This window comes from Methylobacterium sp. UNC378MF (assembly GCF_900103195.1).
In the GTDB taxonomy this organism is placed as follows: Bacteria; Pseudomonadota; Alphaproteobacteria; order Rhizobiales; family Beijerinckiaceae; genus Methylobacterium.
The window spans coordinates 1-55,832 of sequence record NZ_FMWU01000030.1; the positions used below are offsets into that span (position 1 = coordinate 1).

Consider the following 55,832-nt stretch of genomic DNA (forward strand, 5'->3'; position numbering starts at 1 on the left):
GTGGACGCTGCACGACTACTCGCCGGTATGCCACCGCAACCACCTGGTCCAGCCGGACGGGCGCTATTGCGGCCTGGCGCCGGTGGCGGAGTGCCGGTCGTGCCTGGCGGTGGACGCGGACGGGTTCGAGGAGCCGGATCCGGGCGAGCGGCGGGCGGTGTTCGGGGCGTTCCTGGCGGGCGCGGCGCGGGTGTTTGCGCCGTCCTCCGACACGGCGGGCCGGATCCGCGCGGTGTACCCGGACCTCGCTGTCACGGTGCGGCCGCACCTGGAGCCGGAGCGGGCGGTGCGCTCGACCGCGCTGCAGCGGCCCGGCCGCGTCCGCCGCGTCGCCGTGCTCGGCGCAATCAGCCCCACCAAAGGCGGCCTACTCCTGCAGGCCCTGGCCACCGACGCACAGGACCGGGACCTGCCGCTGCACTTCTCGATCGTCGGCCACTCGGACCCGGCCCTGACCGGTGGCCTGGAGCGCGCCGGCGTTACCGAGACGGGGCGGTACTCCACCGACGATCCGACCCTCGACCGGGTCGCCAGGTCGGCCCTCCAGATCGCCGAGACCGGCCGCCACTGGGAGGACGACGAGATCCTCGATCTCGTCACACAGGTCTCGGCCGACCTGATCCTGCTGCCGTCGATCTGGCCGGAAACCTACGCGTACACGCTGACGCTGGCGCTACGCACCGACCTGCCGGTGGTGGCCTTCGACCTGGGTGCCCCGGGGGAGCGGCTGCGCTCGGAGTCGAACGGCCATCTGCTGCCCTGCGCACTGGTCGCCAATCCGACGGCCTGCAACGACCGGATGCTCGCCCTCGAAATCCCGGCGCTCGGCCGCAGCGCGGGGCTGACGCGAGTCGCCGCCTATGCGGACCTGCTGCGCGATTATTACGATCTCGCGACCTGCCAACGACCCGACAGGAGAGCCACGGTCAACGCACTTTAGCCCCTTTTCTCATCGAAGCAGGCCCGGCAACCAGAGGTCACGTCGATGCCCGCCCTCCCGCCGGTCCAGGGACAGAAGAGCCCGATCGAGTCCTACCTGCACGTCCTGCATGCCTTAATCCTGCGGGACATGCGCACCCGTTTCGGAGCCTCCCTCTGGGGCTACGGCGTGGTCGTGCTCTGGCCCTGCGTCCACGTCTTCATGCTGATCGCGATCTACACCTTCCAGAAGCTGGCGGCCCCCCTCGGCGACAACAGGGCCCTGTTCTTTGCAACAGGCGCGGTTCCCGTTCTGGTCTTCCAATATATCTCGCGCGAGGTCATGAAGGCGGTGATCATGAACCGGCCGCTGACCTACTACCCGCAGGTCAAGCTGTTCGACGTCATCCTGGCCCGCATCCTCGTCGAGATCGTGACCGGCTTCCTCGCGCTGCTGGTCGTCTGTTCCATCCTGGTCGTCATAGGGACCAATCCGATCCCAGCGGACCCATTCACGGCTATGTGCGGCTACCTTGCCGCGATCGTACTTGGCATCGGGATTGGAACAATCAACGTGGCGATCATCGGCTTTTTCCCAGGCTGGCTGATCGGCTACGCACTTTTCAGCATCATCCTGTATGTATCGAGCGGAGTTATGTTTCTCCCAAGCTACATGCCAGACAAAGTCTACTACTGGATGAAGTACAACCCGGCCATGCAGCTGGCTGAATGGGTAAGATCTGCCTATTATCCCTACGCGGGCATTCAGGTAGATTATCTTTACATCATCATGTTCGGCCTGACCTGCGCCAGCATCGGCCTGCTGCTGGTCAAGCATGTCGTCAGCAAGCTCCAAGCTTGAAGAAAGCAGGGTTGCGCGTGTGCCCTACAATCGCGCAACCCGCGGCCGGCACGATCCTCAGGCTGCCCCACCAGAGCCGACCGCAGGCTTCCGTGTGGCCGCGACGCAAGTCTCAAGCTTCGAATTCTCCAACCGCTTCGGGCCAGGGCTGTCGCACGATGACGAATGCCGCTCATGCCATTGAAACGAAATACATTCGTCAGATCCAACAGCAGCAGGTCGAATTGACCCTCCTCAAAGCCGAACGCGACGACGCCTTGCGCGAGCGCGATCTGGCCCGTGCTCGGTCGGAGGCGACGTCCACGCTGATCGAGGCGCTGGTCGGAAGCGTGCGGCCTTACGGGTTCAGTCGCAAGCGCTTCCTCGCCGCGATCCGCAAGGCTGCGCGGACCGTGCCGGATCACGGACCGGCCGCACTTCAGCACGGCATCCTGTTCGAAGGTTCGAACCGGATCCTGGCGGCCTCCCGCATTCCGGGCCGAGCGGCGACGCGCGGCTGAACCCCGACACGCTTGCGCGCACGCGCGATCCCGTTCCGAGACTGGAGCCCAGGACCATGGATGTCGAACTCCTGACGGTGTTCAATGCCCTGATCAACCTGCGGGATAATCTGAACGCGCACCCGCACATTCTCAGCTCGGATCTCGACTTCCTGTCCTTCGCCACGCGGCTGGCTCCGTACTCCAACGCGCAGTTGATGCAGGATCTGTGGGTGCTGTACGAGCTCCGGGAGAAGCGAAACGGCTATTTCGTGGAATTCGGCGCCTGCGATGGCGTCAGCCTGAGCAACACGCTCCTGCTTGAAAAGACCTACGCTTGGCAGGGAGCCCTCGCGGAGCCAGCTCGGGCTTGGCACGAAGCGCTACATCGCAACCGCGGCTGCTACATCTCCGATAAGTGCGTCTACAAGACCGACGGCATTGAGGTTCTCTTTAACGAGGTCGACATCGGCGAGCTCTCCGGCATGGAGGATTTTGCCGGCGACGACTTTCACGCCCAGTTTCGCCAGGAGCGCCGGCAATACCCGGTGGCGACCATCTCGCTGGAGCGATTCCTCTCGGAGGCCCGGGCGCCGCGGCGCATCGACTACATGAGCATCGATGTGGAAGGCGGCGAGCTCGACGTGCTGCAGAGCTTCGATTTCACCCGTCACGACATCGCGCTGATCAGCGTTGAGCATAATTTCTCGAGCAGCCGGGAGAAGATCGACGCGCTGCTAAGTGGCCACGGTTACCGACGGCGCTTCCGTCAGCTGTCCCTGTTCGACGACTGGTACGCGCGCCCGGATCTCGTGACCGCACGATCCTGACGGAAGGTTCGGCTATGTCGGCGCAGACCGCAATCGCCATTCTGGATTCGATGTTCGACCTGTTCAAGGAAATGGGCAGCGGCATCGCCCTCGATCTCAACTGGTTCGCGATCGCCAGGCGCCTCCAGCAGGTTCGCGCGGAAGCCGTGTGGTCGGCCGATCTCGACTTCGTCGCCGTCAAGCTGAAGGCGCACGCCGCCCATTACGCCGCCACCTACCGCGAGCCCCTCGGTTCAGAGGCGATTAGAAAGAAGAACGCCGAAAGGCTCGACGAAGTCGTCCGACATTACTCGATCCTTCGCGCGCATCTGGAGCAGCAGTTACCGGCCTCCTGACGCCGTAATGATTGGCGCGCGGTGCACATGGGCGCTCCGAGAATGGCCTCCGCCAGTAGGACACGCTGGTCAGCCGCGCCGGTACACAAGTCGCCACCGACGGTAGCCCAAACTCGACCGTCCCGAGCGCGCTGCCCAACGCTAAGCATTGAGCCTGCGTACGGTTTGAGGCATCGATCCTGTGCACGTGCGCCCATGCGGCGACGAGGGAGGTATCGTGAGCAGTCTGAAATTCGGGACGAGCGGCTTGCGCGGTCTCGTAACCGACCTCGTCGGCGGCCCGAGCTACGCCTATGCCAGCGCGTTCTTCCGATCCGTCTCCCAGAGCGAAGGTGGCCGTATGGTCGTCATCGGGCGTGATTTGCGTGACAGCAGCCCCGGCATCGCCGCGACGGTGGCAGACGCCGCGGCAGGTGCCGGCTTCACGGCGATCGATTGCGGCCCGCTGCCGACTCCGGCCCTCGCCCTCGAAGCGATGCGGCGCGGTGCCTGTGCGGTCATGGTCACAGGCAGCCACATCCCCGAGGATCGCAATGGCCTGAAATTCTACCGGCCCGACGGCGAGATCACCAAAGCCGACGAGGCCGCCATCCTGGCCGCCCTGGAGCAGGGCGCGTCCGGCGATGGCCGGGCCTCAGCGCCTGCCTCGCCTGAACCCGACGCGATCGCGCGCTATCAGCAGCGCTACGCTGCCGCCTTCGCGCCGGACATCCTGCAAGGCCTGCGGATCGCGGTCTATCAGCAGAGCTCGGTGGCCCGCGACCTGCTGGCCGACCTGCTCGCCGGGTTCGGCGCGCAGGTGACGCCGATCGGCCGTTCGCAGGTCTTCGTGCCGATCGATACAGAGGCCCACCGCCCGGAGGACATCGCCTTCATCCGCGACGTCATGGAGCCGGGCTCCTTCGACGCGCTCGTGACCACGGACGGTGACGCCGACCGGCCACTGGTGGCCGACGGCACGGGCCGGATCCTGCGGGGCGACGTGCTCGGGCTCATCACCGCCCGCTTCCTTGGTGCCGATACGGTGGTAGTGCCGGTCACGGCCGGCTCGGCGCTCGAGCATTCCGGCGGCTTCCGGAAGGTTCTGCGCACAAAGGTGGGATCGCCTTTCGTCATTGCCGGCATGGAGCAGGCGACGTCGGCCGGGGCGCGGATCGTCGCAGGGTTCGAGGCGAATGGCGGGTTCCTGCTCGGCTCGGATGTCACGCTCCACGGCAGGACATTGTCCGCCCTGCCGACGCGCGATGCGATGCTGCCGATCCTGGCCACCTTGGCAGCGACGCGCGCGGCTGGGATCGCCCTAGCGGACCTCGTGGCCTCCCTGGATGCGGGAGAGATGGCCAGCGACCGGCTGCCCAACACCCCGTCCGAGACGAGCGCCGCCTTCCTCGATCGCCTTCGGGATCCGGACTTCCGCGCTGCCTTCCTCGCCCCGATCGGATCATCGGCCTCGATCGATCAGCAGGACGGGATCCGGATCGAGCTGGACGGCGGGCGCACGATCCATTTCCGGGCATCGGGCAATGCGCCCGAGCTCCGCTGCTATGCGGAGGCCAAGTCGGCAGGGGAGGCGCAGGAGATCGTCCGGTGGGGACTTGCCTCCGCCGCGACCGCGATGGGGGCAAACACCTGACCCCTCACGAAGCCTCGGAGCGACGCCCGAACATCGCAAGAAGCCGGGGCGCTCTTCAAAGCGCGCTGACGACCTTCGCCTCTTGGTGCGACCGCTCGGGCACGGCCAACGGACGGGCTTCGCGCGGGACAAGCGATGGCAGGACGCGGCTTGCTACCGGTTGGCGTACTCCGCCGCGGCGAGCCTGCGCAGGCCCGCCTCGAGATCGATGCGCGGACACCAGCCGGTCCGGTCGAGGAACCGCGTCGAGTCGAGCATCTTGTAGGCCGCGCCCTGGAACGAGCCGGGCGGGCTCACCAGGGGGACGGACCAGTCGAGGGCGGCCAGGGCCGCCCGCGCCACCGCCTCGACGGTGACGGGCGTGTTGGCGGCGCAGTTGAGGATCTCGTTGTCGAACGCCTGGTCGGCCGCCAGGATCGCGTCGATCTGGTCGTCGACGTACAGCACCTCGCGGACGGTCTGCGGGTTGCCCCAGACCTCGAACTGCTGAGCGCCCGCCGCCTTCTCCCGCACGGCGCGGTCGAGCAGGGCGCCGACGAAGTGGCTGCGGTCGGAGGCCTTGTTGTCGTGCGGTCCGTACAGGGTCGCCAGCACGCAGTGCAGGAAGGTCAGTCCGTACTGGTGCGCGTAGGCCGCCGAGCCCGTCGCCAGGACCTGCTTGGCGAGCCCGTAGCCGATCACCGACGGGTGCGTGGGTCCCTGCCCGAAGCGCGCCTCGGAGAGCGGCTCCGCCGATTCCGGATAGGTGCAGGACGAGCCCGTGGAGACGAGCTTGGCCTGCGGCTGGAACAGGCGCCACGCCTCGAGGACGTTCAGGTGGACCCGGGCATTGATTGCCAGGAGCTCGCCCTGGATGTCGTACTGCACCGCGCCGGTCCGCTGGCGGGTCACCACGTGGAAGATGCGGCCGGCCGGGGGCGCGGCGCGCAGCGCCTGCTCGACATTGGCCCAGTCGGAGAGGTCGCCCGCCGCGCGTCCGATCTCGACGACCTCGCGGCCCTCGGCCCGGAGCCGGGGGACGAGGTTGCGCCCGAGGAAGCCGTCCGACCCAATGACGATGTCGCGCTCAGGCCCCGGCATGGTCAGCCCCATCGCGATAGGCCTCGCGATACCACGCGATCGTCGGCCGCAGCCCGTCCGGGAGGCCCGTGAAGGTCGACATCCCAAAGCGCTCGCGCAGCCGCTGATTGGTCGAGCGGCGGGCGAGCACGCCGTGGGTCGCCGTGTCGGGGGCGTGCACCGGCCGGTCCTCCGCGGCCACCTCCAGGATGGTGCGGGCGAGGTCGAGCAGGGTCGTGGTCTCGCCGCGGCAGAGATTGAGCACGTCGCTTGTCTCCCGCATCTCCAGGGAGCGGGCGAACACGTCGACGACGTCGCCGACGTAGATGAAGTCGCGCTCGACCAGCGGGTTGCCCTTGATCTCGAAGCGCTCCCCCGGTGCCAGCGCGCGCATCACGAACGCCGGCAGGACGTGCGCCTTGCGCGGATCCGTCGAGTCGTGAGGACCGTAGGGGTTGCTCAGGCGGAAGCTCAGCGTGTGGATCCCGTAGCGCTCGGCGTGGAGGTCGGCGACCACCTCGGCCCAGCGCTTCGACCAGGCGTAGAAGGCCTCGTTCCGGTTGGGCGGCGCGTTGAGGTCGACCGGACGCGCGTCGTCGAGGGGATCGAGGGCCGCCGGGTAGACCGCGACGCTCGAGGCCGCGCGCACCTCGCGGATGCCCTTCGTCAGGCAGAACCGGTAGAGGCGGTTGGCGATCTCGGCGTTGCCGGTGAGCAGGTCGCTCTGCGCCGTCTCGAACTTGTCGGCGTCGTAGCGCTGCGCGGCGACGTTGACGACGATCGTGTCGGCGGGGACCGACAGCGCCTCAAGGGTGTCGAAGCGCGCGGCCTCATGCGCCCCCGGCACCGCGCGGCCGGAGGGGCTGACCGCGATCAGCCGCGGCACGCGGCCGGCGAGATGCGCGACGAGGTTGCGGCCGACAAACCCGGTCGCACCGACGACGACGACGGTGTCGGGCAAGGAGTGTAGGGGGAGAGCGGCCACGCTCAGACCGACTTCGGCAGGTCGGCGGCGGTGATCACCTTGAGTTCCGGCACCGGGACGATGAAGGCGCCGCCGTTCTCGAGGTAGCGACGCTCGCGCGCCAGGAACTCGTCGATGAAGTTCCAGGCGAGCACCAGATAGGCGTCTGGCGCGGGCACGCTACCCTCCTCGACGATCGGGATTCGGGCGCCGGGAATCAGGCGGCCGAACTTCAGCGGATTCTTCTCGGCCGCATACTGGACCAGCCGCGGGCCGATGCCGAAGGCGTTGAGCAGGGTCGCGCCCTTGGCCGGGGCGCCGTAGGCGTGGACCGTCTTCCCCTCAGCGTGCATGCGCTCCAGCAGGTCGAGCAGCGCCGCCTGCAGGCGCCGGACGTTCTCGGCGAAGCCGACATAGGTCTCGAACTTGCCGTAGCCGCGGGCCTCCTCGTCGGCGCGCATGCGCTTGACCGCGTCGCCGACCGGGTGGGCGCCGGGGAAGCCGACATGCGCCTCGAGGGAACCGCCATGGACCGGGACGACGCTGACGTCGAAGACTTCCAGGCCGTGGCGCGCGAACAGCTGCTCCAGGGAGCGGAGCGTGTAGTAGCACAGGTGCTCGTGATAGATCTGATCGAAGGCGGTGTTCTCGATCATGCCGCCCAGGTAGATCGCCTGCACGACGAAGACGCCGTCCGGCTTGAGCAGCGTGACGATGCCCTTCACGACGCTGTGCAGCTCCTCCAGGTGGAAGAAGACGCCGGCGGCGGTGATCAGGCTCGCCGGCCCGTCCTGCGCGCGGACGATCTCGGCGGTCTCGGCGTTGAAGAAGCGGTTCAGCGTCGGCACGCCGGCGGCGCGGGCCAGTTCCACCACGTTCGAGGCGGGCTCGACGCCGCAGCGGCGCAGGCCGAAGGGCTCGTACTGCCGCAGCCACGTGCCGTCGTTGCTGCCGATGTCGACGACGAGGTCCTGCGGCCCGAGGCCGTACCGCTCCACGAGACGGGCCGCCGTCTGGCGGAAATGCTCCACCAGCGTCTTCGTCGTGCCCGAGACGTAGGGGTAGTCGCTGAACATGCTCTCCTTCGGGATCGTGTGATCGATCTGGACGAGCGTGCAGTCGTGGCAGAAGCCGGCGCGCAGGGGAAAATGCGGCTCGCGGCGGTCCGCGAGTTCCGGCGGGATCAGGCGGTTGCAGTGCGGCTGATCGGTCAGGTCGAGAAACAGCTCGACATCGCGTCCATCGCAGACGCGGCATGCCATGGCGAGTTTCGTTCCCGTCATCCTACGACCTGTGACATCCGCGGCGCGAGGCTCTACGACCCCGCGAGGCTTACCGGCTGAGCAGGGGCAGCGCAACGCGCGTTCGCGCCTCGATCGAAGTCAGATCCGGAAAGCAAAACAGTCTTAAGATTTTGAAATTCTTTATATGAAGAAAACTTACAATGACCCCGGGCGACAATTAAAAATACAAACTCCCGGCCTCCAGGAAAGAATGATGTCGGTTCCGAATTGGACAGTCCGTAAGTCACACCATGTCATGAAGGATCGCTGGCTCGGTCTCCGTGCCGACAACTGCGTGACGCCTTCGGGCCACGTCCTCGACCCCTACTACGTGCTCGAGACCGCGGACATCGCCCTCGTGCTAGGTATCGACGCGGCCGATCACATCATCCTCGTACGCCAATACCGTCACGCCTATGGGGGTCCGAGCCTGGAGCTTCCGGGCGGGGCCATCGACCCCGCCGACCCCGATATCCTCGCGGCCGCCGAGCGCGAGATGCGCGAGGAAACCGGCTACATCTTCGCCGATGCCGAGCGCGTGGTTACCCTGAACGCGGATCCGGCCCGCTACGCCAACCGCATGCACCTCATTCGTGCGCGGGTGACCGCGGCCGGGCCGGCGCGGCCGGATCCCGGCGAGGACATTACGGTGGTGCGCGTACCGCGGGCCGAGGCCTTACAGCTCGCCCAGTCGGGCTCCATCGTCGGAGCCGTGCATGCCGCCATGATCCTGATCGGCCTGTCCGGCCACGGATGAGGGGCGTCATCGGATTGTGGATCGAGCGATCGAACCGCTGACAAGGCCCGCGCGTTCCGCCAATACGATTAATCGTCGGTTAAAGAGCGGATCGAAGCGTGCCCGAGTACGACATCAAGATCGTCGTTCCGCGAGATCGGAAAGCCGCGGACGCGGAAAGCGAGACGCCGCCCAAGCGCAAGCTCGACTGGGATCGCGCCATGCGCGAGGCTGCGGAAGCGGAGCTCTCGATTCAGTCGCACGATTGAGATTGCCGGACGGCGAAGCGCGTCTCGGCGAAGCCCAACACCTCCTGCCGCCCTTCCTAGCCCGTCAGAGCGACCTCTCGCAGGAAGGCGAGCAGATCGTCCGACCTGAAGTGGTGCACGGCGAGCCCCGCCGCGCGGCCGGCGGCGAGATCTGTTTCCTGATCGCCGACCAGGAAGCTGCGCTCGCGGTTGATGTCCCAGTGGGACATCAGGTCGAGGATCATGCCGGGCTCGGGCTTCCGCCATCCGTGGGCCGCCCTGTAGGCCTCGACCGTCCCGTCCGGATGATAGGGGCAGTAGCGTAGATCATCGATATGCGCGCCGGCCTCGCGCAACTCGTCCCGCATCCAGGTGGTCAGACGGGCGACGTCGGCCTCGGTGTAGAAGCCGCGGGCGACCCCAGCCTGGTTCGTGACGACAAAGACGAAGAAGCCGGCATCATTCAGCGCGCGGACGGCGTCGCGCGCGCCTTCCATCCACTGGAACCGGTCCACGGAACCGACATATCCGTGGTCGTGATTGAGAACGCCGTCCCGATCGAGGAAAGCGGCGGGTCTCTTCCGGCGAGCCGGGATCTCACCCTGGGCCCGGGCGTAACTGTCGGGCACGCCGATATCGAGGAAGTAACCGTCGTGGGCCTCGCCCACCACGCGGCCCTCGGCGACCAGCGCGGGCAGGACGTCCCGTTCCAGCGAGCAGGCCGGCGGCAGGCCAGTCAGCGCATCGCGACGCACCAGATAGACGCCCGCGTTGACGAGACCGGGACCCGGCTCAGGCGGCCGCTCGAGGAACGCGGTGATCCGGACGCCATCGAGGAGCGCGACGCCGTAGCGCGCGGCGTCCGGCACCCGACGGAGCGACAGGACCATCGCTGCCTCGGGATGACGCGCCGCCAAAGCGGGCAAGGACAGCAGATTCACGTCGAACCACGAGTCGCCGTTCAGCAGGAGAAAGGTCTCGTCCGCCTCGGGAAGGGCGTGCACGACGGCGCCGCCGGTCCCGGCCTGCTTCGGCTCGATCGAGACCCGCAGCGTCATGCCGAAGCGGCGGGCGACCGGGTTGTCGGTGGCGTAGGCGCGGATTTTCTCGCTGTGGAACGAGGCCAATAGCACGACGTCGGTGAAGCCGTGGCGGCCGAGTTCGAACAGCAGGACGTCCAGGAACGGCTCCCCGGCCACGGGCAACAGCGGCTTGGGCATCGCCGAGGTCAGCGCTCCCAGGCGCGTGCCGAAGCCGCCGCACAGGATCATGGCTTGCCGGACGGGGCGGCCGCTGCTCCTCTCTGTCTCGGTCACAGGCCGCCCTTCACGCTGCCATCCCCTCGGGGGAACAGGTTTTCCTCGACGAGGCCGCAGACGATGTGCGCGGCGGTGATGTGGATCTGCTGGATCAGGGGCGTCGCGTCCGACGGCGCGTGCAGGCAGAGATCCGCCCGCTCGGGCATCGCCCCACCCGCCGCACCCGTGAAGGCGACGACCCGCAGACCCAGGCCGCGGGCTGCGTCCATCGCCTTCAGCACGCTCGGCGAGCGGCCGGAGGTGGAGAGGGCGAGCAGGACATCCCCCGGCCGTCCGAGGGCCAGCACCTGCCGCTCGAACACGTGCTCGTAGCCGTAATCGTTGCCGATCGCGGTGATCACCGAGGTGTCGGTGGTCAGCGCCACGGCCGCGGCCGGCGGCCGATCGTAGTTGAGCCGCGAGACGAACTCGCCCGCGATGTGCTGCGCGTCGCCGGCACTGCCGCCGTTGCCGATCGTCAGGAGCTTGCCGCCGCCGCGCAGGGACGCGGTCACGAGATCGGCGATCTCGGCGAGGGTCGCGTGGAAGCGGGAATCGTCGAGAGCGACCTGGAACGTGTTGCGGGTCTGCGTGAGAAAATCGACGATGGCGCTCATGATCTCCTCGGTCCGTTCCCGCGCCGGCCGACCTGTCGGGCCGCCCGGCGGGGCGCTCGCTGCTGGGCTGGGGCCGTCCGGATCAGACGTTAGCGAACCGCGAGTTGCGGATCATCCGGAAGCCCTTGATCAGCTCCTTGATGCCCCGGTCCAGATCGAAATCGGGGAACCAGCCGGTCGCCTCCAGCTTCTCGTTGGACACGATGTAGTCGCGCTTGTCCGGATCCTCGCCGATCGGCGCCTCGACGTAGACGAAGTTCGGAACGTGCGCCTTGATGCGCGCGCAGAGTTCCAGCTTCGACAGGTTGGCGCTCGACAGGCCGAGATTGTACGCCTCGCCGCGCATCCGGCCGTAATTGTCCATCGCGTGGATGAAGCCTTTGGCGACGTCGCGGATGTGGATGTAGTTGCGCTTGAAGTGGCCCTCGAAGACCAGGAGCGCCCGGTCGGTCACGGCCCGGTGTGTGAAGTCGTTGACGAGGAGGTCGAGCCGCATGCGCGGCGCCATGCCGAACACCGTCGCGAGCCGCAGGCTGACGCCGCGCCCGCTGTCGAGCACGGCCTTCTCGGCCTCCACCTTGGTGGTGCCGTAGAGCGAGATCGGCCGCAGGGGCGATTCCTCGGTGCAGAACTTGCCGGCCTCGCCGACGCCGTAGCCCGAGTTGGTCGTCGGGTAGACGATCCTCTGCTCGCCGCCCGCACGCTGGACCAGGGCGATCACGGCGTCGCGGTTCAGCGTCGTGGCGCCGATCGCGTCCTCCTTGCAGAGGGGGGCGCCGACCAGGGCCGCGAGGGGGATGAGCACGTCGTGCTTCGGGATCAGCTCGTCCAGGATGCGCGTGTCGCGCGCGTCACCCTTGATCGGCTCGAACGTGTCGTACTGGCAGGCCGAGAACAAGTCGGGGGCGCCGGACTTGAACGTGTCGAGCACCGTCACGTGGTGCCCGCGCTCCAGAAGCATCGGCACCAGAATCGTCCCGATATAGCCCGCGCCGCCGGTGATCAGAATTCGCATCGTTGCCTCTCGTCGCGATGGGTCAGCGGCCCGGCTGCGGCCGGGCTGGAGCCTGTGAGGACGCCGCTCAGCGCGTCTGGCGATAGATCAGGGTGGACCCGTCGACGTCGATGCCGATCGGAACGACGGACAGCGGCGCGACCCGCTCGATCAGAGCCGGAAGCCGGTCGGGATCGATGAGAGCGAGGAAGAAGCCGCCGCCGCCCGCGCCGCACAGCTTCGCTCCGTAAGCCCCCGACGCGATGATCGCTTCGAACAGATCGTCGAGAATTGCGTTCGAGACCTCGCGCGACAGGGTTCGCTTGATGCGCCACGAGGCGGAGAGCATCTCGCCGAGTTGCGTGAGCCAGCCGCTCGTTCCCGCCTCCAGCAGCGAGACGCATTCCTCGACGAGGCGGTAGAGTTCGGACAATTCCTTGTCGATCGCGCGCGCGCGGGTCACGGCGATCTGCGCCGCGACCGTGGTCGTTGCGCGCCGTGCGATGCCTGTATGCACAAGCACCATCGATGCGTTGAGTTGCTGTATGGCCGCGGAACTCATCTGGACGGGCGAGATTCGTATCGCGGAACCGCTGAAATCGAATCGATTGATGCCGCCAAACGCAGCATGAAGCTGGTCCTGGACGCCGACGTTCTCGCGCAAAATCTCGCGCTCGACTTCGATCGCCTTCTTCGACAGCTCGATCTTCGTAGGCTTTTGATTCAATATCGCGTAGATCGTACGCAAGAAGCCGACAGTGAAAGCGGAAGACGATCCGAGCCCGCTTCCAGCCGCCGGCAAGTCGGAGATGATGCTCATATCGAGCCTTCGACTCACGTCGAAATGCTTGAGCACCTCTCGAACAACCGGATGTTCTATTTCATCGATATTGTTGCAATGCTCAACGCGCGAATAACTAAGTCTATAATTGTAGTCCTGGCAGCCAATCAAATCCAGCGCCGCGATGATGATGTACTTGTCAATCGCGGCGCCAACGACAGCGCCCGGCGCCCGCTCAAAATACTCCGGGTAATCTGTGCCGCCGCCGAACAAGCTAATTCGAAGCGGGGTCCGCGTGACCGTCAGCATAAAAGTATTCCGGGTCTTTCATTTGCATGACGCAACCAAAGGCAACAAGCTTTCGACCAGAAGCTTCCCGATCGCCGTTCCTAGAAAAGCACGCCTACCATTATCGTCTCACCCGCGCCAGACATGAGACAACTCCATGCCTTAACGACACCATAAAATGCCTCTCCCATCGAATTCCAACTTAAAAATTTTGTTAAACAATTTGGAATTGATTTCAAATCTTGAACAACGGAGCTCCATAACTTCCAAGTGCGCTTTTCCGCCATCGATGATCGACAGCATGGCACTTATGGGCTCCTGTCGGCAGTTGGAGCCGACTCGGACCTTTAGGTGAACGTGCAATGACATCGCCGATCTCGCGACTCGGTTGCGAGGACCTAGCGGCAAGAGGCCTGAGCTGGAATCAGACCGCGGTTCCGATAGCCTCGCCCCCCTCGACAGCCATGGCAGATGCCCACCGCCACATCTCGCCGAGTCGTCTCAACCGAGCACTTGTCGGACTGCTCACATCTGGCGAACTCACAACTCGTTAAAGCCACAGCTTCGGGGGAAACGTCGCAAGCGAAAATTGCTCGATCATAGTTAAGAGACGGTAAAAATTTTCCGTTATCCTCCGTCCGGGTAGGGACGAGGTGCCAAGGAGGCATCGTCGGACCACTTTCGGCGTGCAATGGGATTTCAGACCTCCCATGCGATCCTAAGTAGTCCCGCCTTGATGCTTCTGGCGATCGCCTACGTGCTAATCGGCAGTGCCATGAGACGGGAAGGCTGCGCGACGAGTTCAAACGGCGGGCGCTTCATCGTTCCCGACGGCCATACGGCTCAGATTGACCGCTGTGACCGTCAGCAAGCCAAAGCGTACCTCGACCAGACGTAGATTTCGGCACCGACGCAAACCTATCGCTTGCCCCCCGCGCGAGAGCGCGCCCCTAGATGCCGACACGGGGGCGTGACCTGACCGGTATTTTGGACCGAGCCATTTGCCACAAGGACGAGTCGGAGCAGGCAGATGTGACATGGGCGATGAGAAGTCGAACTCATCGCCCGTGGATGATCGTTTCTCCTTGATAGATTTTCTGGAATATACGGTCTCTTTTCCACCCAGGCGTGACGTTGGTGAGCGCGCCACAGGCAGCAGGTGGTCGCAAGCCGACCGATAGCTCCAGGCGTTCAAGCCGGAGAAACCGGCTCTCCCCACTGCAGCCCAGCTTATGACCGCGTCACATACGAACGATTCATCGTCGCAGCTCCCGGTGCATCTCGAAGGTGCGTATCACTCCTTCACCGACTTGCACGTGCTTTCGGAGAGCGGTTGAAATGCTTGTTCACCAGGAATGGTCTTCAGAATTTTATAAAAATCCCATGGTCCCTTCGATTCCGCCGGCGCCTTCACTTGGGCGAGATACATGTCGTGCACCATGCGTCCGTCCGGCCGCAGCTTGGCGTTTCGCGCGAAGAAGTCCTGGATCGGCAGCTCGCGCATCTTGGCCATGACCCGCAGGCCGTCGTCGGTCCCGGCGGCTTCCGCCGCTTTGAGGAAATGGAGCACTGCCGAATAGTCTCCGGCTTGCACCATGGTCGGCATCCTGCCGCCCATCCGCTCGCCGAATCGCTTGGCGAAGGCGCGCGTCTGCTCGTCCATGTCCCAGTAGAAGCCCGTCGTCAGGATCATGCCTTGAGCGGCCGGCAATCCGACGGAATAGATGTCGGTCAGGAAGATATTGAGGCCGCCCAACCGCTGCCCGCCCTGAAGAATCCCGAACTCGCTCGCCTGCTTGATGGTGTTGATCGTGTCGGCGCCGGCATTGGCCATGCCGATGATCTTCGCGCCCGAGGCCTGTGCCTGCAGCAGGTAGGATGAGAAGTCCGGATTGGGGAAGGGGTGTTTGACCGACCCGAGCACCGTGCCGCCCTTGGCCTTGACGACGCGGGTGACCTGCGCCTCCAGGTCGTGCCCGAAGGTGTAATCGGCCGTGATGAAGAACCACGTGTTCTTCGGATCATCGGCCAGAGCCGAAGCCGTCCCGGCTGCGAGGGCGTAGGTGTCCCAGGTCCAGTGGGCGCCGGTCGGTGAACAGGCGGCGTTGGTCAGCGCCATGGAACCGGCACCGGAGTTGATGTCGATCTTCCCCTTGCTGCGCGCGACCTCACGCACGGCCAGACCCGCCACCGAGGAATTCGTGTCGAAGATCGCGTCGACACCTTCGGTATCGAACCAACGGCGCGCGATCGAGGAAGCAATGTCCGCCTTGTTCTGGTGATCGGCGAAGATCAGCTCGACCTTTCGGCCATTGATCGGACGGCCGAAATCCTCCACCGCGAGTTGGGCGGCTGTCACGGATCCTCGGCCGGCGAGATCCGAATAACCACCGGACATGTCGGTCAGGATGCCGATCTTGATGCCGTCGTCGGCAAATTGGGCTGATGCCGGCACGATGGTCAGGAGGCCGGCGGCGAAGGCGGCGGCCGCCATCAGGTTACGACGGATCATTTCTTCCTCCCCTGTCTCTTGCTTATGATGTGCGCTCTCCGCTGCCGGAGAGATCGAGTGTCGCCCCGCGTGGCGCTGAACGGCGGCGCGGTCAGGTCGCCGCGCCCCTCGGGATGGTGTGCGTCGGCCCCAGGAGCGGCCGGTGCGCTTCGGCAGGCCGCCGTCGGCGCGGTGCTGTCACCAGGCGCCATCGCCCCATACCGAGGAGGGCCTTTCGCCCTCAGAGATAGCTTCGGCCGTCGAGGTAGGCCTTGCGCCAGCGCCTGATCTCGACGCGCTCGAACAGGCCCACCTTGAAGAACGGGTCCGCCTGGATGAGGGCCTCGGCTTCGGCGCGGGTGTCGACATCGACGACGTACAAGCCGCCGCCAGCATCGCTTCCGTCGTCGTTCAGCTTCGCGCCGCAGGCCAGGAGCCGATCCTTGATCTGGTCGAGATAGATCAGATGCTCCGCGCGGTTCGCTCTGCGCATGTCAAGGCTTCCGGCCTTGTCGAAGGTCTCGATCATGTACGGCATGGGAGATCACCCGTCAGTTGGCTGCGATGGCGGAGGGATGCTGCGCCAGCGGCGTGACGCTCAGCGACATGTAGGGGTAGAGCGGCAGCGAAGTCAGGATGTCGTGAAGCTCGTCGTTGCCGGCAACATCGAACACGCTGTAGTTGGCGTACTGTCCGGCAACGCGCCACAGGTGCCGCCACTTGCCCTCACGCTGCAGCGCCTGCGCGTAGGCCTTTTCGTCAGCCTTCAGGCGATCTGCCTCGGCCTTTGGCAGAGTGGCCGGAAGGTTGACCTGCATGTGGACCATGTAGAGCATGTCGGCGATCCTGTGCTGCGGGCGCGTGTGAACGCTTCTGACGTGAGATGGTCTGCCGTGCTCGCTGCCGGCTGAAGACGAGACCGAACTGGAGCCACCGCGGTGCGGACGCGCTGTGCTGCGTCTCCCGGCGGCCCCGCGATGGAGGGCTCTCCTCAGGCATCGGCGCGGATCAGGTCGGCCGCCTTCTCGGCGATCATGAACACGGCCGCCTGGGTGTTCCCGGAGACGATGCGCGGCATGATCGAGGCGTCCGCCACGCGCAGTCCCGTCACACCGCGCACGCGCAGGTTCGGATCCGTGACCGACCCGGGATCGCTGCCCATGCGGCACGTGCCGCAGATGTGGTAGATCGTCTGGCCGTCGCGGCGGGCGAAATCGAGCCAGTCTGCATCCGTCCGGCAGTCCGGGCCCGGGTTGAGCTCGGCCCCGCGGAAGCGATCCATCGGCGCCTGCTCGACGATGGACCGTGCGATCTTCATTCCGTCGACCATCGCACGGCGGTCCTCCTCGGTGGCGAGGAAGTTCGGGCGGATGGCCGGGGGCTTCAGCGGATCGGGCGAGGCGGCGTGGATCGTGCCGCGCGATTCCGGCCGCAGTTGCGTGACACCGATCGTCATGCCGGGCAGGCGATCAAGCTTGCGCTCGGCGGCGTTGGCGTAGCTCGCGTGCATGAAGAAGTACTGCACGTCGGGCCCGTCGAGCCCAGGACGCGTGCGCACGAAGCCGTGGGCGAGGCCGGTCCCGAGCGACAGGATGCCCCGCCGGGTAGCGAGATAGCGCGCCGCCGCGAGGCCGAGGCGGAGGCCGCGGGTCTGCTCGTTCAGCGTCACCGGCAGGCGCACCCGCCAGTTCATGCGCGTGCAGTAATGGTCCATGTAGTCGGCGCCGACGCCCGGGAGCGCGCGTCGCACCGTGACGCCGAGGCCGGAGAGGATCGCCGGATCGCCGAGGCCGGATAGTTCCAAAATCTGGGGGGTCTGGGCCGCTCCCGCGGCGAGGATCACCTCCCTGCGGCAACGGTAGAGCCGCTCGCGCCCGCCGACCAGCGCAGCGACGCCGCTCGCCCGCTCCCGGTCGAAATTCAGCCGCAGGACGTGCGCGTCCGTCACGACGGCGAGGTTGGCGCGTCCCAGCGCCGGTCGCAGATAGGCGTCGGCGGCGCTGACCCGCCGCCCGCGCCGCTGATTGACTTGGTAGTAGCCGAAGCCGTCCTGGCTTGCCGCGTTGTAGTCGGGATTGCGCGGATGTCCGGCCGCTTGTGCGGCGGCGATGAAGGCTTCCGCGATCGCCGGCCGTTCGGCGACTTCGGTGAGCGGCAGCGGGCCGCCGCGGGCGCGCAGCGGATCGGCCGCCCCGTCGTAATCCTCGAGCCTGCGGAAATAGGGCAGCACGTCGGCGAAGCCCCATCCGCGGCACCCGGCCTGAGCCCAGGCGTCGTAATCCTGCGGCTGACCGCGCACGTAGATCATGCCGTTGATCAGCGTCGACCCTCCGAGGCCCTTGCCACGCGGAACCGCGATCACCCGGCCGCCGGTCGCCTCCTCGGGCTCGGTCCGGAAGCGCCAATTGTAGGATGGGTGCTGGAGCAGGCGGCTGAACCCGGCCGGGATCGCGACCCAGGGGCTGCTCGCCCGTCCGCCCGCCTCGAGGAGCAGCACCCGATGTGCCCCGGACTCGGTCAGCCGGCTGGCCAGGACGCAGCCCGCCGTGCCGCCGCCCACGATCACGTAGTCGAAGTCGCCCGCCGCGACGGCATCGGTGTCGGTCGGTTCCAAGGTCTGCGCCACGGTTCGCTCCAAGATCCGGCCTCAGAGTGCGCCCATGTGGCGAGCCATGAGGGCGATCTGGCGCTCCAGCATCGGCAGGCCCTTCTGGATGCGGCAGCCCGCCGCCGACGCCGCGGCGAGCAGCGGCGTCGTCTCCGGATCCATGATCGCCTCGGCGACGAACTGCCCGTCGTGGAGGGCGCTCAGATCGAAGGGTGAGGGGTCCTGCGGGCGCATCCCGAGCGACGTGCCGTTGACGAGGAGGTCGTGCTCCGCCTGGGCGCCCCCGGCGTCGACCGCCAGCGTGGGATAGGCGGTGCGCAGGCGCTCCACCAGCGCCCGGGCGCGGTCTGCGGTGCGGTTCAGGATCGTCAGGCGCGAGACACCCGCCTCGGCGAGCGCGAAGGCGATGGCGCTCGCCGCGCCGCCGGCCCCCGCGAGCGCCGCGCTCCGGTCGCGGGGCTCCAGGCCCGAGGCGCGCAGCGCCTCGACGAAGCCGATCCCATCCAGCATCGTGCCGACCATGCGTCCGTCCGCCTCCCGCCGGACGCAGTTGACCGCCCCGATCTGCTCGGCCTCGCGGGTGAGCGCGTCGCATAGGTCGGTCATCGCCGTCTTGTGCGGGACCGTGGCGATGAAGCCGCCGAAATTGCGCAGGTGCCTGAGCCCGTCCATCACCGCGGCCAAGCCGTCCGCCGTGACGTGCAGCGGGACGAGCACGCCGTCCACGCCGTGGCGGGCGAAGAGCGCCCCCATCACCTCGGGCGCCTTCACGTGGTAGATCGGGTCCGCCAGGATCCCGTAGACCCGGGTCCGGCCGGTAATCCCGGCCGTCGTGAGCGCGCTGTTCATGGCCGTCCTCCCGTCCATCGGCTGTCCTGAGCGGCTCCGGCTCACGTCATGTACAGGCCGCCGGCCACGTCGACGGTCTGTCCGGTGATGAAGCTGGCCTCGGCGGAGGTCAGGTAGAGGGCGAGATCCGCGACCTCCTCGGGAGCGCCGAGGCGGCCCATCGGGGTCAGGCGAACCTGCTCGTCGTTGACGGTGCGGCCCACCGCCCGCACCATCGGGGTTTCGATCCGGCCCGGCGCGATCGCGTTGACGCGGATGCCGAACGGGCCGAGCTCCGCCGCGAGGTGCTTGGTGAGGCCGATCAGCCCGGCCTTCGAGGCCGCGTAGTGGCAGGCGACGATCGGCGAGTGGGTCTTGCCTGCCACCGACGACATGTTGACGATCCAGCCGCGCCCGGCCGCGCGCATCGCGGGCGCCAGCGCCCGGACGGTGTTGAACGCGCCCGTCAGGTTGACCGCGACGACGCGGTTCCACTCGTCCGGATCCATCTCCCAGACCCGGTGGGCCGCGCCGTCGTGCTTGGGCGAGATACCGGCATTGTTGATGACCGTGTCGAAGGCGCCGCCCATCGCGTCGGCCGTCTCCGACAGGGCGGCCTCGACCGCCGGATAATCGGCGACGTCGAGCCGCATCGGCACGGCGCGACCGCCGGCGGCCTCGATGGCCGCGACCGCCTCCGCGACGTCGTCCGGGTTCACGTCGGCGACGCCGACCAGGGCCGCGCGCGCGCCGAAGCCCTCCGCGATCGCCCGGCCGATCCCGCGGCCGGCGCCGGTGACGAGGACGCGCCGGCCGGCGTGGCTCGCGCGCCGCGCGATCGCCTCGGGGTTCGTCTGCCGCTCTGTCATCTCAGATCCCTAGATAGGCGCGGCGGACGTGGTCGTTGTCGAGCAGGGCCGCGGACGCGTCGGCGAGGACGATCTCGCCGTTCTCCAGCACGTAGCCCCGGTCGGCGACCTGCAGCGTGTGGAACACGTTCTGCTCGACGATCAGCACGGTGGCGCCGGTCTTCACGATCCGGTCGACGACCGCGAAGACCTGCGCCACCACGATCGGCGCGAGGCCGAGGGAGGGCTCGTCGAACATCAGGAGCTTGGGCCGCGCCATCATCCCGCGGGCGATGGCCACCATCTGCTGCTCGCCACCGGACAGGGAGCCGGCGTTCTGGTCGAGGCGCTCGCGCACCCGCGGGAACAGGTCGAGCACGTCCGCGAGCGTCTCCGACTGTCGCTCGCGCGCCGCGCGGCGGTAGGCGCCCATCAGCAGGTTCTCCCGCACCGTCATCTCGGGGAAGAGCTGGCGTCCCTCGGGGATCAGGGTGACGCCCCGCGCCACCATCTCGTGGCCGGAGAGCCGGGTGACGTCCTCGTCCTCGAACAGGATCCGGCCGCGCGTCGGCGTCACGAGGCCCGCGATGGTCCGCAGCGTGGTCGTCTTGCCGGCGCCGTTCGCGCCGACGATCGTCACGACCTCACCGGCGCGCACCTCCAGCGAGACGGCGTGCAGGATGCTGGTCGCGCCGTAACCGGCATCCACGCGCTCAAGCGTGAGCATGGACGAACTCCTTGCCGAGATACGCCTCGATCACGGCGGGGTCGCGGACCACGTCCTGCGGGCTGCCCTGGGCGATGATCTGCCCGGAACTGAGGACGATCACCCGGTCGGAGAGCGCCATCACCGCCTGCATCACGTGCTCGATGGCGATGATGCTGACGCCGGAATCGCGGATCGACAGCATGAGGTCGATGGCGCGGCGCACGTCGGTCTGGTTGATGCCGGCCATCACCTCGTCGAGGAGCAGCACGCGCGGGCGCATCGCCATCACGCGGGCGACCTCGAGCCGCTTGAGGCCGCCGATGGTGAGGCCGCGCGCCTCGCTCTCGAGCCACGGCGCGAGCCCCATCCACTCGGCGGTCTCGCGCGCGACCGCCCGCGCTTCGCGGACGTCGCGGTGGCGGTGGAAGGCGCCGACCATGATGTTCTCCTCGACCGTCATGGCCGCGAAGGGCTGCACGATCTGGAAGGTGCGGCCGACGCCGAGCGTCGCGAAATCCGCCGGCCGGCCCGGCTGGTGCCACGTCCCGTCCGGCGCGCGGACGCTCACCGTTCCGGCATCGGGCTTGAGGAAGCCCGAGATCATGTTGAAGACGGTGGTCTTGCCGGCGCCGTTCGGGCCAATCAGGCCGAGGATCTCGCCCTCCCGAAGCGTGAAGCCGACATCGTTGGTCACGTGCAGGCCGCCGAAGCGCTTCTGCAGCCCCTCGACCCGGATGACGTCCGCGCCGATCGGTGGCCGCTCCGCGGACCGCGGCACGGCCGGAACCGTCCCGGCCTGCGCGCCGCGGCCGCCCGCGCCGGCCCGTTTGAAGCGGGACACGAGACCCATCAGCCCGTTGGGCAGGAACAGGACGACGAGCACCAGCACGAGGCCGTAGACGAGGCCGTGGAGCCCCAGGGCCTTCGCGCCGAGCCAGCCGCGGGCCAGTTCGGTGACCGGCACGAGGAGGAGCGCGCCGAGCAGCGGTCCGAACACCGTGCCGAGCCCGCCGATCAGCGCGAACATCGCGATCTGGATCGACAGGGTCAGCGAGAACATCGACGCCGGCTCGATGAAGGTCAGGTACATGGCGTGGAAGGTGCCCACCATCGCGGTGAGCGCCCCCGACACCGCCACGGCGATGAGCCGCACGCGCACCGTGCGCACGCCCGCGGCGCGCGCGGCCGATTCCCGCTCGCGGGTGGCGACGAGGTAGAAGCCGATCCGGTGGCTCCGCATCCACCACGCGACCGCCAGCGTCAGCAGGAGGAGCCCGAAGGCGATGGCCAGTGGCGGCCAGCGGTCCCGGAACACCATCCACGTCCAGCCGAACTTCAGCGGGATCATCAGCCCGGTGGCGCCCCCGGTCAGGTCGCGGAAATGCAGCGCCAGAACGCGGAAGACTTCGAGGAAGGCGATCGTCGCCAGCGAGAAGAACGGTCCGTGCAGCCGGAAGCACGGGTAGCTGATCGCGAGCGCCACCAGCACGGCGAGGGCGGCGCCGGCCACCATGCCGATCCACGGACTGATCCCGGCGCCGACGAGCAGCATGCCGCAATAGGCGCCGAGGCCATAGAAGATGCCGTGGCCGAGGGAGAGCTGGCCGGCGTAGCCGCCGACGATGTTCCAGGCGGTCGAGAGCGCCGCGAAGACGCAGATCGTGATGAAGACGTGGTAGATGAACGGGTTGCCGACCGCGACCGGCACGGCCACCAGGGCCGCAAGAACGAGCGCCAGGGCCGCAGCGCCCCGGCGCGGGAATGCGGACAATCCGGCGGACGGTGCGGCCGTGAGCGGGATATCGGTCATCGCGTTCCCCTCACGGCGAGACGTGGGACAGCCGGAGCTGCCGGCCGAAGAGGCCCGAGGGCTTCAGGATCAGGATCGCCAGGAACACGCCGAAGACCGCCACCTCGCGCATGTCGGCGCCGACGTAGAAGCCCGTGACGCTGTCGATCAGGCCGATCAGGATCGCCCCGACGAAGGCACCGCGGATCGAGCCGAGGCCGCCGAGAACGACGACCACGAAGGCGATCAGCACGAAGTAGGTGCCGCTGTTGGGTGAGGTCGGATAGAGCGGCGCGATCAGCACCGCCGCCACCCCGACGCAGGCCGCGCCGATGCCGAAGGTCAGGGCGTAGATCCGGTTGACGTCGATGCCCATCAGCTCGGCCGCGGCGCGGTTCTGGGCGACCGCCCGGATCGCCCGACCCGTCCGCGTGCGCGCAAGGAACGTCTGGAGCCCCGCCACGAGCACGATCGCCGCGCCGAGGATCACCACCTGCCCGAGCAGCACCCGGACCGGCCCGATCTCCAGCGGCTGGCGCAGGCCAGACGGCGGCGTGTTGGCGATGTCGGCCCCGAAGAGGAGGAGGGCGAGATTGATCAGCACCGTCGACAGGCCGACCGTGGCGAAGATCTGGATGTGATGGTCGCCCGCGGCGAGCAGCGGCTGGATGAGGAACCGCTGGGTCAGGGCGCCCAGCAGGAACAGAACCGGCACGACGAGGATCAGGGCGGCGAAGGGGTGCAGTCCGAGCCCGGTGACGGCGAGGTAGGTCAGGTACATCCCGACCATCAGGAACTCGCCGTGGGCGAAGTTGACGACCTTCACGATGCCGAAGATCAAAGTCAGCCCGACGCTGACGATCGCGAACAGGCCGCCGAGCATCACCCCGTTGGCGAGCACCTGGAGGAAGACGTCCATCCTCGATCTCCGTGACGGCGGCGCGGTTACTTGCGCATCTCCATGGGCGCGACGGCGGCGCTGTCGGGGTAGACAGTGACGAGCTTGCCCCCCTGCCACTGCATGCCCATCATCGCGGCGCGCTCGTTCTGGTTGTTTTTGCCGAACTTGAACCCGTAGCCGACCGCGGTGACGCCGTCCTTCACGTCGATGCCCTGGGCAACCTTGACGATGGTGTCGGGGTCGAAGCCCTTCGCGTTGCCGATGGCCTGGAGGATGAGCTTGGCCCCGACATAGTTGTTCAGGGAATGCCCGGAGCGGGGCGCGCTGCCGTACTTCTTCTGGTAGGCCGCAACGAAGTTCTCGATGCCGGGCGTGTACTGCGTGTTGACGAGATACTGGGTGAAATCGGTGTCGAGCACGCCCTCGATGACCTTGTGGCCGACCGCGTCCGCGGTGGGCTGCATCGAGTAACCGCCGCCGCCGCCGATGATGGCGCCGGGCTTGAAGCCCGCCTCGTTGGCCTGCTGCAGGAACAGCACGGAATCGTTCTGGTAGGATGTCTGAAGTAGGACGTCGATGCCGCGCCCCTTCAGGTCGAGGACGAGAGAAGACATGTCGACCGTCGAGGCCGGGTAGCCCTGCGCGGTCACGACGTTCAGTTTGGCCTGCGCGGCGAACTTCTTCTGGAAGCCCGCCACCGAGGTGCCGTAGCTCGAATCTTCGTAGATGATGCCGATCTTAAGGTCTTCGGGCTTCTTGCCGAGCCCGGCCGCGACCTTCTTGACGATCATCTCCACCGCGAGCTTGGCCATGTCCTCGGCCGTCGGGTTGGTGCGGTAGAGATACTGCAGCCCGCGCCCGGTGACCTCCTCAGCCACCGCGCCGAGCTCGAAATACGGGATGCCCGACAGCTCGGCCACCTGGCTCGCAGCGATCGAGCGGGCGGACGAGTAGGAGCCGAAGATCGCCACCACTTTCTCCAGCGAGATGAGGCGGCGCGCCTCGCCGATCGCCTGATTGTTGTCGACCGCATCGCCGCGGGCGAGCACGACCTTCTGCCCCTGGACGCCGCCCGCGGCGTTGATCTCGTCGACGGCGATCTCGACGCCCCGGGCGCTCTCCTCGCCCAGCAGCGCGAGCTGCCCGCTGAAGGGGAAGAGCGCGCCGAACTTCACGTCGGCGGCCCGGGCCGTCGTCTGGACCGCCGCGCCCAGCGTGAGGGCGGCGGCGAGTGCACGCGCCAGAACTCTCATCGTTTCCTCCCGTGTCAGTCGTCGACCCGGCGCTTCGCGCGCCTTCTCGTCGGGTCGGCCGTCGGCGTCAGTAGGCGAGGGCGTCCTTGCCCTCGAAGCTGGTGATTGGCGGGTAGGCCCGCTGTTCGGTGATCACGTCGATCACCGTGACGGCGCCGCTCGCGAGCGCGTCGCGCAGCGCCTGCGCGAGATCCTCGGGGCGCTCGACGCGCGTCCCGGCGCAGCCGCAGGCGCGCGCGATCGCGGCATGGTCCACCGCCTCGAAATCGCAGACGTCGGTGAAGTCGCCGAACAGGCTCAGCTCCGCGTGCTTCTGGTAGCCGAGGATCTGGTTGTTCAGGACGACGACGATGACCGGAAGCCGCATGCGCCGCGCCGTCTCCAGCTCCGACCAGACGTGGCCGAATCCACCGTCGCCGGTCACGCAGATCACGGGCGCGTCGGGGCGGGCGGCCTTGGCGCCGAGGGCGAAGGGCAGGCCCCAGCCGAGGCCCGCGATGCCGCGCGGCGTCAGGAAGCGCTGGCCGGCCTTCCGCGCCGTGAGGAAGTTGGCGATCCAGATCGAGGCGTAGCTTGCGTCGGCGACGACGACGGTCTCGGGGGTCGTCACCGCGTCGATCTCGGCCATGATCCGCTCGGGCCGGATCGGGGCGGCCTCCATGTCGACGAGGCGGGCCATGTCGCCGACCTGGGCCTCCCGGGCACGGGCGATGGTGCCGGCGAGGGCCGCGCGGCGGCCTTCCAGTTCCGACAGGTCGCGCTGCCGCAGCGCCTCGGCGAGGGCAGCGAGGGTCAGCTTGGCGTCGCCGACGAGGCGCAGGGCCTCGTAGTTCCGGCCGACCTCGCCCCCGTCGACGTCGAGATGGATGAACCGGGCGCCGGCCGGGTAGAGCGACCAGCTGTCGGTGCCGTTCTGGTTGGTGCGGTTGCCTATGAGGAGGACGACGTCGGCCTCTGTGACGAGCGTGCGCAGGTGGGACGAGCGCGCCCGCGGCGCCATGAAGTAGCCGACGACCCCGACGGAGAGCGGGTCGGTCTCGGCGACGGCGCCCTTGCCCATCACCGTTGTGGCGACCGGCAGTCCGAGGGTCTGCAGGGCGGCGAGTTCAGGATAGGCCCCGGAGGAATGGACGCCGCCGCCCGCGATGACCAGCGGGCGCCGCGCCCCGGCGATCAGGTCCGCGGCCTCCGCGATCCGGGCCGGGTCGGCGAGGGTGCGGTCGAGGGGGTAGGTGCCGAGGCTGGCCGACCGGCGCGGTGCGGCGGCCTCGAAGTCCGGCCGCTCGTCGAGCAGGTCCAGGGGCACCAGCAGCACCGCCGGCCCGGGCCGCCCGGAGGCCGCGGCCGCGAAGGCCATGTCGACGTAGTCGTCGATGCGCTCGGCGACCGCGACCCGGCGGACCCACTTGGCGACGCCCGCGAACAGGGCGAGGTGGTCGAGTTCCTGGAAGGCGTTCCGGTCGGTGAAGTTGCGGTGGACGTCCTGGACGATCGCGACGACCGGAATGGACGCCTTCAGGGCTTCCGCGAGGCCTGGCACCAGCAGGGTCGCGGCGGGGCCGTTCTGGGCCGCGACCACCGCGACCCGGCCCGAGATCCGCGCGTAGGCGTCGGCCATCGCGGCGCCGGCATTCTCGGTGCGGTAGCCGATCTGGCGGATGCCGTGATGCGGTGCGGCCAGGAACAGGGCCGAGGGGATGCTCTGGCCGAACACGTCGCGGACCCCGTGCCGGTGGAGCGCGGCCGCGAGGGCGTGGGCGCCGGTCATGTTGGCACGCTCGGACATCTCGGACATCAGCGGCTCCCCTGCGCGGCGTCGCCCATCGACAGGACGATCTTCCCGATATGCCGGCCCGCATCCATGCGGGCATGGGCCTCCGCGACCCGGTCGAACGGGAACACGGAATCGATCGAAGGTCGCGCCCGGCCCGCCGCGAGCAGCGGCAGGACGTGCTCGGCGAGGGCGTCGGCGAGGCGCGCCTTCAGGGCGACCGGACGGGCGCGAAGCGTCGAGCCCGTCAGCGTCACGCGCTTCATCAGGAGCGGCTGGAAGTCGATCTCCGTCACCCGCGAGCCCTGCTGGAAGGCGATCTGGGCAATGCGCCCATCGACCGCCACGGCGTCGAGATTGCGGGCGATGTAGGGGCCGCCGACCATGTCGAGGATCACGTCGGGCCCGCGCCCGTCGGTGGCCGCCCGGGAGGCCGCGACGAAATCCTCCCTCCGGTAATCGATGGCGGCGTCCGCGCCGAGCTTGAGGCAGGCCGCGCACTTCTCCGGGGAACCCACGGTGACGATCACTCGGGCGCCGCGGGCCTTCGCCAGCAGGATCGCCGTAGTGCCGATGCCCGAGGAGCCGCCGTGAATCAGGAGGCTCTCGCCCGCCTGCAGCCGGGCGCGCTCGAACACGTTGCTCCAGACGGTGAAGTAGGTCTCGGGGATCGCGCCCGCCTCGACCGCCGGCAGGCCGTCCGGCACGGGCAGCGCGACGGCCTCGTCGACGACGGCCCACTCGGCGTAGGCGCCGCTATGGACCAGCGCCATGACCCGGTCCCCGGGCCGGAAGCGCCCCGCGCCGGGCCCGAGCGCCTCAACGACGCCGGCGAGTTCGAGCCCGAGCACCTCCGAGGCGCCGGGCGGCGGCGGGTAGCGGCCCTCGCGCTGCATCACGTCCGGGCGGTTGATGCCCGCGGCCTCGACGCGCACGAGCACCTGACCCTGGCCCGGCTCCGGGCGGGGACGCTCGACGATCCGGAGGACCTCCGGACCGCCTTGCCCGGCGGCGATCACGGCTCTCATCCCGATGCTCATCGCTCGCCCCCCCGCGTTTCCGCCGCTTCGGGAAGAAGCAGCACCTTCATGGCTTGCCGGCTGCGCGCCAGATCGAACCCCGCCTGGGCCTCGGCCAGAGGACGTCGATGAGTGATCAGCGCGTCGAGCGTTCCGGCATGGGCGGCGAGAAGACGGATGGCCTCGTCGAAGGCGCGCGCCGTGGTGTCGTGAGCCGCGCGAAGCTGCTTCTTGCTGCGGACGAAACTGGTCAGGTCGAGGTCAAGGGAGCCGGAATGGATCCCGGCCACCACCAGCACGCCGCCGGAACGCAGCGCGGCCAGCCCCTCCACCACCGACCGGGCGGATCCCGTCGCCTCGATCACCCGGTCGGCCTCGCCGCCGAGGGCGTTCCGGATTGCGGCTTCGAGGCTGCCGCTGGTGAGATCAGCCGTCTCACGGATGCCGATCCGGCGGGCAACGTCGAGGCGGGCGGCGTCGTCGAGACCGGCGAGCAGCACGACCGCACCCCGGAGCTGCGCCACGAAGGCGATGCAGAGGCCGATCGGGCCCGGTCCGAGCACCGCCACCCGGTCGCCTGGTCCGACCTCCGCCACGTCCACGGCGTTGACCGCGACCGCGAGCGGCTCAGCCAGGGCAGCGATAGCCAGGGGCATGTCGTCGGGGAGGCGGCGGCAATTCGCGGCGGGAACGACGACCTGTTCGGCGAAGGCTCCGTCAGCGTGCAGGCCGACGATCCGCCGGCTCTGGCAATCCTGCGGCCGGTCGGCGGCGCAGGCCGAGCAGGCGCCGCACGGCACCGTCGGCCAGCAGGTGACCCGGTCGCCGACGGCGAGCGCGGTCACGCCGTCGCCCACGGCCCGGACCGTGCCGGCGAACTCGTGGCCGAGGGTGACCGGCATGAAAGAGCTCATGAACCCGTAGCCCGGCGTCCACTCGAAGGCGTGGATGTCGCTGCCGCAGATGCCGGCCGCGGCAACCGCGATGGTCACGCGGCCCGCGCCCGGCCCGGGCGGCGCATCGACATGGACGAGGTCCGCCCCGAAGGCGGCCGTCGCCTTGCGCAACGCAAGCATTTCCGTCCCCTGTCTACCGCTGGGCCTCTCAGCCCCGCGGCCTGCGACACGGTGTGGACCGTCGACGCAGACTGTAATTTGTTATAACAAGCATCAGGCAAAGGGGAGGAATATGTCAAGCGCCTCGGCGTCAGAGCCAGACACCGGCGAAATCTTGCCGGACTGGGTCCGTCCGATCGTCAAGGAGAGCCTGAGCGAGCGCGCCTATCGCGAGTTGCGAGTCGCGCTGATGCGCGGGCAACTGCGCCCGGATACGCGCCTGCGTCTGCGCCCGATGTCGGTCCGGTTCGGCATCAGCGCGACGCCCATGCGCGAGGCCCTACTCAGGCTCGTTGCAGAGAAGGCGCTCGCGCTCGACGCACGCGGGACCGTCGTCGTGCCCCGGCTGACCCTGGATCAGCTCCTAGAGATTCGGGCGATCCGCACCGATCTCGAGGGGCGTGCCGCCGCCGCGGGAGCTGACAGGCGCGCGACCGAGGTCGACGAGCTGGAGGCAATCCACGCGCAGATCTCGCAATGCCACGCGAGCCGCGACTTCGCGCGCGCGGTGAACCTCAACACCGAATTTCATTTGGCGCTTTGCAGGCTCGGTCAGATGCCGATCCTGTACGAAATCGTCGAACTGCTGTGGGTGCGATGCGGCCCGATCCTCTCGCACCTCTATGACAACGGAGTTCCTGATTGGGAGCCCCATCCGCATCGGCGAATCATCGACGCCCTGCGCCGCGGCAACTCGGATGCGGCCCGCGATGCGGTCCGAGAGGATATCGAGCACGGTGGCAGCGGGTTGTTTGCCCATGTCCGCGCCTAGTCCGCGGGGTGACGGGCGGCTCGTCAATTGGGCAGCCACGTCCTCCTTCACGCCCTGCTGGTCCGAAAGCGGGCCGGCGCAAATCCACTCATCTGAGACGTTCAGGCGGGCGATTCGTGGTGGTAAATGCTGGCCGAAACGCGCCGTTGCGCTCATAGGCGCCCATATTAAAAAACAGACCTTGCATCCACGCGATAGCAAACCCACCACGTTGTGGATTGGCGAGTCATGACTAATAGAGTTGGACCTGAACAGATTCTAGAATCCGGTTACATGGATTTTTTCTCAGTGATTGCATGCAAACGTGGCGTGAAGCGGTCAAGCGCATGTAGGCTAAGGTCGAAGCTTGGTTTCTTGCCCGTGGCGAGATCGGCTAGAACCTCACCCACGACGCTGCAAAACTTGTAACCGTGGCCAGAGCAGGGCGAGGCGACGACCACTTGGGGCAGGTCTGGCAGCGTATCGATCACGAAGTGCTCATCCGGTGTGTTTGTGAAGAAGCACGCCCGCATCGCCATCGTCGGACCGTTCGCTTGGGGAAAGTAGCGGCTGACACAGGGGCGTAGCACCGCCTCGTCCTCGGCGCCGCATTCCCGCGACAAGGTATCAGCACCGCCCGTCTCACCGAGATGGTGCCAGCGGCCGATCTTGAAGCCCGGCACGTGCCAGATCGGAAAGCCGTAGAACTTGCCCTCGTCGACCTCCATGTTGAACACCGGGAAGCACTCCGGTGCGAACAGAGCCGGTTCCCGCGGCTGGAACCAGCCGAGCACTTGCCGTTCGGGCACCGCGACGGTTTTGAGTTGAGGTACGAACTCACCCATCCAAGAGCCTGCCGCGAGGATGAGCCGTCCCGCCTCGTAGGTGCCGCGTGCGGTCTTGACGCGCACGCCCGACGCAGTCGGCTCCCAACTCAGCACCGGCTCCCGCGCCCGAATCTCGGCACCCGCAGCCTGCGCTTGTGTGACGTGCGCGACGATCGCGCGCTCCGCAGAGACGAAGCCACCATCTGGTTGGAGGACGGCACGATGCGTGTCGGGCAGGTTGTAGCCAGGCGCCACACGCCGCAACTCAGCGCCATCGAGCAGTCGATGCGGGAGGTCATGCATCCGGCAGGCCGCGAGCGAGCCCTCGACCATAGCGCTGCCCTCCGGCCCCGCGTCGATCGAGCCGGTGATGAATAGAAGCTGTTCCCCGAAGCGTCCCTCCAATTCCCGCCAGTTCTCGTAGGCGCGGCGCAGCAGTGGCACGTAGGAAGGATCCTCGAAGTAGGCGAGACGGATGATCCGATTGAAGCCGTGCGAGGATCCCATGGCGTGCGGGATGTCGAAGCGCTCGAGGCCGAGAACCCGGACGCCGCGGCGGGCGAGATGCCAGCAGGCGGCCGAGCCCATGCCGCCGACGCCGAGCACGATGACGTCGTAGGTGTTCACTGACATCGCGTGGTCTCCGAAGTTGTCCGGGAAGCAACTAGGCCCAGACGTCGCCGAGCAGGGTGAGCCAGTTGCGGCCCATCACCCGCTCGATGCGGGAGGTCTGCCAGCCGCGCCGCTCCATGGCGGCGGTGAGGTTCGGGAAGTCGCCGATCGTGCGGATGCCCTCGGGGTTCAGGACCTCGCCGAAATCCGTGAGCTTGCGCCCGTCACCCTTGTCGTGGGTGATGTAGTCGAAGAAGGCCTGCCCGTAGCCCTGCGTGAAGTCGGTGCCGATGCCGGCGTTCTCTTCGCCGACCAGATCGATCACGTACGCGATTGCGTCGAGATAGTCCTCGATCGTCGCGGCCGCGCCCCGGGCCAGGAACGGCGGGAACATGGTCACGCCCACGAAGCCGCCTCGCTCGGCGATGAAGCGCAGCTGCTCGTCCGTCTTGTTGCGCGGATGGTCTTTCAGGGCTGCGGGCAGGCAGTGGGAGTAGGCGACGCGCCGCTGCGAGGCGCGGATCGCATCCGCGCTGGTCTTCGGCCCGACATGCGAGAGGTCGCAAAGGATGCCGAGTCGGTCCATCTCGGCCAGCACGTCGCGGCCGAAATCGGACAGCCCGCCGTCGCGCGTCTCGTAGCAGCCCGAACCGACGAGGTTCTGGGTGTTGTAGGTGAGCTGGACGATGCGCAGGCCGAGCGCGTGGAATAGCTCCAGGTACTCGATGCGATCCTCGATCGCGCTGGTGTTCTGCCAGCCGTGGATGATGCCGGTGCGGCGCTCCGCCTTCGCGCGGTGGATGTCGGCGACACTGTGGATCGGGGTGATCAGGTCGGCGTGCTCGCGAAACCAGCGACGCCACCGGGCCATCGTTCGCATGGTCGTGGCGAAATCCTCCCAGACGGAGCAGGTGCAGTTCGCCGCGGTGACGCCGCCGCGGCGCATGTCCGCGAAGACCTCGGGCCCGAAATCGGAGACGATCAGCCCGTCGATCACGATCAGGTCGTCGTGCCTCGTGGTCATGGTGCGTCCTCTCAGAGTTCGACGGGGACGAAGTGGCAGGCGTCCGGTGGGACGGCGACGTGAACACGCGCGCCGGGTTCGAGCATGACCGGGCCGCCGGTTGCAGGGGTCGCCCGGCGCGCCGTCAGGCACAGGCCAGACGTGGTTCGCAGCCGGTACTCGACCGAGAGACCCCGGTAGGTCGCCGCCTCGATCTCGGCATCCAACATGTCGGGCTCCGTGTCCGCGCCGGGAAAGGAGATCCGGACCCGCTCGGGACGGATCGCGAGGACCGTCGTCCCCCGGCCGGCGACCGCACCCGGGACGCGGATCGCGTTGCCGTCGGCGAGCCGGAACAGGCCCGGTCCCTCGACCGTCCCAGGTAGGAGGTTCGTCACCCCCATGAACTCCGCCACGAAGCGCGAGCGCGGCGCGCCGAACACCGCCTCCGGGCTTCCGTCCTGCTCGATCCGCCCGGCGCGCATCACGACGATGCGGTCGGCGATCGAGAGCGCCTCGTCCTGATCGTGCGTGACGAAGATCGTGGTGATGCCCATCGCTTTCTGGATCTGGCGGATCTCGAGCTTCATCTCCCCGCGCAGTTGCGCGTCGAGGTTGGAGAGCGGCTCGTCGAGGAGCAGCACAGAGGGCTCGATCACCAGGGCTCGGGCGAGAGAGACCCGCTGCTGCTGGCCGCCGGAGAGCTGCTTGGGCAACCGATCCGACATCGCGGACAGGCGCACCCGGTCGAGCGCCCGGGCGACGCGGGACGCGATCTCGGCTCGGGGCAGGCGACGCATCTCCAGGCCGAAGGCGACGTTCTGGGCGACGCTCATGTGCGGAAACAGGGCATAGCTCTGGAAGCCGAAGCCGATGTTGCGCTTGGCCGGCGGCAGACGGGTCACGTCACGCCCCCCGATCAAAATGCTGCCGGCATCCGTCTCGACGAACCCGCCGACCATCCGCAGCGTCGTGGTCTTGCCGCAGCCCGAGGGGCCGAGCAGGGCGACGAGCTGGCCCTCGGGCACATCGAGGGTGATGTCGTCCACGGCCGTGAAGCCGCCATAGCGCTTGATCAGGGAACGCAGTGCGACCGTTGTCGACATGGTCCGTTCTCCGGGCTGTCGGGTGGCAGTATCAAAAGGCCTGCGCGAGACGTGCGTAGCGGTCGCTGACGAGGAGCGCCGCACCGACGATCAGGATCTGGACGGTGGCGACCGCCGCGACCGTCCCGTCGAGGTTCCATTCGAGATAGTTGACGAGGGCGATCTGCAGGGTCGTCCGGCCCGGACCGACGAGGAAGATCGACTTCTCCAGATCGATGAACGAAATCACGAAGGAGAACAGGGCCGCCGCGACGATGGCGGGCCGGATCGCTGGAAGGGTCACGCGCCGCAGCACGGTGAGCGGGCCGGCGCCGAGGCTCGCAGCAGCCTCCTCGATCGCCCGGTCAGCCGAGGCGAGCGAGGCGCTGACCAGCCGGATGGTCCAGGGCAGCGCGATCAAGGTGTGCGCCACGAGCAAGCCGCCGATCGTGCCGGCCACCTGGATGTCGAGGAGCGCCTCCACCTCGATGAAGGCGATGAACAGGGCGGCTCCGCCGACGATGCCCGGCACCACCATCGGTGCGAGCAGCAGAGCCTGGACGGCATCGCGGCCGGGGAAGCGGCCGCGCACTAGGCCGAGGCTCGCCGGCACGCCCAGAGCGAGGCTCGCCGCCGTGGCGAACAGCGCCGTCTGCACGCTGGTGATGAAGCCGTCCCGGAAGGCGTCCGTGTCGAGGGCCCGCGCGTACCAGTCGAGGGTATAGCCGTGCGCCGGGAAGGCGAGGATGCGGTTAGCGAAGAACGACACCCAGACGATGACCACCAGGGGTAGCACGATGAAGGCGAGGACTGTGCCCGAGATGGCGCCGTAGGTCCGGCGGATGCCTGCACGCGACATGGCCCTACTCCGACCAGCGCCGGTAGCGGCGCTGTACGAGGACGTTGGCGGTGGTCGTCAGCACGAGGGTGACAGTCATCAGCACGAAGGCGAGGGCTGCACCGAACGGCCAGTTCATAGCCTTAGCCACCTGCTGGTAGACCTCAGGCGCCATCATGTGGAACTGTGGGCCGCCGATCAGCACCGGCGTGGCGTAGGCGTTCATCGACAGGATGAAACAGAGCATCGTGCCGGCGAGCAGCCCGGGCAGCGCGAGCGGCAGCACGACCCGCCGCAGGATCGTGAGGTGCCCGGCGCCCAGACTCTCGGCCGCCTCCTCGAGGACCGGATCGATCCGCTCGATCACGCTCTGCAGCGTCACGATCATGAAGGGCAGCGTCACCGAGACGAGACCGATCACCACGGCAGTGGGGGTGTACATCAGCCGGGGTGGAGTGAGCCCCACCGCGGAGACCAGAGCGGCGAGAAGACCCTTGTCGCCGAGGATGACCATCCAGGCAGCGGTGCGGACCGCGTTGCCCATGAGGAGCGGGAGAATGATGAGGATCAGGAGCCTCGACTTCCAGCGCGATCCGACCTGCCGCACCAGCGCGTAGGCAACGGGAAATCCGAGCGCGAGGCAGATCAGCGTCGAGAGGGCCGCCACCCAGAGGGTCGTCAGCAGGACGTCTCGATAGAAGGCGTCGTGCAGGAACTTGGCGTAGTTGGCGAGGGTGAACCCCTCAACCATCAGCTCGCCCGGCACGAACCGGTTGAAGCTGTAGCGAAACATTAGAGCGAGCGGCCCGAGAAGAGCTATGACGACCAGCAGCGTCCCCGGCAGGACACCGCCGATGACTCGGGGAATCCGCGGCCGGCTCCGGGGCGCGAAGTCGGGCGCCAGGACCTCCGGGTGTGCGAGGGTAGCCATCGGGTCAGCGTGCCATCGTCTTGTTCCACCACTCGAGCCACTCGGCGGTGTTCTTCGAGACGTAGGCGTAATCCGGGAAGTTGAGGTGCTCGCGTTCCTCGGGCGAGAAGTCGATCCGGGTACGCAAATCCGGGCTCAGCTCCGCCGAACCGTTGGCCGGCGCGTAGAAGCTCGCCGCGGCGAGTTCCGCCATCGCCTTCCGATCGAGCATCGCGTTCAGGTAGACGTAGGCGCCCTCCGGGTTCGGTGCGCGTCTCGGCATACCAGCGCCGAAGGTGATCGCGATTGCGCCCTCCTTCGGGTACTGGATGGCCAGCGGCGACCCCTCGTTAATCCATTGCAGGCCGCGGGCCTTGTAGTTGAGGGCGATGTCGACCTCGCCGGTGGCCAGCGCGGCGCCGAGCTGCTGGTGTGCTGCGTAAAGGCGGGGCTGGACCAGCTCCTTCAGCGCGACGAGCCGGTCTCGGCCGGAATCGACGCTCGTCATGTTGCCGCCCTGGATCAGGCCGGACATCATCATGTAGTTGAAGTAGAGCTGATTGGTCAGTCCGAGCCGGCCGGCCCACTTCTTGTCCCAGAGCTCTTCATAGGATCGAGGCGGATCCTTGATCTTATCCTTGTTATAGATGATGACTACGCCGCTGTAGAGCCACGGCACGAAATAGTCCTTGCGTAGGGCCGGCACCACATCGCCGTAGTTCGGGATACGCGCTCGGTCGAGGTCGGCGAGCACGTCCTGCTTCATCATCTCGAATCCGTCCGAATCGTTCAGATGGATCACGTCGATGCTGCCCCGGCGCAGGCGGCGCTCAGCCAGCAGCTTGGCCTTGCGCTCCGGCTCCATGCCGAGATCGCGCACGACGGTCAGTCCCTGCGTCTCCACGAGGGGCGTCTCGACGAAGCGCACCGTGCGCTGGTTCCAGTCACCGCCCCAATTAGAGACGACGACCGTGCCGGCTGCCGCGTGCGCCTCGCCCCCCACGCCTGCCGTGAGGATTGCCGCCGCGCTGCCGAGGAGCGCCTGCCGACGCGTCGGTGAAAACGTCTCGGCGGACCGGAAAGCATTCATCGGCTCACACTCCTGCGAAGGGTCGGCGGGCGGAGGATCGGGCCGCCTCGCGCGGACGGTCCGGCGATCAGGCGGCGTTGCGCAGTCCCACCTCGTCGAGGTAGGCGACACAGCGCTTCAGCGGCTCGACGTCGGCGAATTTCGCGTCGATGTCGAACAGGTTCCAGGCGACGGCGCCGGGCACGCGGTCGCCGATGCACTCCTGCACCGCGATGGTGCGGAAGCCCTCAGCAAGACCGTCGCAGAGCGTCGTGCGAACGCAGGCCGAGGCAGTCACCCCCGTGACCAGGATCGTGTCGACGTTATTGGCGCGCAGGAAGCCGGCAAGATAGGTGCCGTGGAAGGCACTCGCGCGCTTCTTCACCAGCACCTGCTCGCCCGGCATGGGCTCGATACGGCTGTCGATCGCCCAGAGCTCGGGCTTGTTCTGGTCGACGACCTCGACCGGGATCTTACGGTGCCACAGACCCATGTCGGTCTTGGGACTGTCGACGTCGGTGACTTGGTAGCAGGTGGTGACGTGCACGACCGGGTGATTGTTGCGGCGGCAGGCGGCCAGAAGCGCCTGGACACCGGGGATGATCTGCTCGTCGATGTTCTCGCAGGTGAAAGGATTGCCCGGCCGCGTCCAGGCGTTGGCGAGGTCGACATTGATCAGGGCGGGACGCCGGCCGAACCCGACCCGGCGCTGAAAACCGCGCTCCTTGTACAGCGCGCGCGCCTCGGCGAAGGCGGCTTCGAGGGCGCTGTCGAGTTCGGTGTTGAAAGCCATCTGTCTGGTCCCCTGCATCGTTCGTTCCAGCCCGCCGCGGCGGGATCGAAGCGAGGATGTTGCAGATGGCTCCGGGTGTGAAATGATAAATCACGAGTCATTGATACGATTTTTGGCATCAAATGCGATTCGACCTTCGGCACGTGACGAGCTGCCTCGTCCTGGCTCAGGAGCTTCATTTCGGCCGGGCAGCCCAGCGCCTCGCGACGACGCAGCCGGGCCTGAGCCGCCTAATCGCGGAACTCGAAATCGGCGTCGGAGTGAAGCTGTTCCGCCGTACGACCCGAACGGTCGAGGTCACGGAAGCTGGCCGCGCCTTCCTTGCCGAGTGCCGGATCGGCCTCGATCATCTTGAGCGAGCCGTGACGCTGGCTCAGCGTACGGCGACTGGCATGGCCGGTGTTCTGCGCGTCGGCTACATGGATTTCGCGATCAACGGCCGATTGCCGGAGCTTGTCCGCGCCTTCAGCGAAGTGCGGCCTGGGATCCGGCTGGAGCTGTCGCACGTCCCCTCACAACTGCAGCGCGAGGCGTTGCTCAACGATCGCATCGACGTCGGCTTTACCCTGAGCGCTGTCGATAATGAGCACTTCGACAGCCTGCTCTTCGACCGCGACTCCTACGTGGCCCTGTTGCCGGTGACCCATCCTCTCTCGAATGCGCGCAGCCTTACGCTCAAGGATCTTGCCGGGGAGCCGTTCGTGATGGGATCGGGCGGGAGCTGGAGCGCTTACCGCGAGGCATTCTTCGCGATCTGTCACCGCCGCGGCTTCCATCCGATCATCAGCCAGGAGGCATCGTCCAGCGAGGGGATTTTCGGCCTCGTGGCGGCGGGCGCCGGCGTGAGCACCTACGCCAGCTGTGTACGCAACGTGCAGCGGCGTGGGATCGTGATCCGCTCCCTCGACGATGTACCCGACACCATCGCGACCTACGCGACTTGGATGAAGCCGGCCCGATCCACCAGCCTCGAAGCCTTCACCTCCTTCCTGGCAACTGTGTGGGGCGCTGCGCCAGCAAGTACCAACACGCAATCGAAGCTTTGAGAACGCGAACGGAAGCGGGCTGCCTCTGATCTCCTGCGGCACAAGGCGGCTTCGGATGCCAGCTAGGGGCCACCTTCGGAGAACAAGAAGCTATCTCGGGCTGTAATCTCGAAGGTCCCGTAGCGTTTCCAATTCCGACCTGTAGATCCAATTCCCGTGACGTCCGCTGGGAGATGTCTTCCAAGCGTGCCGAATGACCGAGAGGGGCGGATTTCGTTGAAAAACTCGGGACCGGGCCGAGGGAGCACTGCGGACCGCTCCCGACGGAGAATTTTCTGCTATCACATTGCCCAAAATTCGCTGAACGAGCGGTAATGATCGGCTATGAGAGATGAGAATTCCTCGCGGCCCCGCCTTGGATGACACCTGAAGAGCCGCCTCCGATTTTTTCAACGAAGCCGGCGCAAAGCAGACTTCATTTAGCTGCGTTCGACTGCCTTCTCGGAGTTCGTGACCCTCAGGACGCTTCGGCTGCATCCGTGACGGGCGATGGGGCACCGAGTTCGGCGGCGAAGGCACCGAAGAATTGGTCGGCGAGCTTGCGCGATGTCGCCTGGATCAGGCGGCCGCCGAGGGAGGCGATCTTGCCGCCGATCTCGGCCTTGGCCTGATAGCTCAGAAGGGTTTCGGAGCCCTCCTCCCGAAGCGTGACTACGGCACGGCCCTTGGCGAAGCCCGCCATGCCCCCGTTTCCCTGACCGGTCAGGGTATAGCCTTCTGGAGCGCGGACATCCTCAAGACGGACAGTGCCGGCGAAGGTCGCCGACACGGGGCCGATCTTCAGCGAGACCTTGGCCGCGAATTCGTCCGGCGAGGCCTGAGTAAGCTCCTTGCAGCCGGGAATGCAGCGCCCGAGCACGTCCGGATCGTTGAGGGCTACCCAGACGGCCGAACGCGGCGCCGCGATGCGGTATTCGCCGGTGATCTCCATCGTGTCCTCCCTTCGAAGCCTAATCGTCAGACCGCGCAGTATCGGTCTTGGATCTCGCTGTCGGCACGCAGTATCGCGGCCGAACTTTCGTGGACCACGACCCCTTGGTCGATGATCACGGCCCGATCGGCGAGGTTGAGCGCCCACTCGACGTTCTGCTCGACGAGGAGGAGCGTCACACCCCGCTCGCGCAGCGAGACGAATAGTCCGCCCATCTCCTCGACGAGGACGGGCATGATGCCCTCGGATGGCTCATCGAGCAGGATCAGCTTCGGCCGAGATATGAGAGCGCGGGCGATGGCGAGCATCTGCTGCTCGCCTCCCGACATCGTCACCGCGACCTGGTCCAGGCGCTCGGCGAGGCGGGGAAAGGTTTCGGCGATCTCGGCGATTGCCGATCCCTCGCGGATCGTCGACGGTGCCCGCAGCAATCCGAGCTTCAGGTTTTCGCGCACGGTCAGGCCGGGCACGATGCGCCGATCCTCCGGCACGTAGCCGAGCCCCAGGGAGAAGCGCCCATGGGCCGGTCGGCCGAGCAAATCCTGCCCGAGGAAGCGAACCCGGCCGCCGACCTTCGGGATCAGGCCCATCACGGCCTTCATGGTCGTGGTCTTGCCCGCGCCGTTGCGGCCGATCAGGGCCAGGATCTCGCCTTCGCGCACCGCGAAAGTAAGACCGTGCAGGACATGGCTCGCCCCGTACCACGCGTCGAGGCCGTCGATCTCAAGCATGGCCGTATCCACCGCTCTGGCCGAGATAGACCCGCCGGACCTCACGGTCCGCCTGAATGTCGGTCGGGGTGCCATCGGCGATGAGGCGCCCGTGGTGCAGGACGAGGATGCGTTCCGATAGGCCGAGGATCATCTTCATCTTGTGCTCGACGAGCAGGATGGCGCGTGCATCCGACAGGCGGTGGAGGAGGGCCACCATGTCCTTGGTTTCTTCCGGCCCCATCCCGGCGGTCGGCTCGTCGAGGAGCAGCAGCTTGGGATCGGCGGCGAGGGCGATGGCGATCTCCAGGGCCCGCTGCTCCCCGTGGGCGAGGGCGGCGGCGGGTCGGCTCCGGCGGCCGACGAGGCCCACGGACTCGAGGAGCGCGTCGGCCCGGTCCGAGAGGCCCGCGAGACGGTCGCGACGGCTCCAGAAATCGTAGCGGTTTGCCCGCGCCTGCAGGGCCGTGCGAACGTTCTCGTGGGCGGTGAGCCGCGGGAAGACCGTAGTGATCTGATAGGAGCGCGCGATGCCCAGATGCGCGAAGCGGGCCTGGGGTACGCGGGCGAGGTCCCGGCCGCCGAGGTGGAGGGATCCGCTCGTGGGCTTCAGGGCTCCCGAGAGCAGGTTGAAGAAGGTACTCTTTCCCGCGCCGTTGGGGCCGATGACGGCGGTGATGCGCTCGCGACCGAGGGTTGCGCTGATCCCTTCGAGGGCGGTGAAGGCGCCGAAGCGGCATCCGAGGTTCTCGACCTGGAGGACGGGGCCGGTCATGGGCGCCCCCGCATCGTGGCAAGTCGGGCCAGCGCCGTGCCCCAGAGGCCCCGGGGCAGGAACAGCACGAAGAGGATGAAGACGGTGCCCAGTGCAAGCTGCCAGTGCGGCGTCCACAGGCTCAGGGCGTCCTCCAGCACGAGGACTGCGAGGGCGCCGACGAAGGGCCCGAAAAAAGTCCCCGCGCCGCCGACCAGCGTCATCACCACCGCCATGCCGGAGGTGTTATAGGCGAGGCTATCGAGCGGCACGATCGACAGGTGGATGGCAAAGAGCGCGCCCGCGAGGCCGCAGAACAGCCCGGACAGGACGAAGGCGAGCAACTTGGTCCGCTCCACATCGAAGCCGCAGGCCCGCGCGCGGGTCTCGTTCTCGCGGATCGCCTCGATCACCGAACCGAAGGGCGAGGCGAGGATCCGCGACATCATCGCCATGGCCGCGCCGACAAAGGCTAGCACAACAAAATACTTGGTGAGCGGGTTCAGGATGTCGAAGGCAACGGGGCCGAGGCCGATCCTGGCGACGGTGAAGCCACGTAGGCCGTTCTCGCCGCCGGTCCAGCCGGAAGCCTGGAGCGCCGCGTAATAGACGAGTTGCGCCAGCGCCAGGGTCACCATGGCGAAGTAGATGCCCCGCGACCGGATTGAGACCGCGCCGATGGCGAGTGCCAGCACCCCGGCTGCAGCGACCGCGAGCCCTATCGCGGCGAGGGGATGCAGCCCGAAGGTGCCTATAGCGATGCCGGTGACGTAGGCCCCGGTCCCGAAGAAGGCCGCGTGGCCGAAGGAAAGCAGGCCGGTATATCCGTAGAGCAGGTTATAGCCGACGGCGTAGAGCCCATAAATCAGGACATTGACCGCGAGCGCCTGGGACGGGAGCAGGAAGGGGAGGACGAGCAGCGCGAGAATCGAGAGCGGTGCGCGCCACCGTGAAAGGGCGCCTTCGGCGAGGGGTGACCGGCGCGGAGCCGGCGGCGCGGTCGCCAGGACGGTTTGGTCGAGGGGCTGCATCCTCGCTCTCCCTCAGGCACCGAGGCCGGGCTTGCCGAACAGCCCCTGGGGGCGGACGAGGAGCACCAACGCCATGAAGGCGAACATGGCGATGCTCGCCATCTCGGGGGCGAGGAGCGCGGTCATCGAGACCACGATTCCGGCGAGGAGCCCAGCCACGACGGAGCCCAGGAGGGAGCCCATCCCGCCGATCACCGTGACGGCGAAGGCCTCGCCGAGCACGACGTTGCCCATCTCCGGGTTGACCGAGCGCATCGGCGCGGCGAGCACGCCGCCCAGGGCCGCCAAGGCGATGCCGAGTCCGAAGACCCAAAGCCACAGGCGCTCGATATCGACGCCGAGCACCCGCAGGATCTCGGGATCGCGGGCCCCGGCCCGGACGATCAGCCCGACCTTCGTCCGCTCGAGACCGACCCACAGAGCGACGAGGACCAGGGCGACGACGCCGATTACGAAAATCCGGAAGATCGGAAAGAAGCCGACCCCGAGGTCGACCACGCCGGAGAGTTCCTCAGGGGTGGCGAAGGGCAGGCCGTCCGAGCCGAACAGGATGCGCACGCCCTCCACGAGCACGTAGCCGAGGCCGAAGGTCAGGAGCAGCGCGTCGTCCGGCGGCCGGCCTGCCAGGGGGCGGATCAGGAACCGTTCCACGAGCAGGCCTAGGGCCCCGACGAGGAGCGGGCCGAGCAGAAGGGCGGCCCAGAAGCTGCCGGTACGCTCCATTACGAACACGCCCGCATAGGCGCCGACCATGAAGACGTTGCCATGAGCGAAATTCACAATGCCGAGCATGCCGAAGATGATCGATAGGCCGAGCGCCAGCATCACGAAGACGGCCCCCAGTGCCACTCCCGAGAAGAGCTGCATGGCGATCAGTTCGAGGTCGAGGGATCCCCAATCCATGGCCGTCTCCCGCTCCCCCGTCAGGCGCGGTGCCCGAGTTCGTCGCAACGGCGCAGGGCAGCCTCCGAGCCCGGCTCGATCTCCACGATTTTGAAGAGGTCGGCGTCGTTGGCCATCTCGGACTTCTTCTTCGATTCGGTGACGAGCACCGACTGGACCGCCTGATGGTCGCAGGCGCGGTAGTGCTCCGGCCCCTTGGCGACGTCGTATTTCAGGGTCTCCAGGGCATCGACGACCTTGTCGGTGTCGGTGCTGCCGGCCGCCTTGACGGCCATGAGGAGCGAGCGGACGGCGGCGTAGCCGTAGGCGCCGTAATCGGTAGGCACGGCACCGCCGTAGGCCGCGCGGAACGCGTCGTTGAACGCCTTCGCCGAAGGGACGGTGTCCTCCAGGCGCCAGTAGTAGTTGCTGGCGCCGACGACGCCCTCGAATGCGTCGGGTCCTGCGGCGAGGCGCTGGTTGTGCAGCAGCACCGGCACGACGATCCTGACGACCTTCTTCAGTCCGAAATCGTTGGCCTGCTTGATGCTGTTGGCTTGGTCGCGGCCGAAATTGCAGATGCAGAGGATGTCGGGCTTCATAGAGCGCAGACGCGGCATGAAGGTCGAGTAATCCGCCGCCCCGAAGGGGTGCAGGATCTCCCCCGCCGTCTCCGCGCCGATGGCGGCGGCGGCGCGCTTGAAGCCCCGCAGCATCTCGTGACCGTAGGCGTAATCGGCGACGAGATAGGCGACCTTCGTGCCCTTCCTGAACGCGTGCTTGGCGACCGCGGCGGTCGTCATGTGCGGGTTGAGGGCCTCGTGGAAGGTGGTGCGGCTGAAGTCCTTGGCCTCGTTGATCGTGTCGGACTGGCTGATTGACACGTAGAGGACCTTGCGGGAGCGGGTGATCTCGTTGACCGACAGTTGCACCGCGCTCGACAGGGCGCCGACGATGAAATGGGCTCTGTCCTTCTCGATCAGCTCCAGGGTGCGGGTGGCGGCCTCGCCCGGGTTGAGCTTGTCGTCGCGCACCAGAAGCTCGGCCATCCGCCCGTCCAGGCCGCCGGCCTCGTTGAACTGCCTGATCGCGAGCTCTGCGGAGCGGATCTGGTCCTTGGCCTCAGCGCCGAACGGCCCGGTGACTGGCGTCGGGAAGCCGATGCGGATCGTCTCGGCCGCGCGGGCGGGACGCGGCCGGCCGATTCCGGCGAGCGTGCCCGCGGCCATGCCCGCGACGAGCGTCCGGCGCGAAAGCGTAGCCTGACCCATGATCCGTTCCTCCTATGCGCGGGGCTCTTGAAGGCTGGCCCGCGTCGCGAGATGCGCGAAACCCTCACACCACGCCGAGCGCCCTCAAGATGCGTTCGGGCGTCATGGGCAACTGCGAGACCGTGGCGCCGAGCGGCTGCAGGGCGTCGTTGACGGCATTTAAGGCCGCGCCGCTGGAGGCGGCGGTGCCGGCCTCGCCGCAGCCCTTGGCGCCGAGTTCCGTGTCCTTCGTGGGCGTCTCGACGTGCCGGATGACGATGTCGGGCATCTCGCAGGCCATCGGCACGAGGTAGTCGGTCATCGATCCGTTCAGGAGTTGGCCGGTCTCGCCGTAGCGGCACTCCTCGAAGAAGGCGGCACCGAGCCCCTGCACCACGCCGCCTCGGATCTGCTCGTCCACGAGGAGCGGGTTGATGACCCGGCCGCAATCCTCGACGACCCAGTGCTTCAGGATGCGCACGAGACCGGTCTCGGTATCGACCTCGACCAAGCTGCCGTGGATGCCGTTGGTGAAGGCGAACGGATAGCCGCGCGGGGCGAAATGGTGTGCGACTGTGAGGGCCGGCGACACCCCCGGCGGCAGCAGGTCGGAGCGGTAATAGGCGAGGTTGGCGACCTCGGTCAGCGTCACGCGCGGGCTGCCATCCGCGTCGGTCACTGCGCCGTCGCGAATGTCGAGGGAGCCTGTCTCGGCCTGGAGGATGGCGGCGGCAATCTCCAGGATCCGTTCCTTCAGCTTGCGCGCGGCCTGAAGGGCGGTCTCGCCGCCGATCCCCGCCCCGCGACAGGCCCAGGTCGCCCCACCGGACGGCGTCGTCTCGGTGTCGCCGGTCAGCACGCGAACGCGGTCGCGGTCGAGCCCAACGCCCTCGGCGACGATCTGGCCGACGATGGCCTCACTGCCTTGGCCCTGCTCGGTGATGCTGATGGCGCAGGCCACGTCGCCCGACGGCGTCAGCTTGAGGACGCAGCCGTCCTGCGCCGAGATGTGGGCACCGCCGACGCCGTAGAAGGCGGGCGTCGGGTTGGTGATCTCCACATAGGTCGCGATACCGATGCCCCGGTGGATGCCCTTCTCCCGTAGGGCCGCCTGCTCCGCGCGCAGGGCGGGGTAGTTCATGACGTCATGGAGCCTGTCGAGGCATGCCGCGAGCGAGAGCTTTTCGAACGTGTACCCGCTCGGCGTCTTGTGCGGGTACATGTCGTCGGTCACGTAGTTGCGACGGCGGATCTCGAAGGGGTCGAGATCGAGCTCCCGCGCCGCCAGATCGACCAGCCGCTCCGTCACCGCGCAGGCGATCGGGTGGCCGACTGCCCGGTACTGGCTCATCTGCACCTTGTTCTGGACGAGGACGGTGAGGTCGGCCCGGTAGTCGTCGAGTCGGTAGGGCGCCCCGATCAGGCGCACTACCTGGTTGCCCTCGACGGCGCTGGTGCGCGGATAGGCCGAGAAGGGGCCGACGCCGGTCACGTCGTCCACCTCGATCGCCCGCATCCGCCCGTCGCCCTCGAAAGCGAGCCGAGCGCGCACCCGGTGGTCGCGGGCGTGGATGTCGCTGGCGAAGGCCTCCATCCGGTCGGCGGTGAACTTCACCGGCCGCTTGAGCAGCAGGCTCGCGCCTACCACCGCCATGTCCTCGTGGTAGAGATGCAGCTTCATCCCGAAGGAACCGCCGACATCCGGGGCGATCACCCGGACCCTGGCCTCCGAGAGCCCGAAATGCCGGGCGTAGATGTCCTGGAACTGATAGGGCGTCTGGGTCGACTGGTGGACGGTCAGCCGTTCTTCCGCTGGATCGTAGTCGGCCACGAGGGAGCGGGGCTCCATCGTCACGGCGGTGTGCCGGCCGAAGCGGAGGTCGACCGCAACGCTCCAGGTTCCTTCGAAGGCCCGCGCCGTGTCGCCCGCTTCGATCCGCGTGCGGAACAGGACGTTGTCGGCTGCGTCCGCGTCGATCCGGGGAGCGTCAGGGGCGCTCGCGGCGTCGAGATCGACGACCGGCTCCAATTCCTCGAAATCGATGCCGACGAGCTCAAGGGCGTCCTCGGCCTCGGCGCGGCTCTCAGCGATCACCATGACCACCGGCTGGCCGGCCCAGACCACCTTGTCCGCCGGCAGGGGCATCTGCGGGGCCGAGCGCATTCCCTTGAAATGGGTGAGAGTTCCGGTCCAAGGTGCGCAGATCCCCACGAAGTCGGCGCCGGTTAGCACCGCATGCACGCCCGGCATCGCGGCAGCATCGGCTGTCTCGATCGATCCCAGGCGGGCATGGGCGTACGGGCTGCGCAGGAAGGCGGCGTGAAGCATGCGGGGCAGCACAACGTCGTCCGTATAGCGCCCCCGACCCGCCAGCAGACGCTTGGCGCCGGGCCGGGGAAGACCTTGGCCGATGTAGCGGGTCCGGCTCGGGCTGTCGGTGACCGCGCTCATGCCGCCTCCTGCGTGGCGCAGGCGGCCTTCGCGACGCCCTCGACGGCATCGACGATCGCCTCGTAGCCGGTACAGCGGCAGTAATTGCCCGACAAGGCGTCTCGGATCGCCTCCCGCGAGGGCGCGGTTCCGCCGGGGCTGCATCCTTTCAGGAAGTCGAGAGCGACGACCAGGATCCCCGGCGTGCAGAAGCCGCATTGCAGGGCATTCCGGGTGTGGAAGGCCTCCTGCAGTGCGGCGACCGACCCCGAATCCGAGAGCCCTTCGAGGGTATCGACCCGCATCCCGTCTGCCTGCACAGCGAGCATCAGGCAGGCATGGACCGGTTGCCCATTGAGATTGACGATGCAGGCTCCGCAGGCGCCGACCTCACAGCCGAGGTGCACGGCGGTGAGACCGAGCTCCTGCCGGAGGAAATCGGCCAGCGAGAGGCGCGGCTCCACGAAGCGCCGAACTCTCGAGCCGTTGACGGTGAGGCTGACAGGTTGCGGCGCGATCATGCGGCCTCCGCCTGCTGAGGGCCGTCACCGAGGGCGGAGAGCACCCGGCCGAGGAGGACCCGGGCAAGGTGCATCCGCGCTGCGGCTGAGAGCGTATCGTCGGCGTCGGGGGCGAGATCGGCCGCGAGGGCCGCCTTCGCCGCTGCGATGCTCTCCAGCCCGAGGGGGCGGCCGGCCAGGGCGGCCTCGGCCGCCGGAGCCCGCGTCGGTGTCGGGCCGACGGCGCAGAAGGCGAGCCGCGCCGTCTCGACGAGATCCCCCGCGAGGGCGAGGTGCGCCGCAAGGCCGACCATCGCGTAATCGCCCCGACGACGGGCGATCTCGTCGAAGCGCATCCGCGTGCCGGGGCGGCCGAGGGGAACCCGCACCGCAGACAGGAGCTCGCCTGGCGCGATCACGGTCTCGAACAGGTCCCGGAAGTAGTCGTCCGCCGCCACGTTCCGGGTTCCGGCCGGTCCGGTGATCTCGATCGACGCCCCGAGCGCACGCATGCAGGCCGGCAGCTCGGAGGCGGGATCCGCCAGGGCGAGGCTGCCGCCCATCGTCCCGAGGTTCCGAATCGCCGGGTGCGCCATGAAGGCCGCCGCCTCGTTCAGCATCGGCGCGTGGGCGGCGATCAGGCCGGAGGACAGGGTCTCGGCATGACGGGTCAGCGCGCCGATCCGCAGGAAATCGCCTTCGATGGAGATCCCCCGCAGTGCGTCGATCCGGCCGATGTCGATGAGCAGGTCGGGTGCGTCGAGGCGCAGGTTGAGGGCCGGCAGAAGGCTCTGGCCACCCGCTAGATAGCGCGCCTCGCCCATGCAAGCGGCATAGGCGTCGAGCGCTTCCGCCACGCTCGTCACACGGCGGTAATCGAAGGCCCGCGCCTTCATGTGCGTCCCTCCCAGGCCGCCAGTTGCCGGATCAATCGTTGTTGACCACTTGGTTACAAGCTATCGAGGGCCGGAGTGCGCCGTCAAGCGAAATAACCAATCGGTCACGAAGCATGGCCCCAACCGTCGACTGCCCCGAGCATCCCACGCCACCGAAGATCCGGCGCCGTCTGCCCGCGGCCGAGCGCGAGCAGCAGATCGTGGAGGCCGCCGCGCAGTTTTTCGCGGAGCACGGACTCGGCGGTCAGACCCGGGAACTGGCTAAGGAGCTGGGCATCACGCATTCGGCGATCTTCCGGTACTTTCCGACCAAGGAAGCGCTGCTCGACCGCGTCTACGAGCACGTCTACGTCAAGCGCTGGAACCCGGCCTGGACGGGATTGGTCCGGGATCGGTCTCAACCGCTCAGTTCCAGGATCGTCCGCTTCTACGCGGAGTACACCGAGCAGATCTTCGATTTCGTGTGGGTCCGTATCTTCGTCTTCTCAGGTCTGAAGGGTTACGACATCGCGCCCCGTTACCTCACGATCATCCGAGAGCGGGTCATCCATCCGATCTGCGCTGAGGTCCGGGCCGATCTCGGCCTCCCGGGCCCGGAGACGATACCGTTGACGGAGCGGGAAATCGAAGCCGCCTGGGCCATGCACGGGAAGGTATTCTATCTGGCGATCCGCAAATTCGTCTATGGATGGCCTATTCCCCAAAATCTCTCTCAGACGATATCAGACGACGTAAAGTCATTTCTAGAGGGATCGCGTTTTGTTTTCTTGGAAAGCGTAAAATAACCGTGATCCTAAAGTGATTGAATCCCATTATCGAGCAACAATCATTGATTGCGCGACTTCAGTTGTGATCGAACGTCCGAGTCAAAGCGACCGCGCCGAAATTGTCGAAACTCTAACGTTTCGGCGGCTTTGGCAATTTCGGCCCAACTGGCACGCAGTCCGCACAAACGTTCCTGTGCTGTGCACATTGCTCGGCGGCGCAGGAGAAAATCTCCAGCAGTTCGCGTGTCAGAAACGTACACCCCGATGCTGAGGTTCGGCGGGCGTCGTGCCGACCTGCCGAGTGAAGGTGCGCCGGAGTTTGGCAGCGTCGCTAAAGCCGCAAGAGGCCGCTTCCAGGCACTCCGATGGACAGAGTGCGGCAGCTTCTGGCCGATTTTGTTGAAAAACTCGGAGGCAGCGCTTCAAGCGTCATCGAAGATCGCCCCGAGAGAAGATTTGTCTCTTGCGGACGGCGCAACACCATTCCCGCCGCGCGTTCCAGGCGTTCAATAGTAGGATCTTCCCCGGCCGGCGCCGTTCGCGGCGCTGCTTCGATCCGGTCCCGAGTTTTTCAACAAAATCGGCCGAAAGCGGCTAGTCCGCTGCGGATAGCATTTGGCGAAAAAGCGGATGGGCGCCTTCCGACCGAGGCCGTCGTCTAATCGTCTCGCATGAAGCGAGTCCTTTTTGGTTCGTCGGGCTGTCGCTTGCCGGGAGCACGGTCGTCTTCGCGGTCGGCATGAGCCGCCGCATGATGGGGCTTCGCAGGATGAACCTTCCGACATGTGAAGCGCACTCGATGGATCGGCGGGATCTCATGGTGCAACAGCCTAGGCGGAATGGTTCGCCCACGTCCCGGTGGGGACGCCTCGACGCGCTTTGACGCGCGGAAAGCTCGGGTGTTCTGAGATCAGGCCACGACAGCCTTCGCTTGGTTGGTTTGGCCGGACCGCAGCATGGCGTGCATGACGACAGCCAGCTTGCGCGCGCGACAGCCACGGCGGTGCGCTTGAAACCGAGCCGCTCCCGCAGCTTCAGCCCCCAGGCGGGCAGGTCGCTGTCCGTCCGGCTCCGCGTCTGGACAACGGTCGCGGCGTCGTAGCGAAGCCCCCGCATGTGCCCGTCTCACCTCCGGAAGATATGCCCGTCTTCCGAGGCTTCACATCGGCCGAATGCCGCAACTATCTCGCAGCCCCGGATACGATGCCTACGATCCAATGTGATCGGATGCCGCTCTAATGCCGCACGGCGAGAGTTTCGCGCGCTGTTACGAATGCCTCGACCAATCGGGTCAACCGCCTCACCGATCCGCCACGCCAGGATCGTCGAAGCAGCGCGACCGCTTCCCCGTCCAGAGGCGCTTCGAAGGCAGGATCGAGCCCGCGATTGGCCGCGATACCCGCCAGGATCGGTCCGAGCAGCGCCTCAAGATCTGCTTGGCTTGGCGCCGCCATCTCCAAGACGCGCAGGCGGTCGAGCAACGGACCAGGAAGGTTGCCCACCTCGTTGGCAGTGGCAAACCAGGACACTCGGCTGATGTCGACCTCGGTCTGGAAACAAGGGTCCTGGTAGGTCCGGGCCGTCTCCGGTTCGAGCATCGGAAGCAAGGCATCCCAGAGCCTGCCGTGATCCGCGCGCGTTGCGGCCTTCTCCAATTCGTCGATCTGCATCAACGGATTGGCGGTGCCGGACCGAGCCACCGCCATGATCGGATGCGCCGGCTCGGACGTTGCCCATCGGCGATCGAGGCCACCCAGCGATGCGCCCGCGTCACGCGTCGCATCGACCCGCCACAGCCCTAACCCGAGATGATGAGCGATCCTCGCCACGAGGCGACTCTTGCCGGCACCCGGCGGGCCTATCAGCAGGGTCGGCCGGAACGTGGCTTGTTCACGTCCGATCAGATCGGCCAGAAGCCTGTCGATCATGGCCAACGCGTACGGGAACTCGAAGGCGAGCCGCTCGCGCACGGCTGCGAGATCCGGAACAGCGACGAGCGGTAGCGGCTTGCCGATGATGTGCTCATAGCCGCGGGCGATGGACCTGCCGCGGTCGCTCCCGGTCTCCTGGATCGCTGTAACGACGAGGACGTGCCCCTTGGGCACCTCCGCGTGTGGGGCATCGGCGTCCGGCGTCCGTGCCTTCGTCTCGACGGGCGCCGTCTTCTCGCGCCGGCGCGTCTCGTTTAGGGCGAGTTGAGCCTCGATCTTCTTCCACCTGCGCCGCTCCCGCGTCGCCGCGCCGTCTGCGACCGGACGTATCAGGATCTCCCCGACGGGTAAGAGCGCGTGGACGAGTGCCACGTCGCCGGCGAAAGCGTCATCGGCGCCACAGGCCAGGGCCGCGGCCGTGGCAATGGCACTGCTCGCCTTTTCGGAGAACGTGAGAAGCGCGTCCGTGAGCGCGTCGTGCCAAGCTCCCTGCAGGGCGGCAGCGAGATCGGTCGCCCCGGTGACATCCGTATCGGCGTCCGACTCGGCGACGCGTCCGAGAGTAAGGCGCGTCTGCGCCTCGCCCAGGGCCGCGAGACCTTTCCGGAGGTCGAGAACCGCGTCGCGCTCCAGCCAAAGTGGCTGGGCCAAGCGCGAGGCAGCTTTGCGATCATCGCCGCCGCAGGAAAGCAGCGTCGCGACATCGGCCAGCGCCCGCGCCGCCGGCTGGTCGCGCTCCACGGCCAGCACGTCGAGGAACCGGATCAGGGCGGATCGGCGGGCGATCCATCGGCGGTCACGCCACAAGACACCGTCCGAAGTGGCCGCCGCCGCGATCCAGGCGGAGACCAGCGCCTCGGCTTCCGGGGCGAGTGTGATGATATCAAGGGCGATCTCAGAACAAGCAGAAGTCACGCGCAGATCCTGAGTGAGGCAGGCGCGCAGGCGGCGCGGAAGCATCGGCTCGAGCAGGCGACGTGCCGCCTCAGGATCGATCTGCAGGGCAGGCGGGGTCGAAGAGAAGGCCATCTGCGTAATCCCTCTCAGCGGGCGACGCCGACGCGGTCGGAACCGCGGCGCGGAACGGAGCACCAAGCCCGGGCGAGGCAGAGCACCTCGAGATCAGCCCGGCGTCGAGCTCGCCGCCAAAGCACGTGCACGAGCAAGTCGATGCAGGAGCTGTCACCCCGTGCGGCGCAGGGGTAGATCGCCGACATCGCCGGATCGACACGCCCAGGAAGGGCGACTGCCTCGGCGAGGACGCGGAGGGCGATGCGGTTCGCAGCCGCCGGATCGCCCCGGCAAGCCGCGGACCAGTCTAGGGAGGGCAGCGGCTGCACCGCGCGGACCTCGAAGTACAATCGCATTGAGGAAATGCACGTGTTTCGATCAGGGTAGAGAGGCTATATGCCTATTGGCCTCTTGGTCTTTGAAGGTGGCTCATCACGGCGCTTCGGTCGGTTCGCCTACAGCTCCGACTATCTAGCTGCAGAGGGACGCAGGCCGATCGACCCCATTGGCCTTCCGCTGGGAAACAAACGGCGGCCTGCGGCCCCGGGAGAGGTTCATCTGGCCTTTCACGATGCAGGCCCCGATGGCTGAGGCAAAGGAATTCTGACCCAGGCATTCACAGAACTGGAACTCGGCATGCCGGAATTTCTGGCTTTGGGCGGACTGTGGCGCACGGGCCATCTGGCCTTCGGTTCAACGCCAGAGGCTCCCGAGACGTGGACACCCAGGACAGAAGCAGCGTTTAGGCTGGCTTAAAGGGAGGATTATCTCGAAGATTTGCTGGTTGCAGCAGAAAATCATGAAGGAGGCGAAGCGTCGACGCACCAACTTGCGCAGCCACTCATGCACAGCTCAGATGCTGGAGGAAGCTCGAATTCTTGACTCTATATTGTGATCGCGCGAACTCAGTTCGAGAAAATAGATAATATGGAAGTTCGATCGAACGGCGAATGATCGACTACTCAAAAACGTTGAATCAGTTGGTAAAGCTGGCTTCCGAAATCTCTTAAAATCAGGCAGCCCGCGTGCCAGCCACGTCCCGCCCGTGCGCCTGATCCATGATCTCGCCGATCCGCTCGCCGACGGCGACGGCGATCTCAACCGAGGCCGCGCCTTCCGAACCCTGCCGGCAGATCCGGGTGAGGACGTCGGTCACGCGCTGCTCCATGACGCCGAGGATCGCCGCGGCCGCCTGGGGCTGGGCGCCGCGCAGAACCGCCGCCAAGTCGCAATAGGCGTCGTGAAGAAGCTGGAGCGTCAGCCGATCGACAGCCTGTTCGTCCTCTGCCGACAAGCCCCGCATCACGCCCCTCTCAAGATCACCGCCGGCAGCCTTACCCGGATGCGTTAACAAGGCGTGAAGAAGGCCTCTGTCCCGCAGGATTCCGCTAACCCTGCCACAGCACGGGAGGGGCGCCGGCAGGCCGACGGTCCAGATAACAAGGAACCGTTTCGGCGCCGTGCGACGCAGGCCAGGAGGGAACTCGGCGGGCCCATGACGGGTCAACTCCGCACGATCCCTCAGCGCGAGACCGTCCCCATGCGCATCCTCATCGCCACGAGCCTCTGTCTGGTCGCGACTGCCGCGACTCCCGTCTTGGCCCAGGTGCAGCAGAACAACCCCAACGCCGCCAACCAATCCCTGGAAACCAGCGGCCAGATGCGCGCCCTGCGTCAGGAGCAGACGACCCAGAGCAACACGCTGCGGATGGACATCCAGCGGAACCAGGCCGCGACGCCCGCCCCGAATACAGGGCCGAACGCGATCGGCCCGACCGGCGGCACGGGCGTCATCGGTCGCTGAGGCGCGAAACGCCGCCGACCGGTCTCTGCCGGCTCTCTACTACACGTCCGGCAGAGGCCGCCCCTTCACGACCACCCGCGGCCACCGGTCCAGCCCGATCGGCATGAGCACGGCGATCTGGGGTGGGATCGCGGTGTCGCCCAGCAGACTCGCGAGAGAGATCCGGCAGGCCTCCTCAAGTTCACCGTGGGTGCGCGCACCGGAGGTCTTGATGTCGGCGATCAGGAGCGCCGCGATCTCGTGGGCAAAGGCATCGCCGTCCAACATGCCGGACTCCCGCTCCGTGTCGGATCAGCATAGTCTCCTGCGGGACTTGCGGGCATCAGCATAGAATTGCGTATCCACATACCGATTGTGGATACTTTGTCGCGCTCGCAGGCCGACCGACGCCGCCGTGCCCTGCATCCCGGCATGCATCTGCCTCCCCGCGATGCATACCGGGCAGCGCCGCCCGGGCCCGCGCGAAAGCCGCGGTTAAGGCTCGGCATGCCAGAGCCCGGCCATGGGATGCCGTCCGGGGCGAGGCCGATGAACCTGTTGCGGCGCGTCGCCTCGGGGCTCCGATCGGCCCGCACCTGGATCGCGCTCGGCGTCCTGGCTCCGATGGGCATGGTCGCGGTGTCCGGCCTGATGCTGGCCGACCTCCGCCGGGACGCCTGGGCCACCGCCGAGCAAACGTCCCGGAACCTCCTGCAGGTTCTCGAACGCGATATCGCGCGCAACATCGAGATGTACGATCTCTCGATCAGCGCGGCCGTCGACAACCTCAAGGCGCCGGGCCTCGCCGAGGCCGATCCGCGCCTGCGCCAGCTCATCCTGTTCGACCGCGCCGCGACCGCCCGCGACATGGGCGTGATGCTGATCCTGGACGAGCGGGGCGATGCCGTCGGCGACATCGCGGCCGTGCCGCCGCGCAAGGGCAACTACGCGGACCGCGAGTACTTCCAGGTGCATCGGTCGAGCGCCGGGCTCGGCCTCCATGTCGGGCGGCCGATCGTGTCGCGGCTGGACGGCGAACGGATGCTCCCGTTCAGCCGCCGCATCGACAGGCCCGACGGCAGCTTCGGCGGCGTGGTCCTGGGCACCGTGAAGCTGTCCTACTTCACGCATCTGTTCAGCGAGATCGACCTCGGCCCGGGCGGGGCCATCAACCTGTACCTGACCGACGGCACCCGCCTCATGCGCTATCCCTATGAGGAGGCCGATCTCGGGGCGAACATCGCGCAGGCGTCGACCTTCAAGCGCTTCCTGCGCGAGGGGCGAGGCAGCTTCGTCAGCACCTCCGCGCGCGACGGCGTCGAGCGGAGCTACACCTTCGCGCGAATCGGAACCCTGCCGCTGATCCTGAACGTCGCCCTGTCCACGAAGGACGTGGAGGCTGAATGGGCCGCCAAGGCGACGATCATCGGCGGCATCGTCCTGGTTCTGTGCGGCCTCACGATCGCGCTGTCGCTCCTGTTCGGCCGGGAGCTGCGCCGGCGGGAGGCGATGCGGGCCGAGATGGCCGCGCTGTCGCGCACCGACGCCCTGACCGGCCTGCCGAACCGCCGCTGCTTCGAGGACGCCCTCCGGCGCGCCCTGGACGCGGCCCGGCGGGACGGCCATCCCCTGTCGCTGCTCATCGTCGATGCCGACCATTTCAAGCGGTTCAACGACCGCTACGGGCACCCGGTGGGCGACGCGATCCTGCAGGGCTTGGCGCGCTGCCTGGCCACGAGCGTGCACCGCCCTCAGGATCTCGTCAGCCGCATCGGCGGCGAGGAATTCGCCCTGCTCCTGCCCGAAACGGACGAGGCCGGCGCTCTGCGCATCGCGGACGTGGTCCACGCCGAAGTGTCGAAGCTGACCGTCGCGGCGGCGGGGATCGGAGCAGGCGTCGTGACGGTGAGCATCGGGCTCGCCTGCGTGCGACCGAGCGGCGACCGGAGCGCGACCCTGCCAGACCCGTACCGCTTGGCGGACGGCGCCCTGTATGAGGCCAAGAACGGCGGTCGCAACCAGACCCGCAGCGTCGCGCCGCCGCCCCAACAGGGAGCCCTGCAGCTGGTGCGGACGTCCTGACCCGCGCGCCGGCGCGCTTTCGCGAAATTTTTTGACGAAATCGACACGAAATCCGTGATTTCCTGGACCGGATGGCAAACGGCACGCGGAGAGCCGGAGGCCGTGACGCCGGGACGACGCGGGTGGAGATCGACCATCCGTGGCTCGGACCGGCGAAGAGCGGGTGGATTCCGGAGCGATCCGGTCCCGCAGCCATAGGGTCACGAGGATGGAAGACAGACGCGCGGCACCCCGCAGACGGACCCTCCTCGAGGGTCGCATCGAACTCGCCGGCGGCGGCGTGATCGACTGCACGATCCGCAACATGTCGGATGGCGGCGCCCGCCTGAAGGTCGTCAGCGTGATCGGCGTGCCCGACGCGTTCGTGCTGGCCTACGGAGCCGGCCAGCGCCGGCCGGCACGCATCACGTGGCGGCAGGAGACCGAACTCGGGGTCGCGTTCGGCGACGCCTGACAGGCCGGGACTGCGAGCCGAGGCTTCCACGCCCACCCGTGTTGAGGGGCGGATCGGATGGGCGTGGAAGGCCAGCGCCCGGCTGGTGACCCACCGATGCGACGACAGGGTTAACGTTTCCTTACCGGCCCGCAGGGTCCGTGCGCCGGGCCTGAAGCGTCTCGGCGATCACCACGCCGGTCCGCAGCACGTGGCGATGGGCGATGGCCCCGGCCTCGGCGGCGTTGCGCGCGGCCAGGGCCTCGAACAGATCCCGGTGTTCCCGGGCGGATTCCTCCCAGCGGCTTCCGCTGGAGAGCGCGCGCAGGCGGGCCCACTGGGCCCGGGCCTGGAGCGGCGCGTGCGCTTCCGCCAGCGGGCGGTTATGGGCGGCCGTGACGATCGTCCGGTGGATCTCCTGGTTCAGGGCGAAATAGGCGTCGAGCACCTGGTCCCGGTGCATGCGGTCGAGCTGCGCCTGCTTCCCGCGCAGGGCGTCCATCAGGGCTTCGGAGATCCGCGGCGCCGCGAGTTCCGCGGTGAGGCGCTCGATGCCGGCCAGGGCCTCGAACAGTTCGAGGATCTCCTCTGGCGTCCAGTCCGGGACGCGGGCGCTGCGATTCGGGTGCAGATCGACCAGCCCTTCCGCCGCCAGGAGCTTGAGGGCTTCCCGCAGCGGAGTCCGCGAGACCCCGAGCGCGACCGACAGGTCCGTCTCCACGAGGGTCGCGCCCGCCGGCAGCACGCCGCGGACGATCATGTCCTTGAGCCGCGCCGCCGCCTGCTCGTGCAGTCCGGTCCGGGGCACCTGCGCGGCCGGGACGACCAGGGCCTTCCGGGGCCGCCCCC

53 protein-coding genes and 2 pseudogenes (1 of these 55 running past the window's edge) are annotated in these 55,832 nt (G+C 67.5%); 14 read left to right on the forward strand and 41 right to left on the reverse strand.

The genetic code is table 11. From position 1 onward, the window contains the following. From BLT59_RS24930 to BLT59_RS24955, 6 genes and pseudogenes are all read left to right on the forward strand, one after another. Positions 1-940: pseudogene (locus BLT59_RS24930) on the forward strand (glycosyl transferase); the annotation flags it as partial. Between the two features lie 45 nt (positions 941-985). Further along, the gene (locus BLT59_RS24935) at positions 986-1,780 is read left to right on the forward strand and encodes an ABC transporter permease (protein ID WP_076729265.1); all 795 of its coding nucleotides are present in this window, start codon (positions 986-988) and stop codon (positions 1,778-1,780) included. Beyond that, positions 1,777-2,280 carry a hypothetical protein gene (locus BLT59_RS24940; RefSeq protein ID WP_244514136.1) on the forward strand — a complete coding sequence of 168 codons (504 nt, stop codon included), beginning with the start codon at positions 1,777-1,779 and terminating at the stop codon, positions 2,278-2,280. The genes BLT59_RS24935 and BLT59_RS24940 overlap by 4 nt, the downstream gene beginning before the upstream one ends. A gap of 56 nt (positions 2,281-2,336) precedes the next feature. Continuing rightward, positions 2,337-3,089, forward strand: a complete 753-nt coding sequence (locus BLT59_RS24945) for an FkbM family methyltransferase (protein ID WP_091787184.1) — start codon at positions 2,337-2,339, stop codon at positions 3,087-3,089. Positions 3,090-3,103: 14 nt separating this feature from the next. After that, positions 3,104-3,424, forward strand: coding sequence for a hypothetical protein (locus tag BLT59_RS24950; RefSeq protein ID WP_091787187.1), 321 nt, complete (start codon positions 3,104-3,106; stop codon positions 3,422-3,424). Between the two features lie 217 nt (positions 3,425-3,641). Then, on the forward strand, positions 3,642-5,057 hold the full coding sequence (locus BLT59_RS24955; protein ID WP_091787190.1) for a phosphomannomutase: 1,416 nt from the start codon (positions 3,642-3,644) through the stop codon (positions 5,055-5,057). A gap of 153 nt (positions 5,058-5,210) precedes the next feature. Here BLT59_RS24955 and BLT59_RS24960 read toward each other — a convergent pair whose 3' ends face one another. From BLT59_RS24960 to BLT59_RS24970, 3 genes are read right to left on the reverse strand one after another with little or no spacing between them, the layout of a single operon-like run. After that, positions 5,211-6,149, reverse strand: a complete 939-nt coding sequence (locus tag BLT59_RS24960; protein ID WP_244514137.1) for an NAD-dependent epimerase/dehydratase family protein — start codon at positions 6,147-6,149, stop codon at positions 5,211-5,213. Then, positions 6,124-7,101, reverse strand: a complete 978-nt coding sequence (locus BLT59_RS24965) for an NAD-dependent epimerase/dehydratase family protein (protein ID WP_091787193.1) — start codon at positions 7,099-7,101, stop codon at positions 6,124-6,126. Before BLT59_RS24965 ends, BLT59_RS24960 begins: the two co-directional genes overlap by 26 nt. A 2-nt stretch (positions 7,102-7,103) precedes the next feature. Next, complete coding sequence (locus tag BLT59_RS24970) at positions 7,104-8,342, reverse strand: class I SAM-dependent methyltransferase (protein ID WP_091787195.1); 1,239 nt, start codon at positions 8,340-8,342, stop codon at positions 7,104-7,106. 277 nt (positions 8,343-8,619) lie between these two features. On the opposite strand from BLT59_RS24970, the gene BLT59_RS24975 reads away from it, so the two are divergent. Both BLT59_RS24975 and BLT59_RS31485 read left to right on the forward strand, forming a co-directional pair. After that, positions 8,620-9,120 carry an NUDIX hydrolase gene (locus BLT59_RS24975; protein WP_091787198.1) on the forward strand — a complete coding sequence of 167 codons (501 nt, stop codon included), beginning with the start codon at positions 8,620-8,622 and terminating at the stop codon, positions 9,118-9,120. A gap of 98 nt (positions 9,121-9,218) precedes the next feature. Further along, positions 9,219-9,368: a hypothetical protein gene (locus tag BLT59_RS31485; RefSeq protein ID WP_175544127.1), complete on the forward strand. Its 150-nt coding sequence runs from the start codon at positions 9,219-9,221 to the stop codon at positions 9,366-9,368. A gap of 56 nt (positions 9,369-9,424) precedes the next feature. Here BLT59_RS31485 and BLT59_RS24980 read toward each other — a convergent pair whose 3' ends face one another. The 17 genes from BLT59_RS24980 to BLT59_RS25065 all read right to left on the reverse strand — a co-directional run bounded on the left by BLT59_RS24980 (position 9,425) and on the right by BLT59_RS25065 (position 28,618). Further along, positions 9,425-10,663 (reverse strand): HAD-IIIA family hydrolase, encoded by a 1,239-nt coding sequence (locus BLT59_RS24980; RefSeq protein ID WP_244514138.1) that lies wholly within the window; start codon positions 10,661-10,663, stop codon positions 9,425-9,427. Next, a complete protein-coding gene (locus BLT59_RS24985; RefSeq protein ID WP_091787204.1) occupies positions 10,660-11,262 on the reverse strand; it encodes a D-sedoheptulose 7-phosphate isomerase in 603 nt (200 codons plus the stop codon). Before BLT59_RS24985 ends, BLT59_RS24980 begins: the two co-directional genes overlap by 4 nt. 82 nt (positions 11,263-11,344) lie before the next feature. After that, complete coding sequence (locus BLT59_RS24990) at positions 11,345-12,277, reverse strand: NAD-dependent epimerase/dehydratase family protein (RefSeq protein ID WP_091787207.1); 933 nt, start codon at positions 12,275-12,277, stop codon at positions 11,345-11,347. A 67-nt stretch (positions 12,278-12,344) separates the two neighbouring features. Next, positions 12,345-13,346, reverse strand: a complete 1,002-nt coding sequence (locus tag BLT59_RS24995; RefSeq protein WP_091787209.1) for a GHMP family kinase ATP-binding protein — start codon at positions 13,344-13,346, stop codon at positions 12,345-12,347. Between the two features lie 1,273 nt (positions 13,347-14,619). Then, positions 14,620-15,837, reverse strand: coding sequence for an ABC transporter substrate-binding protein (locus BLT59_RS25005; RefSeq protein WP_091787216.1), 1,218 nt, complete (start codon positions 15,835-15,837; stop codon positions 14,620-14,622). A 220-nt stretch (positions 15,838-16,057) separates the two neighbouring features. After that, entirely contained in the window at positions 16,058-16,354 is a 297-nt protein-coding gene (locus tag BLT59_RS25010) for a YciI family protein (protein ID WP_091787219.1), read from the reverse strand. Between the two features lie 13 nt (positions 16,355-16,367). After that, entirely contained in the window at positions 16,368-16,652 is a 285-nt protein-coding gene (catC, locus tag BLT59_RS25015; protein ID WP_091787222.1) for a muconolactone Delta-isomerase, read from the reverse strand. Between the two features lie 155 nt (positions 16,653-16,807). Next, complete coding sequence (locus BLT59_RS25020; RefSeq protein ID WP_091787225.1) at positions 16,808-18,442, reverse strand: GMC family oxidoreductase; 1,635 nt, start codon at positions 18,440-18,442, stop codon at positions 16,808-16,810. Positions 18,443-18,463: 21 nt separating this feature from the next. Beyond that, the gene (locus tag BLT59_RS25025; protein ID WP_175544128.1) at positions 18,464-19,273 is read right to left on the reverse strand and encodes a shikimate dehydrogenase family protein; all 810 of its coding nucleotides are present in this window, start codon (positions 19,271-19,273) and stop codon (positions 18,464-18,466) included. Positions 19,274-19,314: 41 nt separating this feature from the next. Then, positions 19,315-20,121 (reverse strand): 3-oxoacyl-ACP reductase FabG, encoded by an 807-nt coding sequence (fabG, locus tag BLT59_RS25030; RefSeq protein ID WP_091787229.1) that lies wholly within the window; start codon positions 20,119-20,121, stop codon positions 19,315-19,317. Between the two features lies 1 nt (position 20,122). Then, positions 20,123-20,827 (reverse strand): ABC transporter ATP-binding protein, encoded by a 705-nt coding sequence (locus BLT59_RS25035; protein ID WP_091787231.1) that lies wholly within the window; start codon positions 20,825-20,827, stop codon positions 20,123-20,125. Then, the gene (locus BLT59_RS25040; protein ID WP_091787233.1) at positions 20,814-22,619 is read right to left on the reverse strand and encodes a branched-chain amino acid ABC transporter ATP-binding protein/permease; all 1,806 of its coding nucleotides are present in this window, start codon (positions 22,617-22,619) and stop codon (positions 20,814-20,816) included. The genes BLT59_RS25035 and BLT59_RS25040 overlap by 14 nt, the downstream gene beginning before the upstream one ends. A gap of 10 nt (positions 22,620-22,629) precedes the next feature. Beyond that, positions 22,630-23,517, reverse strand: coding sequence for a branched-chain amino acid ABC transporter permease (locus BLT59_RS25045; protein ID WP_091787234.1), 888 nt, complete (start codon positions 23,515-23,517; stop codon positions 22,630-22,632). A 26-nt stretch (positions 23,518-23,543) separates the two neighbouring features. Then, positions 23,544-24,752, reverse strand: coding sequence for an ABC transporter substrate-binding protein (locus tag BLT59_RS25050; protein WP_091787236.1), 1,209 nt, complete (start codon positions 24,750-24,752; stop codon positions 23,544-23,546). Positions 24,753-24,819: 67 nt separating this feature from the next. Then, the gene (locus BLT59_RS25055; RefSeq protein ID WP_091787238.1) at positions 24,820-26,547 is read right to left on the reverse strand and encodes an acetolactate synthase catalytic subunit; all 1,728 of its coding nucleotides are present in this window, start codon (positions 26,545-26,547) and stop codon (positions 24,820-24,822) included. Beyond that, positions 26,547-27,563, reverse strand: a complete 1,017-nt coding sequence (locus BLT59_RS25060) for an NAD(P)H-quinone oxidoreductase (RefSeq protein ID WP_091787240.1) — start codon at positions 27,561-27,563, stop codon at positions 26,547-26,549. Before BLT59_RS25060 ends, BLT59_RS25055 begins: the two co-directional genes overlap by 1 nt. Then, positions 27,560-28,618: a zinc-dependent alcohol dehydrogenase gene (locus tag BLT59_RS25065; protein ID WP_091787242.1), complete on the reverse strand. Its 1,059-nt coding sequence runs from the start codon at positions 28,616-28,618 to the stop codon at positions 27,560-27,562. Before BLT59_RS25065 ends, BLT59_RS25060 begins: the two co-directional genes overlap by 4 nt. A gap of 112 nt (positions 28,619-28,730) precedes the next feature. Between BLT59_RS25065 and BLT59_RS25070 the strand changes: the two genes are divergently transcribed. Then, a complete protein-coding gene (locus tag BLT59_RS25070) occupies positions 28,731-29,429 on the forward strand; it encodes a GntR family transcriptional regulator (protein WP_091787244.1) in 699 nt (232 codons plus the stop codon). Between the two features lie 269 nt (positions 29,430-29,698). Here the strand turns inward: BLT59_RS25070 and solA are convergent, their stop codons facing one another. The 7 genes from solA to BLT59_RS25105 all read right to left on the reverse strand — a co-directional run bounded on the left by solA (position 29,699) and on the right by BLT59_RS25105 (position 36,545). Then, the gene (gene solA / locus BLT59_RS25075; RefSeq protein WP_091787247.1) at positions 29,699-30,868 is read right to left on the reverse strand and encodes an N-methyl-L-tryptophan oxidase; all 1,170 of its coding nucleotides are present in this window, start codon (positions 30,866-30,868) and stop codon (positions 29,699-29,701) included. 31 nt (positions 30,869-30,899) lie between these two features. After that, entirely contained in the window at positions 30,900-31,871 is a 972-nt protein-coding gene (locus tag BLT59_RS25080; RefSeq protein ID WP_091787250.1) for a dipeptidase, read from the reverse strand. Positions 31,872-31,882: 11 nt separating this feature from the next. Further along, positions 31,883-32,956 carry an ABC transporter ATP-binding protein gene (locus tag BLT59_RS25085; RefSeq protein ID WP_091787253.1) on the reverse strand — a complete coding sequence of 358 codons (1,074 nt, stop codon included), beginning with the start codon at positions 32,954-32,956 and terminating at the stop codon, positions 31,883-31,885. A 31-nt stretch (positions 32,957-32,987) separates the two neighbouring features. After that, complete coding sequence (locus BLT59_RS25090) at positions 32,988-33,794, reverse strand: ABC transporter permease (RefSeq protein WP_091787256.1); 807 nt, start codon at positions 33,792-33,794, stop codon at positions 32,988-32,990. A gap of 4 nt (positions 33,795-33,798) precedes the next feature. Continuing rightward, positions 33,799-34,704, reverse strand: a complete 906-nt coding sequence (locus BLT59_RS25095) for an ABC transporter permease (protein WP_091787259.1) — start codon at positions 34,702-34,704, stop codon at positions 33,799-33,801. A gap of 4 nt (positions 34,705-34,708) precedes the next feature. Further along, on the reverse strand, positions 34,709-35,773 hold the full coding sequence (locus BLT59_RS25100; RefSeq protein ID WP_091787261.1) for an ABC transporter substrate-binding protein: 1,065 nt from the start codon (positions 35,771-35,773) through the stop codon (positions 34,709-34,711). Positions 35,774-35,840: 67 nt separating this feature from the next. Continuing rightward, positions 35,841-36,545: an isochorismatase family protein gene (locus BLT59_RS25105; protein WP_091787264.1), complete on the reverse strand. Its 705-nt coding sequence runs from the start codon at positions 36,543-36,545 to the stop codon at positions 35,841-35,843. A 122-nt stretch (positions 36,546-36,667) separates the two neighbouring features. Here BLT59_RS25105 and BLT59_RS25110 point away from each other — a divergent pair, with 122 nt between their 5' ends. Next, complete coding sequence (locus tag BLT59_RS25110; RefSeq protein WP_091787266.1) at positions 36,668-37,591, forward strand: LysR family transcriptional regulator; 924 nt, start codon at positions 36,668-36,670, stop codon at positions 37,589-37,591. Between the two features lie 457 nt (positions 37,592-38,048). On the opposite strand, the gene BLT59_RS25115 is transcribed toward BLT59_RS25110, so the two are convergent. The 9 genes from BLT59_RS25115 to BLT59_RS25155 all read right to left on the reverse strand — a co-directional run bounded on the left by BLT59_RS25115 (position 38,049) and on the right by BLT59_RS25155 (position 46,976). After that, a complete protein-coding gene (locus BLT59_RS25115; RefSeq protein WP_091787269.1) occupies positions 38,049-38,522 on the reverse strand; it encodes an SRPBCC family protein in 474 nt (157 codons plus the stop codon). Between the two features lie 26 nt (positions 38,523-38,548). Beyond that, entirely contained in the window at positions 38,549-39,253 is a 705-nt protein-coding gene (locus BLT59_RS25120) for an ABC transporter ATP-binding protein (protein WP_091787272.1), read from the reverse strand. Continuing rightward, positions 39,246-40,007: an ABC transporter ATP-binding protein gene (locus BLT59_RS25125; protein WP_091787275.1), complete on the reverse strand. Its 762-nt coding sequence runs from the start codon at positions 40,005-40,007 to the stop codon at positions 39,246-39,248. Before BLT59_RS25125 ends, BLT59_RS25120 begins: the two co-directional genes overlap by 8 nt. Continuing rightward, positions 40,004-41,017 (reverse strand): branched-chain amino acid ABC transporter permease, encoded by a 1,014-nt coding sequence (locus BLT59_RS25130; protein WP_091787279.1) that lies wholly within the window; start codon positions 41,015-41,017, stop codon positions 40,004-40,006. The genes BLT59_RS25125 and BLT59_RS25130 overlap by 4 nt, the downstream gene beginning before the upstream one ends. Before the next feature lie 12 nt (positions 41,018-41,029). Further along, a complete protein-coding gene (locus tag BLT59_RS25135) occupies positions 41,030-41,920 on the reverse strand; it encodes a branched-chain amino acid ABC transporter permease (protein WP_091787282.1) in 891 nt (296 codons plus the stop codon). A gap of 20 nt (positions 41,921-41,940) precedes the next feature. Beyond that, positions 41,941-43,170 carry an ABC transporter substrate-binding protein gene (locus BLT59_RS25140; RefSeq protein WP_091787285.1) on the reverse strand — a complete coding sequence of 410 codons (1,230 nt, stop codon included), beginning with the start codon at positions 43,168-43,170 and terminating at the stop codon, positions 41,941-41,943. A 64-nt stretch (positions 43,171-43,234) separates the two neighbouring features. Next, complete coding sequence (locus BLT59_RS25145; protein WP_091787288.1) at positions 43,235-45,601, reverse strand: xanthine dehydrogenase family protein molybdopterin-binding subunit; 2,367 nt, start codon at positions 45,599-45,601, stop codon at positions 43,235-43,237. Further along, positions 45,598-46,101 (reverse strand): (2Fe-2S)-binding protein, encoded by a 504-nt coding sequence (locus BLT59_RS25150; protein WP_091787290.1) that lies wholly within the window; start codon positions 46,099-46,101, stop codon positions 45,598-45,600. Before BLT59_RS25150 ends, BLT59_RS25145 begins: the two co-directional genes overlap by 4 nt. After that, positions 46,098-46,976, reverse strand: a complete 879-nt coding sequence (locus BLT59_RS25155; RefSeq protein ID WP_091787293.1) for an FAD binding domain-containing protein — start codon at positions 46,974-46,976, stop codon at positions 46,098-46,100. Before BLT59_RS25155 ends, BLT59_RS25150 begins: the two co-directional genes overlap by 4 nt. A gap of 113 nt (positions 46,977-47,089) precedes the next feature. Here BLT59_RS25155 and BLT59_RS25160 point away from each other — a divergent pair, with 113 nt between their 5' ends. Further along, on the forward strand, positions 47,090-47,761 hold the full coding sequence (locus BLT59_RS25160; protein ID WP_091787296.1) for a TetR/AcrR family transcriptional regulator: 672 nt from the start codon (positions 47,090-47,092) through the stop codon (positions 47,759-47,761). 892 nt (positions 47,762-48,653) lie between these two features. On the opposite strand, the pseudogene BLT59_RS25165 reads toward BLT59_RS25160, so the two are convergent. The 3 genes and pseudogenes from BLT59_RS25165 to BLT59_RS25180 form a co-directional block, all read right to left on the reverse strand. Continuing rightward, positions 48,654-48,892, reverse strand: a pseudogene (locus BLT59_RS25165) (IS110 family transposase); the annotation flags it as partial. Between the two features lie 86 nt (positions 48,893-48,978). Further along, positions 48,979-50,703 carry an AAA family ATPase gene (locus tag BLT59_RS31965; protein WP_244514139.1) on the reverse strand — a complete coding sequence of 575 codons (1,725 nt, stop codon included), beginning with the start codon at positions 50,701-50,703 and terminating at the stop codon, positions 48,979-48,981. Positions 50,704-51,697: 994 nt separating this feature from the next. Continuing rightward, entirely contained in the window at positions 51,698-51,988 is a 291-nt protein-coding gene (locus tag BLT59_RS25180) for a hypothetical protein (protein WP_091787302.1), read from the reverse strand. 192 nt (positions 51,989-52,180) lie between these two features. Between BLT59_RS25180 and BLT59_RS25185 the strand changes: the two genes are divergently transcribed. Next, complete coding sequence (locus tag BLT59_RS25185; protein ID WP_244514140.1) at positions 52,181-52,489, forward strand: hypothetical protein; 309 nt, start codon at positions 52,181-52,183, stop codon at positions 52,487-52,489. Between the two features lie 39 nt (positions 52,490-52,528). On the opposite strand, the gene BLT59_RS25190 is transcribed toward BLT59_RS25185, so the two are convergent. Beyond that, positions 52,529-52,756, reverse strand: a complete 228-nt coding sequence (locus BLT59_RS25190; RefSeq protein WP_091787307.1) for a hypothetical protein — start codon at positions 52,754-52,756, stop codon at positions 52,529-52,531. Between the two features lie 261 nt (positions 52,757-53,017). On the opposite strand from BLT59_RS25190, the gene BLT59_RS25195 reads away from it, so the two are divergent. Both BLT59_RS25195 and BLT59_RS25200 read left to right on the forward strand, forming a co-directional pair. Then, positions 53,018-54,550 (forward strand): sensor domain-containing diguanylate cyclase, encoded by a 1,533-nt coding sequence (locus tag BLT59_RS25195; RefSeq protein WP_091787310.1) that lies wholly within the window; start codon positions 53,018-53,020, stop codon positions 54,548-54,550. A 208-nt stretch (positions 54,551-54,758) separates the two neighbouring features. Beyond that, the gene (locus tag BLT59_RS25200) at positions 54,759-55,004 is read left to right on the forward strand and encodes a PilZ domain-containing protein (RefSeq protein WP_091787315.1); all 246 of its coding nucleotides are present in this window, start codon (positions 54,759-54,761) and stop codon (positions 55,002-55,004) included. A gap of 121 nt (positions 55,005-55,125) precedes the next feature. On the opposite strand, the gene BLT59_RS25205 is transcribed toward BLT59_RS25200, so the two are convergent. After that, positions 55,126-55,832 carry the 3' portion of a GntR family transcriptional regulator gene (locus BLT59_RS25205; protein ID WP_091787319.1) on the reverse strand. The gene runs 22 nt beyond the window's last position, so only the last 707 of its 729 coding nucleotides appear in the window; its start codon lies off the right edge, out of view; the stop codon is at positions 55,126-55,128.

Bases quoted from the DNA above. Each gene is read 5' to 3' on its own strand.
- BLT59_RS25110 (WP_091787266.1), top strand. From the start codon at position 36,668: ATGCGATTCGACCTTCGGCACGTGACGAGCTGCCTCGTCCTGGCTCAG.
- BLT59_RS24990 (WP_091787207.1), bottom strand. From the start codon at position 12,277: ATGCGAATTCTGATCACCGGCGGCGCGGGCTATATCGGGACGATTCTG.
- BLT59_RS25125 (WP_091787275.1), bottom strand. From the start codon at position 40,007: ATGACCGGCCCCGTCCTCCAGGTCGAGAACCTCGGATGCCGCTTCGGC.
- BLT59_RS25025 (WP_175544128.1), bottom strand. From the start codon at position 19,273: ATGAACAGCGCGCTCACGACGGCCGGGATTACCGGCCGGACCCGGGTC.
- BLT59_RS25060 (WP_091787240.1), bottom strand. From the start codon at position 27,563: ATGAGCATCGGGATGAGAGCCGTGATCGCCGCCGGGCAAGGCGGTCCG.
- BLT59_RS25180 (WP_091787302.1), bottom strand. From the start codon at position 51,988: ATGCGGGGCTTGTCGGCAGAGGACGAACAGGCTGTCGATCGGCTGACG.
- BLT59_RS24935 (WP_076729265.1), top strand. From the start codon at position 986: ATGCCCGCCCTCCCGCCGGTCCAGGGACAGAAGAGCCCGATCGAGTCC.
- BLT59_RS25070 (WP_091787244.1), top strand. From the start codon at position 28,731: ATGTCAAGCGCCTCGGCGTCAGAGCCAGACACCGGCGAAATCTTGCCG.
- BLT59_RS24995 (WP_091787209.1), bottom strand. From the start codon at position 13,346: ATGCTGACGGTCACGCGGACCCCGCTTCGAATTAGCTTGTTCGGCGGC.
- BLT59_RS25100 (WP_091787261.1), bottom strand. From the start codon at position 35,773: ATGAATGCTTTCCGGTCCGCCGAGACGTTTTCACCGACGCGTCGGCAG.
- BLT59_RS24960 (WP_244514137.1), bottom strand. From the start codon at position 6,149: ATGGGGCTGACCATGCCGGGGCCTGAGCGCGACATCGTCATTGGGTCG.
- BLT59_RS24970 (WP_091787195.1), bottom strand. From the start codon at position 8,342: ATGGCATGCCGCGTCTGCGATGGACGCGATGTCGAGCTGTTTCTCGAC.
- BLT59_RS25010 (WP_091787219.1), bottom strand. From the start codon at position 16,354: ATGCCGTACATGATCGAGACCTTCGACAAGGCCGGAAGCCTTGACATG.
- BLT59_RS25105 (WP_091787264.1), bottom strand. From the start codon at position 36,545: ATGGCTTTCAACACCGAACTCGACAGCGCCCTCGAAGCCGCCTTCGCC.
- BLT59_RS25090 (WP_091787256.1), bottom strand. From the start codon at position 33,794: ATGTCGCGTGCAGGCATCCGCCGGACCTACGGCGCCATCTCGGGCACA.
- BLT59_RS25040 (WP_091787233.1), bottom strand. From the start codon at position 22,619: ATGACCGATATCCCGCTCACGGCCGCACCGTCCGCCGGATTGTCCGCA.
- BLT59_RS25005 (WP_091787216.1), bottom strand. From the start codon at position 15,837: ATGATCCGTCGTAACCTGATGGCGGCCGCCGCCTTCGCCGCCGGCCTC.
- BLT59_RS25185 (WP_244514140.1), top strand. From the start codon at position 52,181: ATGACGGGTCAACTCCGCACGATCCCTCAGCGCGAGACCGTCCCCATG.
- BLT59_RS25080 (WP_091787250.1), bottom strand. From the start codon at position 31,871: ATGACCACGAGGCACGACGACCTGATCGTGATCGACGGGCTGATCGTC.
- BLT59_RS25145 (WP_091787288.1), bottom strand. From the start codon at position 45,601: ATGAGCGCGGTCACCGACAGCCCGAGCCGGACCCGCTACATCGGCCAA.
- BLT59_RS25085 (WP_091787253.1), bottom strand. From the start codon at position 32,956: ATGTCGACAACGGTCGCACTGCGTTCCCTGATCAAGCGCTATGGCGGC.
- BLT59_RS25035 (WP_091787231.1), bottom strand. From the start codon at position 20,827: ATGCTCACGCTTGAGCGCGTGGATGCCGGTTACGGCGCGACCAGCATC.
- BLT59_RS24975 (WP_091787198.1), top strand. From the start codon at position 8,620: ATGAAGGATCGCTGGCTCGGTCTCCGTGCCGACAACTGCGTGACGCCT.
- BLT59_RS25135 (WP_091787282.1), bottom strand. From the start codon at position 41,920: ATGGATTGGGGATCCCTCGACCTCGAACTGATCGCCATGCAGCTCTTC.
- BLT59_RS25095 (WP_091787259.1), bottom strand. From the start codon at position 34,704: ATGGCTACCCTCGCACACCCGGAGGTCCTGGCGCCCGACTTCGCGCCC.
- solA (WP_091787247.1), bottom strand. From the start codon at position 30,868: ATGTCAGTGAACACCTACGACGTCATCGTGCTCGGCGTCGGCGGCATG.
- BLT59_RS25065 (WP_091787242.1), bottom strand. From the start codon at position 28,618: ATGCTTGCGTTGCGCAAGGCGACGGCCGCCTTCGGGGCGGACCTCGTC.
- BLT59_RS24985 (WP_091787204.1), bottom strand. From the start codon at position 11,262: ATGAGCGCCATCGTCGATTTTCTCACGCAGACCCGCAACACGTTCCAG.
- BLT59_RS25200 (WP_091787315.1), top strand. From the start codon at position 54,759: ATGGAAGACAGACGCGCGGCACCCCGCAGACGGACCCTCCTCGAGGGT.
- fabG (WP_091787229.1), bottom strand. From the start codon at position 20,121: ATGACAGAGCGGCAGACGAACCCCGAGGCGATCGCGCGGCGCGCGAGC.
- BLT59_RS25050 (WP_091787236.1), bottom strand. From the start codon at position 24,752: ATGAGAGTTCTGGCGCGTGCACTCGCCGCCGCCCTCACGCTGGGCGCG.
- BLT59_RS25190 (WP_091787307.1), bottom strand. From the start codon at position 52,756: ATGTTGGACGGCGATGCCTTTGCCCACGAGATCGCGGCGCTCCTGATC.
- BLT59_RS25160 (WP_091787296.1), top strand. From the start codon at position 47,090: ATGGCCCCAACCGTCGACTGCCCCGAGCATCCCACGCCACCGAAGATC.
- BLT59_RS25055 (WP_091787238.1), bottom strand. From the start codon at position 26,547: ATGTCCGAGATGTCCGAGCGTGCCAACATGACCGGCGCCCACGCCCTC.
- catC (WP_091787222.1), bottom strand. From the start codon at position 16,652: ATGCTCTACATGGTCCACATGCAGGTCAACCTTCCGGCCACTCTGCCA.
- BLT59_RS25150 (WP_091787290.1), bottom strand. From the start codon at position 46,101: ATGATCGCGCCGCAACCTGTCAGCCTCACCGTCAACGGCTCGAGAGTT.
- BLT59_RS25045 (WP_091787234.1), bottom strand. From the start codon at position 23,517: ATGGACGTCTTCCTCCAGGTGCTCGCCAACGGGGTGATGCTCGGCGGC.
- BLT59_RS25155 (WP_091787293.1), bottom strand. From the start codon at position 46,976: ATGAAGGCGCGGGCCTTCGATTACCGCCGTGTGACGAGCGTGGCGGAA.
- BLT59_RS31965 (WP_244514139.1), bottom strand. From the start codon at position 50,703: ATGGCCTTCTCTTCGACCCCGCCTGCCCTGCAGATCGATCCTGAGGCG.
- BLT59_RS24950 (WP_091787187.1), top strand. From the start codon at position 3,104: ATGTCGGCGCAGACCGCAATCGCCATTCTGGATTCGATGTTCGACCTG.
- BLT59_RS25140 (WP_091787285.1), bottom strand. From the start codon at position 43,170: ATGGGTCAGGCTACGCTTTCGCGCCGGACGCTCGTCGCGGGCATGGCC.
- BLT59_RS25130 (WP_091787279.1), bottom strand. From the start codon at position 41,017: ATGCAGCCCCTCGACCAAACCGTCCTGGCGACCGCGCCGCCGGCTCCG.
- BLT59_RS25195 (WP_091787310.1), top strand. From the start codon at position 53,018: ATGAACCTGTTGCGGCGCGTCGCCTCGGGGCTCCGATCGGCCCGCACC.
- BLT59_RS25115 (WP_091787269.1), bottom strand. From the start codon at position 38,522: ATGGAGATCACCGGCGAATACCGCATCGCGGCGCCGCGTTCGGCCGTC.
- BLT59_RS25120 (WP_091787272.1), bottom strand. From the start codon at position 39,253: ATGCTTGAGATCGACGGCCTCGACGCGTGGTACGGGGCGAGCCATGTC.
- BLT59_RS24945 (WP_091787184.1), top strand. From the start codon at position 2,337: ATGGATGTCGAACTCCTGACGGTGTTCAATGCCCTGATCAACCTGCGG.